Here is a 57,671-nt window from a genome sequence, read left to right on the forward strand (position 1 = left end):
GCGCGTTTCGATCAGTTTGAACGCCGTATCGACACGATGGAGGCGGAAGCGGAAAGCCACGGGCTGGGGAAACAAAAATCGCTGGATCAGCAGTTTGCCGAGCTGAAAGCGGACGATGAAATCAGCGCGCAACTGGCGGCACTTAAAGCTAAAGTTAAGCCAGCAGAGTAATAAAGCGTAAACGCCATCGGATGGCTGTCGTGAGAAAACGGCAGCCGCCATAGGGCGTGTAAATAATAACTAAGGAGACACAATGAGTGCGTTGTTTCTTGCCATTCCGCTGACCATTTTCATGTTGTTTGTGGCACCGATATGGCTTTGGCTACATTACAGTCAGCGTAAAAACAGTGCTCAACTGGGACAAAACGATATACAACGTCTGACGCGTTTAACGGAAGAATCCAACCGTATGCGTGAGCGTATCAGGGCGCTGGAAGACATTCTGGATGCAGAACACCCGGACTGGAGAAAGTCGTAATGAAAAATACGTGGTCAGATAAAACGTTATACCGCATACCGGAAGAAGGCATGCTGAAAGGAGTTTGCGCGGGGTTAGCACGTTACTTTGACGTGCCAGTGAAACTCGTGCGGCTGATTGCGGTGCTGTCGATATTTTTCGGCCTGTTCTTTTTCACCATGGTGGCCTACATCATTCTGACCTTTATGCTTGACCCGGCTCCGGCAGGAATGGAATGTGAGGATGAAAAGACGGCGCGTACCCCTAGCCAATTGCTAAATGAAGCCGATGCGACCTTGCAGGCCAGCGAACAGCGCCTGCGCAACATTGAACGCTATGTGACCTCGGATACGTTTGGCGTTCAGAACCGCTTTCGTCACCTGTAATTTGTCATCGGTTATACTCTTTCGCTGACATTATCCACCGTACGACTTGAGTCGAGAGTGGATAATGTCGCGCTGCTTTTTTCTCCGCAACCAATGCGGTAGCTTAAACGTACTTTTGCAACAACACGCGTTTTCAACTACATGCATTGCAACTACATGGTTTACAACTACATGGTTTACAACTACATGGTTTACAACTACATGGTTTACAACTACATGGTTTACAACTACAGGAGTGATGGATCATTCGATGAGTCGACTACAGAACGACATTAACTCTCTGGTCAATCGCGGCGTGGATCGTCACTTGCGGATTGCCGTCACTGGGTTGAGCCGCAGTGGCAAAACCGCGTTTATCACCGCGTTCGTCAATCAATTATTGAATACCCACAGCGGTGCACATCTGCCGATGTTTTCCCCCGTGCGCGAAGAGCGCTTGCTGGGTGTGAAACGCGTGCCCCAGCGCGATCTGGGCGTGCCGCGTTTTGCCTATGATGAAGGCATGGCGGCGCTGTATGGCTCGCCGCCGGCTTGGCCGACGCCGACGCGCGGCGTGAGTGAGATTCGTCTGGCGCTGCGCTATCGCTCTAAAGATTCGCTGCTGCGTCACTTTAAAGACACGTCGACGCTCTATCTGGAAATTGTCGATTACCCCGGCGAGTGGTTGCTGGATCTGCCGCTGCTGGAACAAACCTATTTGAGCTGGTCGCAGCAGATGAGCGGCTTGCTGCAAGGGGGACGCACTGAGTGGGCGAAACCCTGGCTGGCGCTGTGCGAGAAAATCGATCCGTTGGCCCCGGCCGATGAAAACCTGCTTGCCGAGGTGGCACAGGCCTACACCGACTATCTGCACCGTTGCAAACAGGAAGGGCTGCACTTTATTCAGCCGGGGCGATTTGTGCTGCCGGGCGATCTGGCGGGTGCGCCGGTGCTGCAATTCTTCCCTTGGCCGCAGGTGAATAATATCGGTGAAGCTAAGCTAGCGCAGGCGGATGAGAAAACCAACATCGGCATGCTGCGCAAACGTTTTGACTATTACTGTCAGTCGGTCGTCAAAGGATTTTATAAGGATCACTTTGTGCGCTTCGACCGGCAGATTGTTCTGGTCGATTGCCTGCAACCGCTCAATAGCGGCATTCATGCGTTTAACGATATGCGGCTGGCGTTGACCCAACTGATGCAAAGTTTTCATTATGGAAAGCGCACGCTGTTCCGCCGTTTGTTTTCACCTTGTATCGACAAACTGATGTTTGCGGCGAGTAAAGCGGATCACATTACCGTCGACCAGCACGCCAATCTGGTGTCGTTGCTTCAGCAACTGGTGCAAGAGGCGTGGCAGAACGCCGCGTTTGAAGGCATCGATATGCGCTGTGAAGGCATTGCGTCGATCCAGTCAACGCAGAGCGGGGTGGTTGATCATCAGGGACAGAAAATTCCGGCGCTGAAAGGGCATCGACTCAGTGACGGTCAGCCGTTGACGGTCTACCCCGGTGAAGTACCTGCACGTTTGCCGGGCGCGGCATTCTGGCAAACGCAGGGCTTCCACTTCGATCAATTTCGTCCGCGAGAAATGACGGTAGACACGCCGTTACCGCATATCCGGTTGGATACGGTCATGGACTTTCTGTTAAAGGATAAATTGCGATGAACGAGCCACTGAAACCCCGCGTCACGTTCGATGATGTCTCACCGCAAGAGCCACAGCCGCAGTTGCGTGCCGGGTTGGCATTTGATGAGCAGAGCGGCACGCCGTTTTCCCCGATCAGCCGCGAAGAAGAAGTACCGGAAGAAGGCGCGGCGGAAGAGGCGATCAGCGCGGCGCTGCGGCCGAAGCGCAGCCTGTGGCGGCGTATGGTGATGGCGGGGATCGGGCTGTTTGGCGTTAGCGCGCTGGCACAGGGCGTGCAGTCGCTGCATAACGCCTGGGTGCAACAGGATTGGATCGCGCTGGGCGGCATTACCGCAGGCAGCCTGATTGTGGCGGCGGGCGTCGGTTCGCTGGCTGTCGAGTGGCGGCGGCTCTATCGCTTGCGGGAACGTGCGGAAGAGCGCGATGTGGCTCGCGATCTGTTACACAGCCACGGCGTGGGGGGCGGGCGCGAATTTTGTGAAAAACTGGCGCGGCAGGCGGGACTGGATAGCGGCCATCCGGCGATACAGCGCTGGCAGGCTTCGCTGCATGAAACCCACAACGACCGTGAAGTGCTGGAGCTTTATGCGCGTCTGGTTCAGCCCGTACTGGACACGCAGGCGCGGCGTGAAATCAGTCGCTCGGCAGCGGAATCCACCTTGATGATCGCAGTCAGCCCGCTGGCGCTGGTAGATATGGCCTTTATTGCCTGGCGCAACCTACGCCTGATTAACCGTATTGCCGCGCTGTACGGCATCGAACTCGGCTATTTCAGCCGCATTAGCCTGTTCCGTCTGGTGCTGGTTAATATCGCGTTTGCCGGTGCATCGGAGCTGGTGCGGGAAATTGGCATGGACTGGATGTCGCAGGATCTTGCAGCGCGGCTATCAACCCGCGCTGCACAGGGTATTGGCGCAGGGCTGCTGACCGCGCGTTTGGGTATCAAAGCGATGGAATTATGTCGCCCGTTGCCGTGGTTGGATGACAAACCGCGTCTCGGTGATTTCCGCCGCGAACTGATTGGACTGGTGAAAGAAACGCTGCAAAAAGGGCGTTAGTGTCATGGCGATAGCGCACAGTATGCGCCATCGTTATGGACAAGTGCAGGGCAAACCGGACCCCGTTTCGTCATTGACGTGGAAAAAACGTACAGCTGTGTCAACTTTTGCTGCCACCTTACTTCATCCGGTGCAAACGAAAGGGTATTATCAGTAGCAATAGCCCTATCGTGTCTCTTGAAGAAGGTAGCCGTTGATGCATCTGGAAGTGATTTGTGAAGACCGCATTGGTATGGTCCGTGAACTGTTAGATCTACTTGCGTCACGCAATATTGATTTACGCGGTATTGAAATTGCGTCTATTGGTCGTATCTACCTCAATTTTGCCACCCTTGATTTTGATGATTTCCGTCTGCTGATGACGGAAATCCGCCATATTGAAAGTGTCAGCGATGTGCGTACCGTGGCGTTCATGCCGTCTGAGCGCGAGCATCGGGCGTTGAATGCGCTGCTGGAATCGATGCCTGAACCCGTATTCTCGCTGGATATGAAAGGAAAACTGGAGCTGTTTAACCCCGCCGCGCTGGCGCTGTTTGACCAATCGGCAGAGACGATCAGCGACGTAATGATTGGCAGCATGATCCCCGGATTCAATTTTGCCAGTTGGCTGGAAAAGAGTCATTCCGTCGTTGCCGAGCGTGTCGTGATTCGCGGTCAGGATTTCCTGCTGGAAATGACGCCCGTCCGTCTGGAAGATGATGCGGGTAAAGTGGCAACGGCAGGCGCATTGGTGATGCTGAAATCGGCTGCTCGCATGGGCCGCCAGTTGCAGAACCTCGCCGTGAATGATGAAAATGAGTTCAATCATATCGTGGCTGTTAGCCCGAAAATGCGTCAGGTGGTTGAGCAGGCACGCAAATTAGCGATGCTGGATGCGCCGCTGCTAATTGTGGGCGATACAGGGACGGGTAAGGATATGCTGGCACGTGCCTGCCACCTGCGCGGGCCGCGCGGCAAAAATCCTTTCCTGGCGCTGAACTGTGCGGCGTTACCCGATGACGTGATGGAGAGCGAGCTGTTCGGCCATGCGCCCGGTGCGTATCTCAATGCGCAGGAAGGCAAGAAAGGTTTCTTCGAACAGGCTAATGGCGGTTCGGTTCTGCTGGATGAAGTCGGTGAAATGTCGGCCCAGATGCAGACGAAACTGCTGCGTTTCCTGAATGACGGGACATTCCGCCGCGTCGGTGAAGATCACGAAGTGCATGTGGACGTGCGGGTGATTTGTGCGACCAAGAAAAATTTGTTGGAATTGGTACAGCGCGGTGAGTTCCGGGAGGATCTTTATTATCGCCTCAATGTACTCTCGCTGACGTTACCGCCGCTGCGCGAGCGTCCGGCGGATATTATGCCGTTGGCCGAGCTTTTTGTGGCGCGCTTTGCCGATGAACAGGGGATTTCGCGTCCCAAATTGGCCGCAGATGTGGAGCATTTCCTGCCGCAGTACGGCTGGCCGGGTAACGTTAGGCAACTGCGAAATACCATTTATCGCGCACTGACGCAGTTGGAAGGCAACGAACTGCATATGCAGGACATCGATCTCCCTGCGTTTTCGATTGATGCGCCGCAAGATGAAACCCTGCTTGATGGCTCGCTGGATGACATCAACAAGCGTTTCGAACGCTCCGTGCTGACCCGCCTTTATCAATCTTATCCAAGCACACGTAAACTGGCGAAGCGGTTAGGCGTATCGCACACGGCGATAGCCAACAAACTGCGGGAATATGGACTCAGCCAACGCAAACCGGCGGGGGATGACGAGGAGTAAATAACAAAACGGCTGCTTGCGCAGCCGTTTTAGTGTGATAAGAAGGGTATTAATCTCAGGCATACCATAAATCAGAAGATGTAGGGAGAGTGAAACGATCTGTAATCATCTCCGAGTGTAACTGAACGTATTGGTCAACGAGCTGATCCATATTACCGGCATGTGAAGCTGCGGCATTGGAATAGTTAGGAACAACAAGCGATTTAAATTTCAGTCCCAGATCGCCAGCATCATAGTTTTCAATAATGGCTTCTGCGGGATCCAACTTAGCAAAAGAAGCCGATACGAAGAGTGTCGTTCCTGACAACGTATAGCGGACAATGAATTGATCGCCCAACGTGTCATCAATCATATTTCTGCTTCCTCCAAGCGCCGGTGAAAAATTCATCGGGTTAGGGATCGCAGGATAAAACACAGCGGTATCACCGTCTTGAAGTATTACTTCGCCTCCGGGATTGGGGGATCTACTACGAATAATAAACCCACCTTTTAATTCGATACCAAGGTCTCTTTGATTAGTTAACTGATTTACAGAAGAGAGATTGATGTACAGTTTATCATTACTATCGGCATCTTTGATGGTGTTTACGCCTTGGGTGATAACGAATTTATCTGCACCTCCATTCCCGTAAATAGTATTATCGCCTCTTCCTCCAATGATAATATTATCTTCACTGTTGCCGTATAATAAATCATCAAATGATGTGCCAATGATGTTTTCCATATTTCTGATTGTCAGGGAACCTTCATCTTCAAGGGGAAAGACAACTTCATTACCGACTAATGACAGTTCTACACCATGATTAATATGGGAAAGGTCAATCGTGTCACCATATCCAGTTTTGGAACCTAATAAATCCACGATTATATTTTCATTAGATATAGGGAGTTCCTTTATAATAATAGTGTCAGAGTTATTTGTCCCTTCGAGTTTCTCTATGCTATAAGCATAATCATGCCCTTTATAAATACTATACCCTTCAGATGGCGATTTATCGATAGAGAATCTCCAATTATACAAAGGGCTATCTATTTTTTCAAAACTAATACTGAGTTTAAGGGGGGCTGTGTTATCGCCGCCATCCCGAGTAGCGTGATAGGATAACGTGTCATAACCTAGCCCACCATCAATAAGCGCACTGCCGGGGATAAGCCCTAAATAGGTCGTAGGGACGCCAAGGATATGGTCATTTCCTATACCTGCATGCACGATGTAATTAAGATAGTTTGCTCTATCACCTATCCAAAAATCCTTATAATCATCGTCGCCTTGACTACCAGAAGAGAACCCTAAACTTGTAGTTTGAAACAAAAATTTATCATAAGGCAATTTATTACCGGCTAAAAACGAATGATCGACTGGCAGCGCGTAGGTTGTGCTAATAAAATTATTGGTTTGTTCGATAATTTCTTGCTGTGATTTATCGACGTTTTCAAAGCTACGAATGACAGCGTAAATAGCCTCTAATAAACTATAACTATCAATGGTTTCTTGATTGGCTTGTAATGCGGCGATCAAATCATAAGTTCCGCTATGCTCTTTTATGGTTCGGTCTACAATACCGCTCCCCGTGCGGATTTCTGCATTAATTTCTTCTATGGTTAATAACCACTCTTCATAAAACCGATCATAGCCTAAGAAAGGGAAAAGCATTGTGCCAGCCCAGCCGGTAAAGTCGCCTTCTGGATAAATGTCACCTTGAAATACCTTTCTGGCAGCTTCACCACCGTCTAATACACCTAGTCCTTCTAATCCAGGTAGGAGTCCGCTATGGCTTAAGATGTTATCAACCAACTCGAACCCTATATTATTTGAAGCCTCATTGATTTTATTGTTAAGTATACTTAATTCGAGTTCGTTCAGCTCTCCATAACGTAATTCATACTGTATCTTAGTATAATTCCTAATGAAAACGGAGTATACGCTTGAGTCATTATTGACTTCACGAGCGCCCTGTAACCACGTATAGACTTTAAAATATTCACCTGCATTTATGCTAGGTACAGGAAGATAACTGAGAATTTTATCATATAGCGGAACGGCGAGCGACTTCGCTCCTGAACTTGCCAGAGCCGCCTGTTCAATAAGTAATTTTTCAAGCTCCTTTTGTTGGGGTTTTGATAAGATAAATCCACCATTTCCGTAATGGTATTCATAGGTAATCGCCATATATCTATCTCCATATTATATAAGATTCAATTAGGGGCACTCTTCTTCCAGGGATAATCTTTAACCACGGCCTGTTCTAGTTCGGCTCTCAGATATTTATCAAAATTAATAACCTCAGTCAGCGGAAATTCCTTGGGTTTAAATTCATAGCGAAGGTTCACCGTAGGGAAAATTTTATAACCGACTTTGCAGTCGGTCCCTCCAGAGATGGCAAACATACAAAAAATAGCGAGTCTCTGATTAAAAGGGGCGGAATATACCTCAGGATCAATCAGCCAGCTTCCTGCCTCCTCCACGTCATATCGATCTGGACGTGCAGGGTTTTTCTCATATAAACAGGCTGTCATGTTAGGAACCAGCCCTGTCTGTTTTGGCCGTGTTTCACACATTTTGTCGTAGAGCATGTGTAACCGAAATCCCCAATGATCCGGCGTTGAGCTGAATAGCTGAAATTTTCGTAACGGCCAGGCTTTGGGCCAGTCAGGACGATCTCCCAGCTTTCCGTTGAAATTGCGGCTGAACAGTAAGCTTTGCTGACTTAGCGGATTGCCTTTACACCCGAGAGGTTCGCTAGGATCGGGTGGGAGTGGCAGGGTTTCGCCATCGCGTAAAACAGGGTCGTGCAAAATACTGAGCTGGTCGATAGAGATGTGGAATACCGTATCACGTAGGGCAACATAGGCTTTTCCTTCTGGATCAGGTGTGTGGCATTTCAGTGGATCAAACGTGAATGCAGCTTCACTGCTCTGGCTAAAAGCAAGGCCTGAAAATAAAATAGCTATTTGAAGGGGAAGTAATAATATTCTCAACAGTCATCACTCCTTTGAATAGTGTTCACATGTCAGTGTCATTGATGACAGAACGGTTTATTCACATCTTCTTCCAGGGATAATCTTTAACCACGGAATTTTCTAGTTTCGCTCTCAGATATTTATCAAAATTAATAACCTCGGTAAGCGGTAATTCCTTAGGGCTAAACTCATAACTAAGGTTCACCGTCGGGAAAATTTTATAGCCGACTTCGCAGTCGGTTCCTCCTGAAATGGCAAACATACAAAAAATAGCGAGTCTCTTATTAAACGGAGCAGAATATACCTCAGGATCAATCAGCCAGCTTCCTGCCTCCTCCACGTCATATCGATCCGGGCGTGCAGGGTTCTTCTCATATAAACAGGCCGTCATGTTGGGAACCAGATCTGTCTGTTTTAAGCGATTTTCACACATCTTGTCATGGCGCTCGTCTAGATGAAGTCCCCAATGACTCGGCGTTGAGCTGAATAGTTGAAATTTTCGTAACGGCCAGGCTTTGGGCCAGTCAGGACGGTCTCCCAGCTTTCCGTTGAAATTTCGGCTGAACAATAAACTTTGCTGACTGAGCGGATTGCCTTTACACCCGAGAGGCTCGCTAGGATCGGGCGGGAGTGACAGGGTTTCACCATCGCGTAAAACAGGGTCGTGCAAAATACTAAGCTGGTCGATAGAGATATGGAACACCGTATCCCGTAGGGCAACATAGGCTTTTCCTTCTGGATCAGGTGTGTGGCATTTCAGTGGATCAAACGTGAATGCCGCTTCACTGCTCTGGCTAAAAGCAAGGCCTGAAAATAAAGCGACTATTTGAAGGGGAAGTAATAATATTCTCAACAGTCATCACTCCTTTGAATAGCACTAACATATCAGAGTTAGTTATGGTGCAATTACTTTCTCTTTACCATGTCCATTATTCCATACAGAAAATAGTGGTTATTATTGGCATCGTACTTGTCGTGATGAAAACGCCAAAACGTGGCGAAAAAGTCTATATAAGATGGGGAGTATCAAAAAACAGATACCTTCATATCATAAGCATGATGAAATAAATCATTAATAAAAATTCATGTTCAAATAGATACAAGGTGATTAACAGAGTAACCCAATTATATGTATGGGAAATCGATAGATACTAAGATAACAAAACGGCTGCTTGCGCAGCCGTTTTTCACGTAATGCCAGTGTCGCTTATTTCAGAACAGCCAGTGCTGCGTCGTAGTCTGGTTCAGTGGTGATTTCGTTCACCAGTTCGCTATGCAGCACGTTGTCGTTTTCATCCAGTACGACAACCGCGCGAGCGGTCAGACCTTTCAGCGCGCCATCGGCGATAGCAACGCCATAGCTTTCTTTAAACTCACCGCCACGCAGGGTAGACAGTACAACAACGTTGTTCAGACCTTCCGCGCCGCAAAAACGGGACTGCGCGAACGGCAGATCGGAAGAGATACACAGAACAACGGTGTTATCCAGCTCAGAACCCAGTTGGTTGAATTTGCGCACGGACGTGGCACAAACACCGGTATCGATGCTTGGGAAAATGTTCAGGATTTTGCGTTTGCCAGCATAGTTGCTCAGCGGGGTATCGGACAGATCTTTAGCCACCAGAGTAAATGCCGGGGCTTTGCTTCCTGTGGCTGGGAATGACCCTGCTACTGGCACAGGATTGCCTTGAAAATGTACGTTCTGTGACATGTTTGCGTCCTTAATTACAGGTGATTAACACGCTGCTCAGTTTAGGGCAACATTAGCAACATTGGTATAAAAATTACGATTAAAATTGCTGGCTTAGCAACGCCACCATCGCTTTCAGATAGCATTCGCTGGCCGCATCTGCCGAGACTGGCGGAAGCTCAGCGGTAATGCAATGAAGCGAGCGATTGGCGCACCAACTTCCGAAAGAGCCTGGCGTGTCGTAACCGATACTCGATACTAACGGCAGTTCGCACCGCTGCGCCAACCACCGCCCCAGTTCGGAATGATGTGGATCTTCAATACACGCGAGTGGCTCATGAAAAGAGACAACCCAGTGAGGATTAAGTTTCTCAATCAGCGTGCAAAGGGCTTTTGTTTCTGGCTCTGAACCTGCCGTTTCGCCCGTGGATAGCTCGACATCGCGTTCATCTGCGGCGCTATTCCAGCGGTAGACCGTCTTCCCCGGCTGCCAGTTGCTGGCTGGAAAATTGCGATTGAGATCGACACCGTTAGCGTTGGCACGTAGACCCAACTGACAGCCATCCGGGTTCACTGCAAGAATCACGTGATGGCGGCGCTGGCCTGGAAAGAGAGTACGCAGCGCGCAGGAAAGCGCCACCACCGCTGCTGTTTCATCGCCGTGTGTGCCGGCAATAATCAGCCCGCTCTCTGAAGGGGCTAATTCGGTGGGGAAATACAGCAGCGGCGCGCCCAGCAGCGATTTCCCATACGGTTCGCCCAACGACGGAAAATTACCTCGTTGCTGGCGCGCCTGAAGAGGAATGATTGTGTTTTCCATGATACCGCCCTGTGATTGCCTATGCGTTTCATCATAAAAAAATCAGCCCGGAGACGCAAACGGCGATGCAGGCTGATAAATTGCGGGGGTATCGCTGGATGATAGCGCTAATTTCTGACTATTATATTCTTCAATCAATTCATTACGCTTTCAGGTCAAATCATCATGCATTATGGATATTCTGCATTTTATGCCGCGTTGATGGCGGCCATGACGGGCAATGCCGTTGCGGCGCAGGTTCCGGCGGGAACGGTTCTAGCTGAGAAACAGGAAATTGTTCGCCACATTAAAGATGAACCGGCTTCTCTCGATCCGATAAAAGCGGTAGGGCTGCCGGAAGCACAGGTGGCGCGCGATTTGTTTGAAGGGCTGGTCAATCAGGACGCGAAGGGGAACCTCGTCCCAGGCGTAGCGCTGCGTTGGCAGACGACCGATAACCGCACGTTCATCTTTACCCTGCGTGACAATGCCCGCTGGTCTAACGGTGAACCCGTCACGGCAAATGATTTTGTCTACAGCTGGCGTCGTCTGGTCACCCCTGAAAACAGTTCACCGTTCGCCTGGTTTGCTCGGCTGGCGGGGATTCAGAACGCTGAGCAGATTCTCGCGGGCAAGCTGCCGGTCGATCAGCTTGGTGTGACGGCCGTCAATGACCACACGCTGAAAGTGCAACTCAGCAAGCCTGTGCCTTACTTTGTCAGCCTCACGGCGAATTTTAGCTTGTTCCCAGTACATCAAGCTACGGTAGAAAAATTCGGAAACGACTGGACGAAGCCGGGCAATCTGATTGGCAATGGCGCGTTTAAGCTGGATCAGCGCGTTGTTAATGAGAAGCTGGTGCTCACGCAGAATCCATATTATTGGGATAACGCTAACACGCGCCTGACAAAGGTGACCTTTGTTCCGATCAATCAGGAATCGAACGCGACGAAGCGCTATCTGTCCGGCGATATCGATATCACCGAGTCGTTTCCTAAAAACCTGTACCAGAAGCTGCTGAAAGACTTGCCCGGTCAGGTTTATACGCCAGATCAGCTTGGCACCTATTATTACGCGTTTAACACGCAGCGTGCGCCGACTAACGATGCCCGAGTACGAAAAGCGCTGTCTTACGCTATCGATCGTAAAGTGATTGCGGAAAAAGTATTGGGCACGGGGGAAAAGCCGGCCTGGCACTTTACGCCGGATGTCACTGCGGGCTTCAAACCGACGGAAAGCCTGTTGCAGCAGTATTCTCAGGATGAACTGGATGCGCAGGCAAAAGCGCTGATGGCAGCGGCGGGCTATGGTCCAAACAATCCGCTGAAATTATCGCTGCTGTACAACACGTCGGAAAGCCACCAGAAGATCGCGATTGCCGTGGCCTCCATGTGGAAGAAAACGCTGGGCGTAGACGTGCGTTTGTCTAATCAAGAGTGGCAAACCTATATCGACAGCCGTAATAGCGGTAATTTTGACGTCGTGCGCGCGTCCTGGGTCGGTGACTATAACGAACCCTCGACGTTCCTTTCTCTGATGACATCACACCACAGCGGGAATATCGCGCGCTTTAAAAATGCGAATTACGATCGCCTACTGGATGAAGCGGGTAATCAGACTAACCTGGAGGCGCTGAATGCGGACTACAATCGGGCAGAACAGATCTTGATGGATGAAGCACCGATTGCGCCGATCTATCAATACACCAACGGACGCCTGATCAAACCGTGGGTGAAGGGCTATCCGATGACTAACCCTGAAGACGTGGCGTACAGCCACATGCTTTACATCGAAAAACATTAAGTACCGTATTAATACATCGAATGATGTGGCGATAAAGCCGGAGCGATCGTGATGGTCACTCCGGCTGGTAGCGTGCAAAACTGATAGCAAAAGCGCTGATAGCAAAAACCGTTGGAGGCAAGACGTGGAATCCTTGGCAGGAAAAGAGTTGCAACACAGCGGTGCGGTTCATGCGTATCAGTTGGATGGGAAGGGGGGCGTGACCCCGATTGGCGAGCAGGATGTGGCTAACAGCGAGAAACCCTGCTGGCTACACCTAGATTCTACCTTGCCCGCCAGCGTGCGCTGGTTGAATAAAACGACGCGGGTGCCGGATAGCGTACGCAATGCGCTGGCGGGGGAGAGCGCTCGCCCCAGAGTTACGCGTTTGGGGGAAGGTACGTTGATCACGCTGCGCAGCATTAACCTGAATGCCAATGCCAGGCCAGATCAACTGGTGGCCGTTCGGGTGTTCATTACCGACAAGCTGATCATTTCTACCCGACGCCGTAAGATTCTGGCTATCGACGAAATTCTTACCGATCTGAAGGACGGTAATGGCCCGACGGACAGCGGAAGTTGGTTGGTCTCCATTGCGGAATCGTTGACCGATCATACCAGCGAGTTTATTGATGATTTGCACGAGAAAATCATCGATCTGGAAGAGGATTTGCTGGAGCAAAAAATTCCACCGCGCGGTGGGCTGGCACTGATCCGCAAACAGCTTATTGTGTTACGCCGCTATATGACGCCACAGCGTGATGTCTTCTCGCGTATTTCCGGCGAGAGATTGCCTTGGATGCAGGATGATGACCGCCGCAGAATGCAGGAAATTGCCGATCGATTAGGACGCGGGCTGGAAGATCTGGACGCTAGTATTGCGCGCACCACGGTACTGTCGGATGAAATCACCGCCTTGATGACCGAAGCGATGAACCGCCGTACCTATACGATGTCGCTTTTGGCGATGGTTTTCCTGCCGACGACGTTCTTAACCGGCTTATTTGGCGTCAACTTAGGGGGAATTCCCGGCGGCGATGCGCCGTTTGGTTTTTTCACGTTCTGTCTGATGTTGGTGATATTGGTGGGCGGCGTTGCATGGTGGTTAAAACGCAGTAAATGGCTATAACGACTTGCGGCGAGTGGGGGCGCAGATAATCACAAACTGTCGCGAACGGCTAAAAAATTACGCGTAAATTGAGCAATATCAACATTTTTTACCCTGTTGTGCGGCACTATCATTCCCGCAGGTGAATGCAACGTCAAGCGATGGGCGTTGCGCTCCATATTGTCTTACTTCCTTTTTTGAATTACTGCATAGCACAATTGATTCACACCATGCCGACAGTTTTGTCGGCTTTTTTTTGTCTTTCGATCCCACTTCTGCCTGTCCATCCCAAACGACGTTGTAAAATGCTTTTGCAATAAGCACGGTGGTGAAACAGCAACCGCTGCTTCTTGCCACCGTGTCTCTATTCATTATGGTAATGCCATTCCCTCATGGGAGTGTTGCGCTTATTTTATTTCCAGCACGTCAAGACGGGTCACGGATGGCGCGTCGTCATCGTCTTCCGGCTGCCAGCCAACGGGCTGCAACGGCAGTTCTTCACGGTCAAAAGCCAGATCGCCACCATCCACCACGTCGCTACCGTGACGAATGCCTTTAAAATCGAACAGCGTATGATCGGCAAGATGAGACGGCACAACGTTCTGCATGGCGCTGAACATGGTCTCAATACGGCCAGGATAGCGTTTGTCCCAGTCGCGCAACATGTCTTTAATCACCTGACGTTGCAGATTTGGCTGCGATCCGCACAGGTTGCACGGAATAATCGGGTATTGACGGGCTTCAGCAAAGCGCTCGATATCTTTTTCACGGCAGTAAGCAAGAGGGCGGATGACGATATGCTTACCGTCGTCGCTCATCAGCTTCGGCGGCATGCCTTTCAGTTTCCCGCCGTAGAACATGTTCAGGAATAGCGTTTGCAGAATATCGTCACGGTGGTGACCGAGGGCTATTTTCGTTGCGCCGAGCTCCGTTGCGGTACGATACAAAATCCCGCGGCGCAGGCGTGAACACAGCGAGCAGGTGGTTTTCCCTTCTGGAATCTTGTCTTTCACAATCCCGTAGGTATTTTCTTCGACGATCTTGTACTCCACGCCGATGCTATCAAGGTACTGCGGCAGAACGTGCTCAGGGAACCCAGGCTGCTTCTGATCCAGATTCACCGCGACCAGAGAAAAGTTAATCGGTGCGCTCTGTTGCAGATTGCGCAGAATTTCCAGCATGGTAAAGCTATCTTTCCCGCCGGACAGGCACACCATAATGCGGTCGCCTTCTTCAATCATATTAAAATCAGCGATAGCTTCGCCGACGTTACGCCGCAGGCGCTTTTGCAATTTGTTCAAATTGTATTGCTGTTTCTGGTTAATTTGTTGATTTTCTGACATTTTATCTGTGCTCGTTGCAAAAGGCATTGCGGATGGAAAACGGTTCAGCGCAGACGTCAACACGGTCTGCACGATCATGGCGTGTATGGTACGGATTACGGCGACGAATACCAGATCGTTTTACAGTGGTGTCATAACTTCGTGTTCGGCACCGATGGTTTCATACTGTGAAGTTATGGCTCACCGTGCGCTTCATGTTGACTCCATGTTCTATTTGTTGGTGAAAATAAAAGATATTTTTGTGTATAAGCATCGTTTAGATTGGTTGATGGCGTTATGAACTTAAGGAAGAGTTATGATTTTTGTTCGTTCAGGAAATATCAAAAGTCACCACTGGCTGGCGAAGATTGCACGTGGAGACTGCGGCGTAGAAGGTACATTTGGGCATCTTGCTATTGCTTTGCTTCTGGCTGTTATCGATCATCTTTTAGCCCCATATATTACAGACGGCAGTGTTAGTATGGGATACCTTGCGATAGCCGCTATGATTTTTATGGCATTTATGTCGCTAATATTGGCATGGGATTCTGGCGTCTGGCGCGGAAACTATCAGGAGAGGTTAAGATATTTCTGCTGCGTATTTTAGCTGCTGGTTGTGTAATAGTGGGAATCTCGGCGATCTTTAATGGGTTTATTATAGTCTTTGCGTTACTGGTTTTTTGAGCATATAGATTTTTTTGATAAATCATCCATCAATATATATCTAAAGAAACTGCGTCAAAACGTCTTCGAGTGATTGACGTCTCTTTTACCCTGTAGATGTGTTGCCGAAGTGCGGTGTGGTAGATATAGTCCTTATCTGAAAAATCTATTCGATAGGTGTTGATGCCAAACGTGGTGTCAGAACCTTCACTCCCCCGACCCGAGGCTACAACATGAAATTATTGCCATGGCTATGTACTGCCGCCGCGCTCCTGCTGGCGGGATGCAGTAATCATAGTGAGAACACTGCCGCTACCCAGCAAGATGCCACGCAAAATGATGATAAAAACGCTGTCGTGTTGCTGAAAAGCAGCTCGCCGGTTGACGTTAACTGTACGTTGATTGGTGGAACGATGGCGATCTCCCGGCAGCTTGATGGTGCGAGCGTGGGAGCCTGTCAGTTAGCTAATGGTAAGCGCTGTAGCGAGCAATCGCTGATGAATGGAAGTTGTCCGGCAGGGTGAGTGAGTGTTGCGGCAGTCAGCACTGCCGCAGGAAAACTTAAGATGTAACCAGATTTTCGCAAGACGCGTTCTGGCTGATGTCTTTCAGGTTTTGTAGCGTGGTTTGGGAAATGCTGATTAGCGCCTCTTCCGTCAGGAACGCCTGATGTCCGGTAAACAGTACGTTGTGGCATGCGGATAAACGGCGGAAGATATCGTCTTGAATCACATCGTTGGATTTATCTGCGAAGAAGAGATCGCGCTCGTTTTCATAAACGTCCATGCCCAGTGCACCAATTTTCTGTTGCTTCAACGCGTCGATAGCGGCCTGCGAGTCGATCAGGCCACCACGGCTGGTATTGACGATCATGACGCCGTTTTTCATTTGCGCAAAGGCCGCCTGATTCAGCAGGTGATGATTCTCCGGCGTCAGTGGGCAGTGCAGGGAGATAACGTCCGCGTTGGCGTACAGCGTTTTTAGATCGACATACCCCGCTCCTAATTCCAAGGCCTGCGGGTTCGGGTAGGGATCGAAGGCCAGTAGCCGCATCCCGAAGCCTTTCAGAATGCGCATGGTGGCGATGCCGATTTTTCCGGTGCCGATAATGCCCGCCGTCCGGTTGTGCATATTGAAGCCAATTAGCCCTTCCAGAGAGAAGTTCGCATCGCGGGTACGCTGATAGGCACGGTGAATGCGGCGGTTAAGCGTCAGCATCAAGCCGACGGCGTGTTCGGCGACGGCTTCGGGGGAATACGCAGGAACGCGTACCACGCTGATACCCAGCTCCTTAGCGGCCTCCAAGTCGACATTGTTAAAGCCTGCACAGCGTAGCGCCAGCGTTTTAATGCCCAACGCAGCCAGTTCGGTTAACACTTCACGTCCACCGTCATCGTTCACAAAGATGCAGACGGCCTGACAGCCCGCGGCGGTTTTCGCGGTGCGTGACGTCAGCATGAAATCAAAAAACTCCAGCTCATAGCCAAACTGCTGATTGACCTGCTCCAGATATTTACGGTCATACTGCTTAGTGCTGTAAATTGCCAGTTTCATTGATAGTTTCTCCGAAAAATCCTTAGGTTAAGCTATCAGAAAATCGGGCGGTGACAAACCGTTACCTGACTGACAGTAACGGTTTGAAATTGAGAGAGTAATAGCGTCAGAACGATGTTAGCGAGACGTACTGAAAACCGACACGGCTTCGGACATCGTGGAGATCTGCTGTTCCAGGCTGTTAATGGCAGAACTGGAGTGCGTCGCCAAAATGGTGTTCTGACGCGTCAATTCATCAATGTTGTTCACCGCCGAGTTTATCTGCCCCAGCCCTTGCGATTGCTCTTGTGTCGCTAGGCTGATTTGATTCACAAGCTGCGTTACTTGCTGCACTTGAGTCAATATATGGTTCATCGACTGACTGGTGTGGCTGACCAGTTTATCACTGGTGTGGATGTTGGCGATCGTGGTGTCGATAATCGCCGCGATGTCTTTGGCGGCGACGGCGCTACGCTGTGCCAGAATACGGACTTCCCCCGCAACCACGGCGAAACTCTTACCCTGTTCTCCGGCGTGAGCGGCTTCTACTGCTGCATTAAGTGCCAGAATATTGGTCTGGAACGCCAGATTATCCAGTACGCTGATGATGTCGGTGATCTCCTTGCTGGAACGAGTCATGCCCGCCATGGTGTCCGTGACCTGATTAACCGCCTTTTCACCCGCATCGACGGCCTGATTGGCATCGTTCGCACAGCGTGTTGCTAACTGTGAAGCAGACGCGTTACTTTGAATCGTCGCCGTCAGTTCTTCCATTGAGGATGCGGTAGATTGCAAGCTTTGTGCGGTATCTTCACAGCGCTGGCTCAGCGTGTAATTCCCAGAAGCAATCTCACCACAGGCGTGGCGCAGTTCGGTCAGCTTGCCGTTGACATCATCGACAAACGTGCGGAAATTCATGCCGGATTGATTCACGGCGCGTAATAACATGCCGACTTCATCCACGCGATTAAGTTGAAACGAGTTATCTGCCTGCCCAGATGCGGAGTTAATCGCCTGGCGTAGGATTTTTTCCAGAGGTTTTGCCAGATGTTGAACTAATAATTCACTGGTTACGATTGCGCCAGCAAGCAGCACCAAAGCAAAAATGAATAGCGGAGTCGTCTGTGGAAGAGTGGTAAGTAAGAAAAACAATGCGAATAGCATGAAAAGGAATATATAACTTCTTATCCGCCAACGTACGGGAATAACGTTAAATAAGCTAAGAAATTTTAGCGGGCCTTTATAAATTAACAATCCCTGAAAGAGTCGGTGGTTTTTTAATTTATTTTCATTCATTTGGCGATAAAGTGCTTCAGCCTGCCGAATATCTTCCGGTGGAACGCGCGTTCGTACCGACATATATCCTGTTATTTTCCCTTCCTTCATCAACGGCGTTGTACTGGCTTTTACCCAATAATAGTCGCCATTCTTGCGGCGATTTTTGACGACGGCCGTCCAGATTTTACCGGCCTCCAGCGTCTCCCACATGTCGGCAAACGCCTGCGGCGGCATATCCGGGTGGCGCACGATATTGTGAGGTTGGTGCAGAATTTCCTCAAAGTCGTAACCACTGGCATTAATAAAATCGTCATTGGCATAAGTGATATCGCTATCGATGGTGGTAACCGACATCAGCTTGGCTTTTTCATCTAATAAATACTGAATATCACTGACAGGAAAATTCTTACGCATTTATTGATCCTTTTAGTATAAGCAAGCATAAATATGATGTTTTTAGATCTATTAGCGAATGGAAATTGATGGCGCTATTTAATTAACGGCAATCTTCACGAAATACTTAGCGAGTAGACTTATAGCGTCTTAATCGTGTTGTCCGTTATTTTTTCTTTAAAACATTAGTGCCTGAACCCAACTCGCTACCAGAGCACGTACCGATGGCCAGAAGCATTCATTTGTTAAGTATATTATGACTCTGTGAATTTGCACGGTGGTCAACGCAGGTTGAAGAAAGAGAAAGAAGAAAGAGAAAAATGATAAGGAAACAGGGCGACGGACGCCCTGATGTGAGCGCCCGTGAAGATGAGATTAGCTAGCGGGAAAGGCTAAAGACAGAGGCGGCTTGTACCATACTCGAGATCTGCTGTTGCAGGTGATCGGTGGCCGAATGTGATTGACTCGCCAGCGCGGTATTCTGATGCGTGAGCTCATCAATACGGTTTACCGCTTCATTAATTTGCTCCAGCCCCTGAGATTGTTCCTGCGTTGCGAGGCTGATCTCATTCATCAAATTGGTGACGTGCTGAACCTGCAGCAGAATATTGCTCATGGATTTATGCGTGTGTGAAACCTGCTGTTCACCGGTACGAATGCTATTCAGCGTTTCGTCAATGATGGTCGAAATATTGCTAGACGAGGAGGCGCTACGCTGTGCCAGCGAGCGCACTTCACTGGCGACTACCGCAAAGCTCTTACCCTGCTCTCCGGCATGGGCGGCTTCGACGGCGGCGTTCACGGCCAGAATATTGGTCTGGAACGCAAGATTATCCATCACGCTGACGATATCTGTAATCCGTTCGCTGGAGCGGGTGATCGTCTCCATGGTATCGGAGACCTGGCTGACAGCCTGCTCACCAGAGTTCACCGCCTGATTCACATCCTGCGTATAGCGTGAGGCCTGAAGCGAGGCTTCCGCATTGCTTTTTATTGTTGCAGTAAGCTGTTCCACGGAGGCGGCGGTTTGTTGCAGGCTTTCTTCCGTTTCCTCGCAGCACTGTGCCAAGGTATGGTTGCCTTGCGCGATTTCATTACAGGCGTTTTTCAGCTCGCTCAGATTGGTGTTCACATCGTCTACGAAGGTGCGGAAATTCATACCGGACTGGTTTACCGCCCGCATTAACATACCAATTTCATCCACGCGATTAAGCTGCGTCAGATTGTCCGCCTGCCCAGCGGCGGAACGCATGGCCTGAGACAAAATTTGCTCAATGGGGCGGGCAACATGGTGCACCAGAAGCTCGCCACTGACAAAACAGCAGGCAATAAGCAGCGGGAAGAGTACGGAAGCCAATGCCGTTCCCGCAAGCAGGGAATAGGCGGCAATGAGCGGAATCAGGCTAAAGAGCAGAAAATAGCTGCGGATGCGCCAGCGTAGCGGCATGGTTTTAAAAAGACTCAGGATGCGCAATGGCCCCGTATAAATAAGCAGACCATGATGGAAGGTGCGATATTTCAGTTTACCTTCATTTGCACTGGCATAGAGTCCCTCGGCCTGACGAATTTCATCGGGTGAGGCGGCGGTCCGTACAGACATATAACCGCTAATTTCACCGCCTTTTCTCAGCGGCGTGGTGCTTGATTTTACCCAGTAATGGTCGCCATTTTTGCACCGATTTTTCACAATTCCTGTCCAGATATTGCCTGCGCGCAGCGTTTTCCACATATCCGCGAAGGCGGCTGGTGGCATATCTGGGTGTCGGATAAGATTATGGGGCTGCCCCATTAGCTCATCAGCGGTATAACCACTGACATCAATAAAATCTTTGTTTGCGTAGGTAATGTGGCTTTCTGGCGTGGTGACCGACATGAGTCTGGTTTTTTCAGAAAGAGGGAGTTGGCGGTCGGTTACAGGGGTGTTATTACGCATAAAGCAGTCCTTGATATGCTGTGTCCGAATACTGATTTAACATGAGGCATACCCACAACAATGAATCAGCGGATAGCGGTAATGGTCAGGTTGCTCATTGCTTTTTTTAAGGCGGCCTGGCAGAAGGAGATAATCCTGACATCTACCCGTAAACGCTTTGTTCATGATGAGATAACGTGATTTATTACAAAATATAACCTTAATTAAACATTTTACCACGAAAGGGTAATGAGTACGTACGCACAATGGTAGTAAATGTGAGTTGGATGGGGTTATTTGTTAACAAAAAGAGCGATTTGTGAATGGATAATCGACAGGGCTATACAGGACGAATTTTACCGCTATCGAACAGGATGCTTAACTCGCGCTAATGATTAAAAAACGTTCGCTTTCAATGGCTTTCCTGTTCGCCATATTGCTGTTTCTGTTCTGGCGAGCACTGCCGCAGTGGCTACCGCGCCTTGCCAACATCTGGCTTCCGACGGAGATGTCTTTGACCGTGAATGGGACGGCTGGCTGGCAGGGCGGTGGGCTGCATAGCGCGGGGTTCAGTCTTATAGCTGGGGAGTGCACGCTCGTTGACGTACGGAATATGACGCTGCGTTGGCATAGCTGGCGATGGCATGTCGATATTGATGCCGTGACGTTAAACAGCGACTGCCTACAGTATGTGCCAGCAAGCAGCAGCACCGAGCCAGCGGTGCCGTTGGCGCAATGGCAGCAGCGATTGCCTGCGGCCGATATTCAGGTGAAGACGTTTACGCTACAGCCCTGGCAGGATTACGCCGGACAGGTGCGACTCAGCAGCGACGGCAAGCGGCAACAAACGCTGGATTATCAGGGCGATCAACTGGCGTTTAAGGCGGAACTGAACGAGAAAAGTCTGACCCTGCATGAGAGCATGATCGCAACAGCAGCGGGGTTTGCGCGCCTGCTAGTCAGTGGTGAGATGGAACTGGCCGATACGCTGGATGCTGTACCGGTGCAGGGGCAGCTCACCGGAAAACTGGATTCAGGGCAAACGCCAGATCCGCTTTCGCTCCTGCTGGACTGGCATCATCAAGCGGGTGAGCTGGTACTGAAGGCGGCGAATGACGAGGCGCCGCTGATATCGCTGCCGTGGCAACTAACGGATGAGGTGATTCAGGTCACTAACGGCGTCTGGCGCTGGCCTTATGCCGATCAGCCGCTCTCCGGGCAGGTTGCCATAACATTACAGCACTGGCGACAAGGGCTGGATGCCACCACGATTAACGCGCGGTTGAACATGCTGACGCAAGGGCATAATGGCAAGGCGAACGCCGTGTTGGTGCTGGGGCCGGGCAATATCGGCCTGCTCAACAGCGAATTGCGCTTTCAGCTTACCGGGCAGGCAAATTTACCCGCACTCTCCCTGACGGCGACGCTGCCGGGGGTGTTGCAGGGCTCTATTCTCAATCCCGAACTCTCTCTTTTACCTGGGGCGCTGCTGCGTGCCTGGGGAACGCCAGCGCCGCAATTTTATCTTGACGAAGCGCGCTGGCCACTGGCGGGCGTCCGAGTCAGTGCGACGGGCGTGAATGGGCGACTACAGGCGATTGTGAAGGCGCGGGAAGCATACTGGGGGCGCTTTAGCCTGCACCTTGACGGTCAGGCACAGGATTTCTTGCCGGATCAGGGGCAGTGGCAATGGCGCTATTGGGGCAATGGCCAGCTTCCGCCGCTCAAAGGTCAGTGGGACGTGGCTGGTCGAGGCCAGTGGCAGGATACCCTGATTGAAGTTAGCCAACTGTCGAGTGGCTTGGATCAGTTGGGCTATGGCATTGTGACGGTACACCAGCCCCGCCTGACGATCACTGAGCCTATCCGTTGGCAGCGCGCCCGTTCGGGTGAGCATTTTCAAGGTGCGCTGCAACTGGCCTCCGAACGGGCACACTTCAGCAACGGGGGCTACTTGCCACCTTCGTTGCTAACGCTGGCGATGCAGGGGCGTAGCCCGGATGATTTCCAGCTACAGGGGCAGCTACAGGCTGAGGATATCGGGCCGGTCAGGCTGCGTGGCCGTTGGGATGGGGAGCGACTGCGCGGGGGCGCGTGGTGGCCGACACAGCCACTTAAGGTGTTTCAACCTCTGCTTTCTCCGCTGTTAAAAATGAACATCCGTGCCGGACAGTTTTACGCGCAGGCGGCATTCTCTGCCGCGCGTAAAGAAGGGTTCAGCGCGGGCGGACATTGGGTCGTGAAAAATGGCGGGCTGTGGCTACAGGATGGTGAAGTTAGCGGCGTCAACTTTGTCCTGCCTTACCGTTTGAAAGGTCAGCGCTGGCAGTTGGGCGTCAAGCAGCCCGTCGCGCTGCGAATTGACGTGCTGGATAACCTGTTTCGGATGAGCAATATCCGCGTCGTTCTCCAGGGATTTTACCCGTACAGTGAGCGACAGCCGCTGGTGATGTCTCAGGCTGATATGGACGTGTTGGATGGACATATTGGCCTGTCTACGCTGCGCTGGCCACAGCGTGAACCCGCGCTATTTAACGTGAAGAGTGTGGATCTCAGCGAACTCATGACGGTGCTGAAGCAAAAGCAGTTTGCGCTGTCTGGGCGCGTGAGCGGCACGCTTCCGTTGAATTTTAATCACCCGACTACATTGATTGAAGGCGGACGCATTACCAATGATAGTTTCCTGACGCTGCAACTGGATAATCAACTGGCCGATGAGTTAGCGAGGAAAAATCTGGCAGGCGGGGCGGCGATTGGCTGGCTGCGTTATCTGGAAATTGGGCGTTCCTATGCCACGCTTGACTTGGATAATCAGGGTGAACTGACATTAACGTCGCAGGTGCAGGGGAAAAACCCGCAGCTCAGTGCGAAACGCCAGGTGATTCTTAACTATCGCCATCAGGAGAACATCTTCCAGCTATGGCGCAGCTTGCGTTTTAGCGATAACGTGCGGGATACGCTGGAACAGCAGGCAAATGAATAAATTCAAGGTAGAACAATGAACAAGTGCGAGACATGGCTGGCGGTAGGTTGCACGGTCGCTTTCCTGACGGGATGTGTGCCGCGAATCGAAGTGGCTGCGCCCAAAGAACCCATCACTATCAATATGAACGTGAAGATCGAGCATGAGATTCACATCAAAGCGGATAAAGACGCGACGCAATTGCTGGAAAAGTCGGATAATGCGGCTGGCGATGAGATAAAGAAAAGCGCGCCGGAAGGCGCGCAATAGTCAAGCCAAGTAAACCAATGGCAAGGTCGGTAACAATGATCCGTTATAAACAATGATCCGTTATAAACAATGATCCGTTATAAACAATCATCCGTTATAAACAATCATCCGTTATAAACAACGATTCGTTATGCGGTGACCAACTGAGACAGCTGGGTTTTCGCCGCTTCTGTGGCTTTCTGTGCCACATCCGGGCCGTAGCCGTAACCTTCTGCGAATACGAACTCAAGGTCGGTCAGACCAAGGAAGCCCAGGAAGACGCGCAGGTACGGTTCCAGCAGGTCGGTTGGTGTGCCTTTATGGATGCCACCACGGCTGGTTAATACGATAGCGCGTTTACCTTTCACCAGACCTTCTGGACCCTGTTCGGTGTAGCGGAACGTCACACCAGCACGGGCAACCAAGTCGAAGTAGTTCTTCAACTGAGTCGGAATGTTGAAGTTGTACATTGGTGCAGCGATGACGATAACGTCATGTGCTTGCAATTCCGCGATCAGTTCGTCGGACAGTTTCAGGGCTTCCTGCTGACGCGGTGTCAGGGCAGCATCAGAAGGACGCAGTGCGCCGACTAATTCGCCATCAAGAACCGGAATCGGTTGAGCGGCCAGGTCGCGGACGGTGATACTGTCGTCTGGGTGTGCAGACTGCCACTCGGCGGTGAAGTGGTCGGCCAGTTGGTTTGACTGAGAATAACCTGCCAGAATGCTTGATTTCAGAACCAATACTTTGCTCATTGCCAATTCCTTTAGTGATTGAAGTGGGCGACACCATAACGCCCTTGATGCGTCACATCTTATGCGGTGATCTGGAAAGAGAAAAGTGCAAATATTCGAGGTCATTATTCGATTTTATTGAATAAGACGATGTTTGACTAAGACCGGGCAGGAGCGATTAGAGCCGTTTATGACAATGTGCTACTATCCACGGCTTAAAAATTTCGTGCCTTGAAAGTAGATGAGGCTCCATCGAACCCGATTCGGCGGCGAGCATCGTCCCAGCAGAAACAAGAATTAGAGAAACGATTAAGGAAGAGCAACGTGAAATCACCTCTCAGTGCATTATCTACGCAGTTAAGTGAGCTAATGCTTCGCGATCGGCAACGTCTGCGCCGCCGTTTACAGGGTGCGGCGAAGGTCAGTAGCCCGCAGGCTCAGGCGGCGATCGCTCAGGAAATTGAGGGGGAAATCGCTGCCGCGCGCCAGAAAGTCGAGAACCGGCGGGCAAGCTGTCCGGCGATTCACTATCCCGAACAACTGCCCGTTAGCCAGAAAAAAGACGAGATACTGGAGGCGCTGCGTCATCATCAGGTGATTATCGTCGCAGGTGAAACGGGATCGGGTAAGACCACGCAGTTGCCGAAAATCTGTCTCGAACTGGGGCGTGGCGTGCACGGCCTGATCGGCCACACGCAGCCGCGTCGTCTGGCAGCCAGAACCGTTGCAGACCGCATTGCTGCTGAACTGGAAACGCCGTTGGGCGGCAGCGTAGGTTATAAAGTCCGGTTTAACGATCAGGTGAGTGACAATACGCTGGTCAAACTGATGACCGACGGTATTCTGCTGGCGGAAATTCAGCAGGACCGCCTGTTGATGCAGTACGACACGCTAATCATCGATGAAGCGCACGAGCGCAGCCTGAATATCGATTTCATCATGGGCTATTTGCGTCAGCTGTTGCCAAAGCGCCCTGATTTAAAAGTGATTATTACGTCGGCGACCATCGATCCACAGCGCTTCTCCCGCCACTTTAATAACGCACCGATCATTGAAGTGTCCGGACGAACCTATCCGGTGGACGTGCGCTATCGTCCCGTGGTGGAAGATGCTGATGACAGCGATCGCGATCAGCTACAGGCGATTTTTGATGCGGTCGATGAACTGACGCGTGAAGGGCCGGGGGATATTCTGGTCTTCATGAGCGGCGAACGTGAAATTCGCGACACGGCAGAGGCGCTGACCCGTCTGGACTTGCCGCATACCGAGATCCTCCCGCTGTACGCTCGCCTGTCGAATCAGGAACAGAACCGCGTCTTTCAATCACATCACGGTCGCCGTATCGTGCTGGCGACCAACGTGGCGGAAACCTCACTCACCGTGCCGGGGATTCGCTATGTGATCGACCCCGGTACCGCACGCATCAGCCGCTACAGTTTCCGTACTAAGGTACAACGCCTGCCGATTGAACCCGTCTCGCAGGCGTCGGCGAATCAGCGTAAAGGACGCTGTGGCCGTGTCGCTGCTGGGGTGTGTATCCGTCTCTATTCCGAGCAGGATTTCCTGTCGCGGCCTGAATTTACCGATCCCGAGATTCTTCGTACCAATCTGGCTTCCGTTATTCTGCAAATGACGTCATTGGGGCTAGGCGATATCGCCGCGTTCCCGTTTGTTGAAGCACCGGATAAACGCAACATTCAGGACGGCGTGCGGTTGCTGGAAGAATTAGGGGCAATTAATCTGGCGGAGAACGGGCATTACCGCCTGACGCCGCAGGGGCAACAGCTGGCACAATTGCCGATCGATCCGCGTTTGGCGCGAATGGTGCTGGAAGCGCGTAAAACAGGCTGTGTGCGTGAAGTGATGATCATCACCGCGGCGCTGTCGATTCAGGATCCACGCGAAAGGCCGATGGATAAGAAACAGGCATCGGATGAGAAACACCGCCGTTTTGCCGATAAAGACTCCGATTTTCTGGCTTTCGTCAATCTGTGGGATTACCTGCGTGACCAGCAAAAGGCGCTGTCTTCCAGCCAGTTTCGCCGCCAGTGCCGTACAGATTTCCTTAACTATCTGCGCGTACGTGAATGGCAGGATATCTACACGCAACTGCGTCAGGTAGTGAAAGAACTGGGGCTGCCGGTCAATAGTGAACCGGCCGATTACCTGAGTATTCACTGCGCGCTGCTCACTGGCTTGTTGTCGCATATCGGGCAGAAAGATATTGAAAAACAGGAGTTCAGCGGCGCGCGTAACGCCCGGTTTGCGATTTTCCCAGGCTCGGGGCTATTCAAAAAACCGCCTAAGTGGACGATGGTCGCTGAACTGGTAGAAACCAGCCGTTTGTGGGGACGTATTGCCGCGCGTATTGAGCCCGAGTGGATCGAACCGCTGGCTCAGCACCTGATTAAACGGAGCTACAGCGATCCTCACTGGGAGAAAGCGCAGGGCACGGTGATGGCGCAGGAGAAGGTGACACTCTTCGGGCTGCCGATTGTCGCGGCGCGCAAGGTGAACTACAGCCAAATTGATCCAGCGCTGTCGCGTGAAATGTTTATCCGCCACGCGCTGGTGGAAGGTGACTGGCAAACGCATCACGCCTTTTTCCGCGCCAACCTCGAGTTGCTGGCGGAAGTGGAAGATCTCGAGCATAAATCGCGTCGCCGCGACATTTTGGTGGATGACGAGACGCTGTTTGCTTTCTATGACCAGCGGTTGCCACATGATGTGGTGTCGTCACGTCATTTTGATACATGGTGGAAAGCCGCTAGCCGGGATAATGCTGACCTGCTTAATTTTGAAAAGAGCATGTTGATCAAAGACGGCGCGGAGAAGGTGAGCGCGCTGGACTACCCGAACTTCTGGCATCAGGGCAGCCTGAAATTACGCTTGTCTTATCAGTTTGAACCGGGCGCGGACGCCGATGGTGTTACGGTTCATATTCCGCTGCCTATTCTCAATCAGGTGCGTGAAGAGGGCTTTGAGTGGCAGATTCCCGGCGTACGCCGCGAACTGACGATCGCGCTGATTAAATCGTTGCCTAAGCCATTACGTCGTAACTTTGTTCCTGCACCGAACTATGCCGAAGCGTTTCTGGCGCGTACCACGCCATTAGAGAAAGGACTCTTGGATGCGCTGGAGCGTGAACTGCGGCTGATGACGGGCGTGACGGTGCCGCGTGAGGCGTGGCAGTGGGATCAGGTGCCCGATCATCTGAAAATCACATTCCGCGTCATTGATGAGAAAAATCGGACGCAGCGGGAAGGCAAAGATCTGAACGCGCTGAAAGATCAGCTTAAGGATAAAGTGCAGCAAACGTTGTCATCCGTAGTGGATGACGGGCTGGAGCAGCGCGGTCTGCACGTCTGGAGCTTCGGTTCGTTGCCGGACTGCTATGAGCAGAAGCGTGGCGGCTACTCGGTTAAAGCTTATCCGGCGTTGGTGGATGAAAAGGATAGCGTGGCGATTCGCTTGTTCGACACGCCGCACCAGCAACAGCAGGTGATGCGGCAGGGGCTGCGCCGTCTGTTATTGCTGAACATTCCGTCGCCGATTAAATATCTGCATGAAAAGCTGCCGAACAAGGCGAAACTCGGCCTCTATTTCAACCCGTATGGCAAAGTGTTGGATCTCATTGATGACTGCATCGCCTGCGCGGTGGATAAACTGATTGAATCATCCGGTGGTCCGGTCTGGCAGGAAGAGGCCTTCCAGCAGTTGCATGAAAAAGTGCGTGCGGAACTGAATGATACGGTGGTTGATATCGCCAAACAGGTTGAGCAAATCCTAACGGCGGTCTTCACCATTAACAAGCGTCTGAAAGGGCGTGTAGACATGGCGATGGCGCTGGCGTTAAGTGATATCAAGAGCCAGATGACCGGTCTGGTGTTCCGTGGTTTTGTGACTGCAAACGGCTGGCAGCGTCTGTCGGACGTGCTGCGTTATCTGCACGCGATAGAACGGCGTCTGGAGAAACTGGCGCAGGATGTTCACCGCGACCGGGCGCAGATGTTGAAAGTGGAGCATGTTCAACAAGCGTGGCAACAGTGGTGGAATAAGCTGCCTGCGGAGCGACGTGACGACGACGAGGTGAAAGCGGTGCGCTGGATGCTTGAAGAGTTGCGTGTCAGCTACTTTGCCCAGCAGCTAGGAACGCCGTTCCCGATCTCGGATAAGCGCGTATTGCAGGCGATGGCGCAGGTCGAAGGGTAATTTTCTCGGCATCACATCAGGTCAGCAAGGGCTGTTTTTAATCTCAATGTAAGCTGACCTGATGGCTTCTTCACCATACTGCTGTTCCCGACGTTTTATGATGAAATGGCCTTTCGCCGTGTTTTGGCGGTGATGAATAAATCGCGTGATTAATAGCTGTGCGATTAATCACGGCGTGATACAGGCCAGGTGACTAAAGAAAAAAACTCAGGGTGACAAGGCCACAGAGCAGAACGAGGGATAACATAATTTCAAATGAGTAACGCCGCATCACTCTCCCGTCCCCACGAAATAAACACCCGGGAAACCGAGTGTTTGATGATTGTTCTATGACAAGTCCTTGGAGATAGGTTTCAAATGGGACTCACCGAAAGTGACGCCTTCCTAGTGGGGAAGGCGTCGGTGCTTACCGATTACGCCGCTGGCGTAGTGGTTGCTGGTTTGGCTTTCTTCACGTGTTTTTTAGCGGCCTGTGCTTTCTTCACCGATTTTTTATGGTGAGTGGCTTTAGCCGGCGCAGAAGTGGTAGCCTTAGGCTGAGCGGGGGCGTTGGTTACGGTATCCGCGGCAAACGCTACAGAGGACAGACCCAGTGCTGCACCTGCGATCATAACTAATACTTTATTCATCATCATTTCCTCGTTATCTCATTCACGCTTCGTAACCCTCAGTCGGGCTGGTAGAGAGAGAATAGGAGAAACAGAGGACAGCTTCAGTGAGTGATTGGTTTCGGCGTGTAACCTAATGTACAAGGCCGAAAACGTGGGAAAGACAGGGAAAACGGCGGGATTACCGCCGTCTCGGTGCTAGTGCTGAATGGTGATGACTGCCTGAGCTGTCGCGGTTTTTACTGGCCAGCAAAAACGGAAACGGGCACCGCCGAGCGGGCTGTCATCCACGGTAATGTTGCCGTCGTAAGCTCGGGCGATAGCATGAACAATCGCCAGCCCCAGTCCACATCCGCCGCTGCTGTTCTCGATACCTGCTTCCAGACGGACAAACGGTTCAAACACGCTTTCTCGGTTTTCGGGCGGAATACCCGGTCCATCATCTTCGACTTGCAAACAGGCAATATGCCCAGCGTCGGATGTCAGACTGATATGCAATCGGCTGTGGCAGAAGCGCAACCCATTGCCGATCAGGTTATTCAGTACCCGCTCCATCAGACGTAAATCGAGCGCCCCAATCCGTGCTGAGTGGGGCATGTCCAGCGAAATGTGTTTGTCAGGGTGGATCAGGCGAAAATCATCAACTTTTGCCTGTAACCACGAAGGAATATCAATATCGGCAAGATGCAGTGTCACCTGTGGACGGTCGAGTCTGGCATACGTCAACAGCTCGTCAATCAACGCTTCAAGTTGACCAATATCTCGGTTTAACGCCTGCTGTTCGTTTTCTGCCAGATTGTCGCTCATCGCTAGCCGATAGCGCAGTCTGACCAGCGGCGTACGCAGTTCGTGCGCAATATTGTCAATCAGTTGCTTTTTGCTGTTGATGAGCTGGTTCAGGTTATCCGCCATACGGTTGAAGGCGATGCCAAGCCGGTACAGGCTTGAGGTGCTATCGAAGTGAATGCGCGCCTCCAGATGACCATCTCCCAGACGCTGCGCGGCATTCTCCAATTTTAGCATGGCCTGCCAATGTGGGCGCATCCAGAGGAAAACCGGCAGCGCCAGTGACAGCCCGATGAGCATCACCAGCAGTAAATCCAGCAGCCGCATTTCATGCAGGAAGAACAAATAAGGAATAGGGCCGACGGCAAGAACATAGTGGCTGCGGGGAATGCGTTGGATAAACGTGTATTGATCATCCAGCGCGATAATTTCTCCTTGATTGAGACGCTGCCGATTCTTGGGGCTCAGCGCATATTTGCTCACCGGTTCGATATGTAATTTGAATGACAGGTTTAAATCAAGCTGGTTGATGGTTTTATGCCAGTCGCGAGGCGGAATCGCGCGCAGTTCATTACGAATGAGATACAGCGAGCTTTTCATCAGATCATCCATGGACTGACGTCCAGCGTGTTCAGCCGTGACTTTATAGACCAGCCCAACCAGAAGTGTCATGACGACAAAGCAGGCGAACAGCAATAGAAAAAACTGGACGAACAGCTTTCTCATAGCGTGACGCTCTCCCAGGTATTGGGGGCAAACAGATAACCTTTGTTGCGCACCGTTTTAATACGGAACGGCTCCAGTGGGTTGTCGTACAGTTTCTTACGCAGGCGAGAAATCGCGACGTCAATGCTGCGATCCATGCCGTCGTAGGTCACGCCGCGTAGATTTTTCAGCAGCGCATCCCGATCCATGATGTGACCAGCATGGGTCGCCAACTGCCAGAGCAGATCGAAATCTGCGGTGGATAACACAATGTGTTCTTGCCCTAATGTCACTTCCCGATTGACCGGATCGATACAGAGCAGGCCGAAGTGCAGTGATTTGTGCACCTGTAACGTAGTGGGGGCGGCGTTTTCCGTCACGGTCTGTGGTGCTGCAGCATATTGCCGTAAATGCAGGCGCAGTCGGGCGAGCAACACGGCGGGCGGGGTGATTTTCAGAATATAATCATCGGCACCCATTTCCAGTGCCAGAATATGATTCATATCGCTGTCCAGCGAGGTCAGCAGCACAATTGGGCCGCTGTACTGTGGCCTCAGTTCCCGACAGATTGTCATGCCGTCTTTGCCGGGTAGCATAATGTCCAATAGCACAAGATCGGGCTGCTGCTGCTCAATAAAGGCCAATGCCTGATCGCCTCGTGCTTCAACCTGAACATCAATGTCATGCTTGCCGAGGTAAGCGGCGATCAATTTCCCCACCTCAGTATCATCTTCTATAAAAACAATCTTATGCATAATCTCTACGCTATCTCCAACTCACTACTGATAGCATAGCCTGATGATAGGCGATAAACGAGAAATGAAGCGTAAATGGGTGTTAAGTGTTTGCTTGCCTAAGCAGATAAGCGGGATGCCCACCCGTCTGGCAAATTTCTTCCAAATTGATAAAAATAATGAAAATTAGCCGAACAAATTCGTTTGTTGGCGTGTTTACACACTGTCTACTTTTAGGAGAGTCCTGTTATGACGCGCATCGTTCCTGTTTTGGCCGCCGGACTGCTCATCAGCCCACTGTTACACGCTATGCCTCTCAACTATTGATACTCAGGGAATTAACGCAAAGCCCGTCCACCATCAACGCCTAGCGTTTTCCCAGTGACGTAACGGCTGCTGAGCAGGTAATCCACCAGCCCGACAATTTCTGCTTCACCGGGGGCAATTTTCATCAATGACTTTTTCAGCGCCTGCTGACGATAGGATTCGTCATCCTTTTCATTAAACAGGATGAGACTGGGGGCGATCGCATTGACTTTCACCTCCGGTGCCAGCTTGCGGGCAAACGACCGCGTCATATTGTCCAGCGCCGCTTTACTGGCGGCATAGGCAATGTGTTTATCGCTGCCTTTTTCTACCACGTAATCCGTCAGATGAATAATATCCGCACCCGCGATGCCTTGCCCACGCAGGCAGGGTTCCAGCAGTTGGTTGAGCAAATAGGGTGTGTAGACATGAATTTGCAGCATATCGGCCAGCGTTTTTTCTGGCGGTGTGGAGGGGCTTTCAGGCTCCCAACGGCTGGCATTGTGAATAATGGCGCGCAGTTGCGGCGTGAGCGACTGGATTTGCTTCGCAAACGCATAGATGTTTTCCGTGGTGGAAAAATCGGCGGTCAGACAAACGGCGCCATCTTGCTGTAGCGTCTCCAACTCAGGATAAGGTGTGCGATAGCTGATGATGACCGGAATCGACTGTGCCAGAAACGAACGCGCCAGCGCCAGCCCAATACGCCGTGCGCCGCCGGTAATTAACACGGGAGCAGAAGAAAAAGTTGTCACAATTAGGTCTCCTCAACACGCTAGTCTAAAGGGGATGAACCGTGACAATATACCTGAATTAACGGCTATACAGGCTATGGTTTGATAGCCGGAGGGCTATGCACAGTAAAACACTGGCGAAAGAGGAGGAAAGGGAATAGGGAAACGCTCCTGGGTCGATACATTCCGGTGATCAACGCTGTTTGGTTTAACATGCCCGCCGTGTAGCATTAGCACGGCGTGGCCTGCACGACATTTCTACTCGGTTTTTTCTACGTTGGGGCGCGTCGTCGTCGCCTCAATCGCCTGTGCGAGTGAGCCGTAGAAGCTGAGACGCCCTTCAATCGGATGAACCTTCGCCCGCGCCAGCGTTTTTAACGGCTGGAAGGGAATGTCGGTGATGATGAGCTGTTTGCCTTCGGGCAGCGTTGCGCTAAAACGCAAGAACGCATTGAGGCCGCCAGCATCCAGCACCGGCACCGCATCCCACTGCAAAATGATATTTTGATAGCCTTCGCTGCGTACGGTCAGTTCGTTGAAGATGCGTTCCGCCGCGGCGAAAAACAACGGGCCGTTAACACGCAGCACCAGATGCTCCGGGGTTTTGGTGTCCGGCAGTTCGCTAAGACGGGTCATCTGCGCGATGCGCCGCATGAAGAGTAGGGATGCCAGCACGATACCGACGGTAATCGCGATCACCATATCGAACAGCACGGTCAACGACATACAGAACAGCATCACGATAATGTCGTCTTTCGGCCCGTGGCGTAGTAAATCGACCACTTTGTGCGCTTCACTCATGTTCCAGGCGACGATCAGCAGCAGCGACGCCATTGCCGCCAGCGGCAGATAAGACAGCCACGGCGCAAGGATCAGCAGCGCCAGTAACACCAGCAGCGCATGGACCACGGCGGAGATCGGTGAATTTGCCCCCGCTCGCACGTTGGCGGCGGAGCGGGCAATCGCGGCGGTCGCGGTAATGCCGCCAAAGAACGGTGCGATGATGTTACCGAAACCCTGGCCCATCAGCTCCGCATTAGAGTTGTGTTTTTTGCCCGTCATCCCGTCCAACACGACGGCGCACAGCAGCGACTCAATCGCCCCCAGCATCGCCATCGAGAATGCGGCAGGCAGCAGAGCGTAAATGCTTTGCCAGTCCAGCGTCATCGTCTTTCCATCGGGCGACGGAATATCCCACGGCAAAACGAGCTGTGGCAGGATAGGCGGAATCCCTTGCCCTTGCGAACCGTCCGCCAGCATATAGCTGAATCGGGAACCGATGGTGGCCACGTTTTCACCGAGCAGTGACATAATCCCCATCACCGCGACGCCTGCCAGCAGCGCAGGCAAATGACCGGGCAGACGAATACCGAGTCTGGGCCAGACGATGAGAACCAAAAGCGTTGTTGCGCCAATAAGCGTATCAGCAAGATGCAGGGTCGGCAGTGATTGCGCCAGCGCCGCCACTTTTTCGACGTAATGCTCGGGGACTACCGCCATCTGCAAGCCGAAAAAATCCTTGATTTGCATGGTACCAATGGTGATAGCGATCCCAGAGGTGAATCCCAGCGTCACGGAAAGCGGAATATATTCAATCAGACGGCCGAAGCGACAAAGCCCCATCAGCAGCAGAAAGACGCCGGACAGCAAGGTGGCAACCAGCAGACCGGATAGCCCGAACTGTTGCGATACCGGATATAAAATGACGACGAAGGCGGCCGTCGGGCCTGAGACGCTATAGCGTGAGCCGCCGCTGATAGCGATGACAATCCCAGCAATAGCTGAGGTATACAGTCCGTACTGCGGAGGAACGCCGCTAGCAATGGCCAGTGCCATTGCTAGCGGTATGGCGATGATGCCGACGGTCACGCCAGCGACAATGTCGTGGGTAAAACGTTGCAGCGTATATTTTTCGCGCCAGCACGCGTCAATCAGCGCGCTGAACGGCCTGATGCCGTTAATTCCGTGCGTTTTCATCTAAGCAGAAACCAAAGTAAGGAAGTAGATCAATATGGCGGGCCTGCCGGTCCGTCGACGACTGCCTTACGATACGCCGGACGCGCTCAGAAGATCCAGATATACATCAAGAGAAGTGAGTTTTGGTGAGGCCGACACGGCGAAAACCGCATCGGCAGGGGAATTACAGCGTGATGGTGATCAGATAGGCGGCGAAGAGCGCCAGATGCGCGCTACCGCTCAACACGTTGGTCCTACCGGTAGAAAACGTAATGTGGCACAGCACCAGTACCGACAGCATCACGACAATGTGCGGCATATCCAGACCGAAGTTCAGCGTGCGGCCGGTCAGCATGGCGATAATCGTGACGGTGGGGACCGTCAGTGAAATGGTTGCCAGCACGGAACCGAAAAACAGGTTCATGGCACGCTGTACCTGATTTTTCAGGACGGCGCGGATCGCTCCCAGCCCCTCAGGTGAGAGGATTAACAGCGCGACTAGGAAGCCCGTAAACTGCGTCGGCGCGTTCATTTCGGTCAGCAGCGTTTCCAGCGGCATGGAGTTCGTTTTGGTGACCGCGATAACCGCAACCAGGTGAACCAGTAGCCAGGCGGTGTGCCACAGTGAACTGTGCGCTGACGGTTTACCATGGTGCGGATCGTCACCGTCCCCTTCGTCTTCATGCTCATAGACGAACAGGCTTTGGTGCGTACGCGTTTGAATCAACAGGAAAACGCCGTACATCGCCGCAGAAATAGCGGCAACAATCAGTGATTGCGTTACGCTGAAATTACCACCGGGCAAAGCGCTGGGGAAAACCAGCACAATCACGGCTAATGGGAAGATCGCCATCAGGTATTGCTTGATGCCGCTCAGGTTGACGTACTGGGTGGCGAATTTACGGCCGCCGAGTAAGAGGGCGAAACCAACCAGACCACCGGTGACAATCACGATAATGGAATAGAGGGTATCACGCATCAGATCTGGGCCTGCGTCACCGGTTGCCATCAGGGCAGAAATCAGGCTGACTTCGAGAATGACGACGGACAGGCTGAGGATCAATGAACCGTAGGGTTCACCCAGACGGTGTGCGAGCACGTCGGCATGACGCACCACGCTGAAGGCGCTGAACAGTATCCCAGCGAGCGCGATGGCGTTGATGCCGAGAATGGCGACAAAATTTTGTGAAGTGCCCCATATGTAGAGCACGGTCAGCGCAATAACAGGAAAAATGAGTGAGTATTCATGATGGCGAGTTTTGACCACCTCAGAATGAGACTTCATTGCGGAGTTCTCCTTATCCAGAGGAATGATACGGCAAAATATCCCCGTCATATTTCAAGTCAGCCTACTGGCAGCTCGAACTATTTAGGGCATAAAGCAATTTATTGTGGTCGTAAACCCCATTATTCAGGGCATAAACCATTTATTAATGGATGTAGAACGACAATAAACAGCAAAGATTACTAAAAGGTAGTTATAACGTAATAAAACGAACAATATGATAACAGATTGTCATGTTAACACGGGGATTTTTACGGATTTTTACGCTCTGTAGTGAAATTCAAATGAAAAGGGAGAATCTGCGTGTCTTCTCCCTATCATGATAATATCAAATGTCTTTTTTATAGTTATTCGTCAGGATTATCCATAATATCGTGACGTTTATGATGATAATCCTCTTCATTTAGCCCTTCTCGCCAATAAGGTACGGCATACATCTGATTTCGCTCACATCCGCGTTCGCGACGCACATGGCGACGAAGCTGAACCACGATACGATCCTCACCGGCTAACCAGTAAAACGCATTTTTAGCCGACGGAAGTGACTGAAACTGCTGTAATAATGCATCGGTCACGTCCGTGCCGCCGATAATCCAGTGCAGATGAAGTTGTGCTGGTTTAGCGATATCCAGTTTATCAGCCTCGCTGTCGACACGGATTACCGCATGCCCCGTTGCGTCATCAGGCAGATTCTCCAATAGAGCCATGAGCGCGGGGAACGATGACGGGTCAGCAGCCAGATAATAAGCGGTCGCGGGTGGCAGCATCGGGAATGGGCCACCGGGTTGTGAAATACCGACCCAGTCGCCGGGCTTAGCCTGACGGGCAAAGGTGACAGCAGGCCCCGCGTGTTCATGCAGCGCGAAAATCATATCCAGCTCCGCATCCTCCGGACGTACCGCACGAACGCTATAGGTGCGGACAATGGGGCGGGCTTCGCTCTCTGGCCAGATCGGGCCGCGTTCGCCAATCGCGGGCAGAGCCGGTTTTTGCTGTCCCGCCTGAGGCAAAAAGAGCTTGATGTGTGCACCGTATCGCTCGGTCGGATAATCGCGTAGCGCGTCGTGATGGAAAGTAATGCAGCGTAAATGAGGGGAAATATCGTGGATGTGTTTAACCTGAACTAAAACAGGCTGTCGCGGCGTTGCCATTCAGTGTCTCCGTGGATAGTCGATTCCAAATTAATGATAATAATAACACGAGATGATAACTATTATCATTTGATGTCTGCTCGTTATTATTCGTGTCGCCGCCGATATATTTTATTGAAGTCGAGAGCTTTCACGTCAAGCTCCTGACCTCACAAAAATGAGGTTTGTATCAGGAATGCGTCAAGTCTAGCGGTGAGTTGCCGATTAGTTGATATACCCGTGAGTGAAACATTATCACGAACTTTTTCAGTTTTTGTGACCAGTATCAAACTTGATCGCAAAGCCATAAATGAATAACCTCAGGGTTGATAGTGTTGTAAAATTAAGCAGATGAAGCAGTTAGGTTGTTACACGCAGGGCGAGAGCCGGTCTGACGAGCGGCAAAAGAGTAAGGTTGGGGGTAGTCAGTAGTGTTAACACGCGATTTTTTGCAGAAAGCAGATTGTAGAACGTCTTTTGGTTGTATTGAAGAAACCTTACTGCTCACCCCGCAACAGCGGGCTGACTCGTTGGACAGGACGCTGGCGCTCCGGCCAAATAGCTGTCCTGTCTGGGTGTTTGGCTATGGTTCGCTCATGTGGAATCCGGTTTTTGACGCTGAAGAAACCTGTCTGGCCACGTTGGCAGGGTGGCAGCGAGCCTTTTGCCTGCGCCTTACCATCGGTCGCGGCACGGTAACGCAACCGGGGCGGATGCTGGCGCTGAAACCCGGTGGGCAAACGACGGGATTGGCTTACCGACTGCCGGAAACCTCATTGCGTGAAGATTTGGAGCTGCTGTGGAAGCGTGAAATGCTGACGGGCTGCTATCGTCCGCTCTGGTGCGAACTGCATCGCAAGAACGGTACACCGCTAACAGCGCTGGTGTTTGTCTCCGAACCTGAGCATCCTCTCAACGAAAATGATACCTGCATTCAGAGCGTTGCCCCGCTGATTGCGCGCGCGAGCGGTCCGCTCGGCACCAATGCCCAATATCTGTTTGCACTTGAGCAAGAGTTGAAGAATCACGGAACGGAAGACGAAAGCGTGAGCGAACTTGCACAGCGGGTGCGTATCCTGCAACAGTCGTGTTCTGCGGCAGCAGGAAACGGTTGATAATGAGACAGCGGTGAGTGGAAGTATTGAGGTGAACGACGGTATCGCCGTTCACCTTGAGGTCGATGCTAAGCGACCGAATTACCAGCCGACGCCAACACCCATGGTGTAGAGTGTGTCGTCAACATTCCCCTGATTACTTTCGATACGGGTACGTGACACTTTCATGGTCATCGAAGACCAGTCGGTCAGCTTGAAGCGCAGACCCGCATCCGCTTTCAGATAGATTGGTGCTGTGCCGTCAAATGAACGACCCAATTCACCGTTGGTGAAGGCTTCAACCGATTTGCTGAACAGATAGCGGTTGTAAGCCCACTTGAGGCCTCCAGAATAGAAGTCATCATCACCCTGATCGCGGTAGACGAAGGTTTGGGAGTTGACCAGCGACGTCAGAGAGAACGCGCCTAAATCGTTATCCCAAAACTGATAACCGGGACCGAGACCGAAAGAGCGGTTGATTTTAATGCTTTCAATCCAGTCGCGTTTGTACTGATAACGACCCTGCCAGAACCAGTTCTCATCCACGAATTTATCCAGCGCATATTCGCCAGCCGCATTCTTGGTGCTCTCGACTTTATTCTCTTTTGCCAAATGGTAGCTGGCATCAAGGTTGTGTCGCCACGTATCGTGACGCGCTTTGGTGTTCAGCGTCACATCGTAGTTGTCGGTTTCTGTAGAACTTTTCTTGTGCGACATGCCAGCGTCAACGTTGCCTTTCCAGGCGAAATCGGTCACCAGCGGCTTCTGCGCGACGATGGACGTGATTTCAGAAAGTGGCAATGTTTGTGGGCCAGCCGCTTCGTTAGCCAGCGATGGGCTTGCGACGACGGCGCGGTTTTCGCTCGCTTTAACAGCCGGATACAGAACGCCTTTCTCGTAGCGTTCGCCTTGAATCACCAGACCATGGTCGGATTCAAAGGTTTTCACCTTGTCCCAGGCCACAGAAATAGAGCCGGCATAGTCGGTGTTGATAAAGAGTTTTCCGCCGTCAAGCAGCGTGATTTTCCCTGTGAGCTGGTCGCCATTGGTCAGCCAAATGGTGTCAGCGCGGCTCTGGGTAATGCCAGCAGAGAGGGCGATAACCAGGCTGAGGGAAGAGAGTGCGTGTTTGGATAGTGTCATTATTGCCAAGTAAACCGTGGTGACAGGTATTGATATGTCCGTCAGAGACAAAGACGTACAGCCGATGATAACGAACCGGTTTAGTCCGGAACGGCAAACATTAACAGGAATCGTAGTGATGCTCTACCCGAAAACGAAAATTGATTAGAATGTAAATAGTTATAAAAGTGGCTATTGATGATTAACAGCTATAACGCGATGGCTGTCACATTTCCGGCTGGTAGAAAGGGGATGCGTCGTATGGGGGATGATGCTCTCTGGCCCAGCCTGTTTCAGACCAGAGAGCGTAGGCAATAGATGACGCTATGCGGTGCGCTGCGTGCGGGAAGTGTTGTTGCTCAGGAAACGCGCGGTCAGGAACGTCCTTACGCGGAACACGATCCGTTCCTGGAAGAGAACACAGAGCGTCACGGTGCTGAGTAGGAAAATGGTATAGCCCGTCATGGACAACTGCACCTGACCTGCCGCGGCAATGCACTGATCCCAATCGCTAAAGCAGGCCAGCGGGTCACCGCGCACCAGTTGTTCCAGCGTACGGAACAGATTGAAGAGCGGAACGTGTAGCGCAAAGATAGACAGCGAGGCAGCCCCTAGTCGGGGAGACCAATGCCGCAGCCATTCACTGTTCGGTTCACGCGCCAGCGCGCTAAGGCAGACCAAACCGACCTGAGCTGGCAGGAGCAACCCGTTGTGCAACAGGAAGTACCAATAGGCCTCACCTTTTGTGAACAGCCAGGTGGCGATAAGGAAATTCACACTAATAAAGAAAGCGACTGCATAGCGCTGGCCTTTGGTCAACGGTAAGCGATCTTTCTGACGGTAATGACGGAACAGCGCATAGCCCAAAATCCCAGCTAGAAACTCCGGCAGACGGAAAATCGGTCCACGCTGTAATAATCCGGTGTACGGCATGCCGAACTGCTGTTGCCAGATCACCCAAATCGGCGGTAGCAGATACAGCAGGCAGACGATCCCCATCCACAGCCACGGATGGCGACTGTTCAACAGACGCGGGGCTAACAGCGGGAACGCCAGATAGAAAAAGAACAGTGTGGAAAGCGACCATAACGGGGCATTGAAGGTCAGGAAGTAAGGATTCCATGCCTGCAACATCAGTACCTGCAATAACCCGTTGAACACCAACTGTGCATTCGTCATGTAATGGCGCAGCGTTTCGGGGGCGGCTGCAGGATCGTTGGTGTCATAAATGACGAAACGCGCGCTGGCGACTTGCCCTTCCGGCGGTACGGCCAGCCACTGCATCAGTGTGACAACGGCAATCGAAGACAACAGGGCAATGATATGGATGGGATAAAGATTAAAGAAGCGTTTGGCCCAGAACTGGCGAACAGGTTCACGCAGACGTCCGTCCTTAATGTAGACATGGGCTAGCAAAAAGCCAGATAGGACAAAGAACGTGCTGGTCGCGAAGAATCCCATGCTGGTGAGTTCGCTTAAGAAAGGAATGCGCTCACGCTGGGGATAAACGTGAACTGTGTGATAAATCATCACATAGCAACCGAGCAAAAATCGTAACCATTCCAGGCCGATAAACCGCTCTTTACTGACCTTTTTCATGTTATTCCTCAACGTTAAACTCGGTGTAAAAGCCGAAAAATGCGATTACTGACTAGTTTAGACGAGAGCAACGTCACATTAATTAGGATAATGGCTATAAATGCGGTGCCGTTTAGCAACCGTTTAGCTTGGGTGGAACGTTGGTGGTATTTTCACCAATGATTTTCATCAATACTGTTTTTATTAACTTTTTTTCATCAACTACGGCGGCATCCTCGCTCACGCGAGGATAATCTCGGACGGAAGGGCGCCAGAGCGCCTGATTCGTACCGCTGATAATCGCGGTATCTTGTGACGATGTGATTAAATCACTTTTTCTTGTAATACCCAGACAGCCGCTTCAACCCGTGATTTTAACTTCATTTTTTTCAACAGGTGTTTGACGTGAACTTTAACAGTACTTTCGGTGATCGTGAGCTTGCGGGCGATGACTTTATTGGACAATCCCTGTGCTAGCAGCTTCAGAATATCGCGTTCGCGCGGCGTGAGCAGTTGAATGTCTCGGTCACTGCTGTGGCGGCTTTCGCGCAGGCTGGCGGCCAGAATTGGCGTCAATGTTTCACTTAGCACCATTTTCCCTGACGCCGCCTGATGCAGCGCAGCCAGTAAATCTTCCGGCTCCATATCTTTCAGCAGGTAACCGTCAGCACCATTTTTCAGGGCATTGACCACATCGTCTTCATGGTTGGATACGCTAAAGACGACAATACGGCCAGACAGCGATTTTTCCCGCAGACGATTCAAGGTTTCCAGGCCATTCATGCCGGGCATGTTCAAATCGAGCAGAATCAAATCCGGATCCAGCTGTTCCGCTAGCTCGACACCCTGTTCGCCGTGACTGGCTTCACCTGCCACCTGCAATTCTGGGTCCATGCTGATGAGTTGCTTAACGCCATTGCGCAACATGGGATGGTCATCAATCAGCAGTAGGGTGGCGGCATCTTCGTTAATCATGAGTTTCTCCTGTTAATGGCAGCCGGTGACGGTATTCGGAGAGGAAGTTGACATTGACTTCCGTGCCCCCCGACGGCCGGCGTCGAACAATGCATTCGCCGTGCAAACCCCGTGCACGGTCGCGCATGATAATAAGTCCATAGTGGTTGGCGCGGCTGGCATCATCCGGAATACCGATGCCGTTGTCGGCTACGCTGAGTTCGATGTAGCCCTGACGCAGTTGCAGCGTAATATCAACCTGTGTGGCCTGCGCGTGTTTATAAATATTGCTCAGTGCTTCACGCACAATTTGCAGGACGTGAATGCCTTGATGAGCGGAAACCGACTGGGGCGGCAGGCGGTAATGTAATTCGATGGGATAACCCAGTCGCTTGCCGAATTCATCGACTGACGCCCGCAGCGCGGCAAGTAAGCCGGACTCCGACAGCTTGAGTCGGAAGGTCGTCAGCAGCTCACGCAGTTGGCGATAGGCCGTGTTCAACTCTTCCCGCATTTCCGTCAGCAGTTGTTGTGATGCAGGTGGCAAATCGTTGCCCTGCATTTGCAGACAGCTCACCTGAATTTTCAGGCAGGAGAGGGATTGGGCGATAGAGTCGTGCAGCTCGCGGGCAATGGTGGCGCGTTCTTCCATAAGCATCAACTGCTGTTGATGGTTAGATTGACGCTCCAGCGCCAGCGTGCTGGTCAACTGTTCCAGTAAGGTATTCAGTAACTGGTTTTGATCGCGGCTCAATACGGTGTTGCCCGGCAGCGTGGCTAACACGACGCCATATTGTCCGTGTTTGTCATGCAGATCCCAGCAGTGAGGCTCGCCCGGCAGTTCTTCGCGCTTTGCCTGTATCCCGCAGCTCTGACAGCTATTATCCGGGCAGTGATCCGGCTGTGACTGGCTGCAATCGCTAAACTGGTGAAACTGTTCCTGATTGTTATCTTCATACAGTCGCAGTTGAATATTGCGCAGCGGAGTCAGCGACGGTAGTTCGTTCAGGATCGGCATCAGTCGGCTACACAGCGGAGCCCCGGTATGCAGACGTCGACTGGCACGATAGAGGAAAGAAAGTAGATCGTTTTTCTGTTGCAGGTCGGCTGTTTTCTCGGCGACGCGTTGTTCCAGACTGTGGTACATGGCGGAAAGTTCGTCCGACATGCCGTTCAGCACCTGTCCCAGCGTACTCATTTCATCTTGGCCGTTGATGGCGACGCGCTGGGTGAAATCACCTTGCCCAATAGCTTGTCCCATCGAGACCAGACGTCGCCACGGTCTCAACAGGCGGCGACGCAGGTAAAAGAACGTGGTGACCAGCAGAATAAGCATGATGCCGATGAAGATGCGCTGTACCAGCGTGACCATCCTCAACCGCTGTTCGGTTTTATGATCGATGGCGGAAACCAGATCGTCCAGCTGTTTCACAAAGCGGGCGACATCCGCCGAGGCATCAGCAGAATTCGTTGCCTGCCTTAGATGTGGTTGCAGGCTCTCTAACCAGAAAACGCGCAGTGCAGTAAATTGCTCACTCAGCCCTTCCCGACGTACTGCCTGCTGTAGGTCACTGCTGATTTCGTCTTCTTCCAGTTCTCGCAGGTAAATTTCATTCTCGGCAGAGAGCGGCACCATTGAGAGTAGGCGGTAACTCTGCATACGCAGCGAACCCGCTTTATTAATGGCGTGCGCGTTCCCTTGGATGCTTTGAGACATCCAACTGGAAACCGACATACCTGCAATACCCAGCAAACCGAGTAGCAGCATCAATAAGGCAACCTGATTGACGAGCGACAGCGGCAGCAGGAAACGTTTCAACATAATAAAGCGACCTCTGCTGGAGGAGTAGAAAACCAGTACCGAGAAGGATAACCCTTTTGGCATTTTTCCCGATCCTACATGATAACCCCATACCCACTAGTGAGTACCACCGAATATCCATTCCTTGAAAGGGGATATGACAGTAAGAAAAAATAGAGATATAACAGCTTGAATTATCGTTGCTTATTTTTCTATTTTTATTACTCATTAAGGAGTGTGGTTATTTTTACACGATTTTTTTACCTGACAGCGCGTTGATTTGCATCAACTTTACCTGCGGTGTAATCCCTAATGTTGCGCCTTAATTCTACCGCGTTTTTATTTATCGAGGTTTTTATGACGCAGCCTTCATCACCCGAAAAAGTATCGCAAAGCACGCTGATAAGGGAATGGAATCCTGAAGATACAAAATTCTGGCAATCTGGCGGACAACGGATAGCACAGCGTAATCTTTGGATCTCTGTACCATGCCTGCTGTTGTCGTTTTGTGTCTGGATGATTTTCAGTACCGTAGCCGTTAACCTAAACAAGGTCGGATTTAGTTTTACCACAGACCAGTTATTTTTGCTTACTGCGCTGCCTTCCGTCTCCGGCGCGCTGTTGCGCGTCCCTTACTCCTTCGTTATCCCCATGGTTGGCGGTCGCCGTTGGACGACGTTAAGTACCATCATTCTGGTTATCCCATGCATCTGGCTTGGCTTTGCCGTACAGAATCCGCAAACGCCGTACAGCGTTTTCGTGACGATTTCTCTGCTGTGTGGTTTCGCGGGGGCGAATTTCGCATCCAGCATGGCGAACATTAGTTTCTTCTTCCCTAAATCACGTCAGGGTAGCGCGTTAGGCATCAACGGCGGACTGGGTAACCTCGGCGTGAGTGTGATGCAACTGCTGGTGCCAGTGGTGATTTTCCTGCCGATTCTGGGTTTTTCCGGCAATGGCGTTGTTCAGCCTGACGGCAACCAGATCTGGCTGCATCATGCTGCCTGGATGTGGGTACCATTCTTGGTTATTGCTGCAACCGCTGCCTGGTTTGGTATGAACGATTTGTCGACTGCCAATGCATCAATACGCAAGCAGTTGCCCGTTTTGAAGCAGATGCACCTGTGGGTACTCAGCTTCCTGTATCTGTCCACGTTTGGCTCATTTATCGGTTTCTCGGCAGGCTTCGGCATGCTGTCCAGAACGCAGTTCCCAGACATCGTGATTTTGTACTACGCGTTCTTTGGGCCACTGCTGGGAGCATTGGCGCGTCCGGTTGGTGGCATGCTTTCTGACCGCTTTGGCGGTGTAAAAGTGACGCTGATTAACTTCATCCTGATGACGATTTTCTCGGTGCTGTTGTTCCTGTCTCTGCCGAGTGCGAACTCTGCGGGTTCATTCGGGATGTTCTTTGGCATTTTCATGATGCTGTTCCTGACGGCCGGTCTGGGTAGCGGGTCCACATTCCAGATGATCGCCGTGATTTTCCGTAAATTAACGGCAGATCGCGTGAAAACACAAGGTGGAAGCGATGCGGATGCGCAGCGTGCGGCCGCCACGGATACCGCAGCGGCGCTGGGCTTTATCTCAGCCATTGGTGCTATTGGCGGTTTCTTCATTCCTCAGGCTTTTGGGATGTCGCTTGAGTTAACGGGGTCACCCACCGGTGCGATGAAGGTGTTTGTGGTGTGCTACGTGGTGTGCGTATTGGTAACCTGGCTGTTCTATGCCAGAAAGCAACGCTAAGCGTTGAGCCTCCTCGTTCCTCCCTTTGGCTGGGTGTCTCTTAGCCACATTTTTATTTATGCTGGCTAAGAGACGGTTTCGTGCGCGGTAATACCGTCATGTTCATGCTACTCCGTAGCACGCGCCCGACACGGGACGGCTCACACGCCGCTCGCCCCGTGACCCCAGGCTTTCGGCGGAAATTATGCCGCTGACGCGGTGCCTTCGTCGGTATCGGACTTTGCGGATCGCTTGCGACACGTTCCCGACGTGGCGCAAGCTTTCGCCGCATCCCTGCGGCTCATCCTAAGTCCGATCTCTCCTCAGCATAATTTTTACGCCAGAAAAATAAGGACAGAGAACTAATAGGTAATCTCTCTTTTGCGCACAATTTCCCGTCGCCTTTCGACTACTACCTCTAAATAGTCGTGTGTATGAATTCAGTATAAGCACAAAACGAATGGTTTTGTTTTTATCTTTTAAAATCATTTAATTACGTAATTTTTCCATAATAATTCTTTGGTGGTAGTTGGCGGTGTACTCCGTTTTTCACAGGGTGACACTCTTGATCGTTATCAAGTTTGACCACGCGGTTGCTGGATACCCTTGCGCCAACTTGAGCGATGTGTCGTAAGCAAAAACAGATGTCTGCTACGAGCATTTCATAACGACAGGGGCCAGCAGGCTTCGCAGCAGGAGAGTCCGGATGAGCAAATTCCTTGACCGGTTACGTTACTTCAAACAACTGGCCGAACCGTTTTCCGATGGTCATGGCCAGACCCTCAATACCAATCGTGACTGGGAAGACGGCTATCGCAGTCGCTGGCAGCATGACAAAATCGTACGTTCTACCCACGGGGTAAACTGTACCGGTTCATGCAGTTGGAAGATTTATGTGAAAAACGGTCTGGTGACGTGGGAAACGCAGCAGACTGACTATCCGCGTACCCGCCCGGACCTGCCTAACCATGAACCTCGCGGCTGCCCGCGCGGTGCCAGCTACTCCTGGTATCTCTACAGCGCCAACCGCCTGAAATACCCGATGATGCGTAAGCGCCTGATGAAACTGTGGCGTGAAGCGAAACTGACGCACAGCGATCCGGTGGATGCCTGGGCGTCCATCGTCAATGACCCCGAAAAAACCAAATACTACAAACAAATTCGCGGCCGTGGTGGCTTCGTTCGTTCTGACTGGAACGAAGTTAACGAGCTGATTGCTGCCTCTAACGTTTACACCACCAAGACCTTCGGCCCAGACCGCGTGATCGGTTTCTCACCGATTCCTGCAATGTCGATGGTGTCCTACGCGGCGGGTGCGCGTTACCTTTCTCTGCTCGGCGGCGTGTGCCTGAGCTTCTATGACTGGTACTGTGACTTACCACCAGCATCACCCATGACCTGGGGTGAGCAGACTGACGTACCGGAATCGGCAGACTGGTATAACTCCTCTTACATCATTGCCTGGGGCTCTAACGTTCCGCAAACCCGTACGCCAGATGCCCACTTCTTTACGGAAGTTCGCTACAAAGGCACCAAAACCGTTGCGGTCACGCCGGACTACGCTGAAATCGCCAAGCTGTGCGACCACTGGCTGAATCCGAAACAAGGTACCGACAGCGCGATGGCGCTGGCAATGGGCCACGTTATTCTGAAAGAGTTCCACCTCGACAAACCGAGCCAGTATTTCAGCGAGTACGTTCGTCAATACACGGACTTACCGATGCTGGTGCTGCTGGAACCGCGTGAAGATGGCTACTACGCGGCGGGTCGTATGCTGCGTGCCTCCGATCTGGTGGACAACCTCGGCCAAGACAACAACCCGCAGTGGAAAACCATCGCGATTGACGATGAAAGCGGCAACCTGACGGCACCGCAAGGGTCGATCGGCTACCGCTGGGGCGATCAGGGCAAATGGAATCTGGAACAGCGTGATGGCGTGAGCGGCGAAGAAGTGAAGCTGCGCTTGAGCCTGCTGGGGTCGCACGACGATGTGGTTGATGTTGGCTTCCCGTATTTTGGCGGCGCGGTCAGCGAACATTTCAACAACGTTGCGCTAGAAGAAATCCTGCTGCACAAACTGCCGGTTAAGCGTTTGACGCTGGCTGACGGTAGCGAAGCGCTGGTTGCCTGCGTGTATGACCTGACAATGGCGAACTACGGCCTGGATCGCGGTCTGGGCGACGACAACTGCGCGCGTGATTACGACGATGTGAAAGCGTACAGCCCAGCCTGGGCCGAGAAGATTACGGGCGTTTCTCGTCAGAACATCATCCGCATTGCGCGTGAATTTGCGGATAACGCCGATAAAACGCACGGCCGTTCCATGATCATCGTCGGTGCCGGTATCAACCACTGGTATCACATGGACATGAACTACCGCGGCATCATCAACATGCTGGTCTTCTGCGGCTGTGTCGGTCAGAGCGGTGGCGGTTGGGCGCACTACGTCGGACAAGAAAAACTGCGTCCGCAAACCGGTTGGACGCCGCTGGCGTTTGGTCTGGACTGGCAGCGTCCGCCTCGTCACATGAACAGTACGTCGTTCTTCTATAACCATTCCAGCCAGTGGCGTTATGAAACCGTCGCGCCGCAGGAACTGCTGTCACCACTGGCAGATAAATCCCGCTTTACTGGTAGCATGATTGACTTCAACGTGCGCGCCGAACGTATGGGCTGGCTGCCATCTGCACCGCAGTTGAACGTTAACCCGCTGGATATCGCAGAAAAAGCGCGTGCCGCCGGTGTCACGCCGCAGGACTATACCGTTGCTGCGTTGAAATCAGGCGAAATCAAATTTGCCGCTGAACAGCCGGATAGTCCACAAAACTACCCGCGTAACCTGTTCATCTGGCGTTCTAACCTGCTGGGTTCCTCCGGTAAAGGCCACGAATACATGCTGAAGTACCTGCTGGGTACGGAGCACGGTATTCAAGGGCAAGATCTGGGCACGGCGGGCAGCGTGAAGCCGGAAGAAGTGGAATGGCGCGATCAAGGCGTTGAAGGCAAACTGGATCTGGTGGTGACGCTTGATTTCCGTATGTCCAGTACCTGCCTGTATTCCGACATCGTCCTGCCAACGGCAACCTGGTACGAAAAAGACGACATGAATACTTCGGATATGCATCCGTTTATTCACCCGCTATCTGCGGCTGTCGATCCAGCGTGGGATTCCAAAAGCGACTGGGAAATCTACAAAGGCATCGCGAAAACCTTCTCCCGCGTCTGTCAGGGACACCTTGGTCAGGAAACTGATCTGGTTACCTTGCCAATCCAACACGATTCCCCGGCAGAAATGGCGCAGCCGTTCGGCGTGGATGACTGGAAAAAAGGCGAATGCGATCTGATTCCGGGCAAAACTGCACCCCACCTGATGATGGTGGAGCGCGATTACCCGAACCTGTACGAACGTTTCACCTCGCTTGGTCCGTTGATGGACAAGCTGGGCAACGGCGGTAAAGGCATCGGTTGGAACACACAGACCGAAGTCGATTTCCTCAAAAAGCTGAACTACACCAAGACTGAAGGTGCGGCGGCGGGTCGTCCGAAGATTGAAACGGCGATCGATGCGGCAGAAGTGATTCTGTCTCTGGCCCCAGAAACCAATGGTCAGGTGGCTGTGAAAGCGTGGGAAGCGCTGAGCAAATTCACCGGTCGTGACCACGCGCATCTGGCACTGAATAAAGAAGACGAGAAAATTCGCTTCCGCGACATTCAGGCGCAGCCGCGCAAGATCATCTCCAGCCCGACCTGGTCTGGTTTGGAAGACGAACACGTTTCCTATAACGCCTGTTATACCAACGTTCACGAGCTGATTCCGTGGCGTACGCTGTCCGGTCGCCAACAGCTGTATCAAGACCATGAATGGATGCGTGCCTTCGGTGAAAGCCTGCTGGTATACCGTCCGCCGGTCGATACCCGTGCTGCTGCACCGGTGATGAATCAGAAACCTAACGGCAACCCAGAAAAAGCGTTGAACTTCCTGACGCCGCACCAAAAATGGGGCATTCACTCCACGTACAGCGACAACCTGTTGATGCTGACGTTGGGTCGCGGTGGCCCGATTATCTGGCTGAGCGAAGACGATGCAAGAGATTTGGGTATTGAGGATAACGACTGGATAGAAGCGTTCAACGCCAACGGTGCGCTGACGGCGCGTGCGGTTGTCAGCCAGCGTGTGCCAGCGGGAATGACCATGATGTACCACGCGCAGGAACGCATTATTAACCTGCCGGGATCGGAAATTACCCAGCAGCGCGGCGGTATTCACAACTCGGTAACCCGTATCACGCCGAAACCGACCCATATGATCGGCGGCTATGCCCAATTGGCTTATGGCTTTAACTACTACGGCACCGTTGGGTCAAACCGCGATGAATTCGTCGTAGTTCGTAAAATGAAACGCATCGACTGGCTGGATGATGAAGGTCAGGACTATGTACAAAAAGCGGTACAGCAGGAGAAAGCCTGATGAAAATTCGTTCACAAGTGGGCATGGTGCTGAATCTGGACAAATGCATCGGCTGTCACACCTGCTCCGTTAGCTGTAAAAACGTCTGGACCAGCCGTGAAGGGATGGAATACGCCTGGTTCAACAACGTCGAAACCAAACCGGGCGTGGGTTATCCGCATGCCTGGGAAGATCAGGAAAAATGGAAGGGCGGCTGGATCCGTAAAATCAGCGGTAAGCTCGAACCGCGTATGGGTAACCGCATCAGCGTGTTGTCCAAAATCTTCGCTAACCCAGATGTACCGGAAATCGACGACTACTATGAGCCGTTCGACTACGACTACCAGAATCTGCGTAAAGCGCCGGAAGGTAAGCATCAGCCTGTCGCCCGTCCGCGCTCGCTGATTACCGGTCAGCGGATGAAGAAAATCGAGAACGGCCCAAACTGGGAAGACGATCTGGGTGGTGAATTCAGTAAACGCTCTAAGGATAAAAACTTCGATCCTGTCCATTTCAACGAAATGCAGAAAGAGATGTACGGCCAGTTCGAAAACACGTTCATGATGTATCTGCCGCGTCTGTGCGAACACTGCCTGAACCCAGCGTGCGTAGCGACCTGTCCGAGCGGCGCGATCTACAAACGCGGCGAAGACGGCATCGTCCTGATCGATCAGGACAAGTGTCGCGGCTGGCGTATGTGCTTGACTGGCTGCCCGTACAAGAAAATCTACTTCAACTGGAAGAGCGGCAAATCAGAAAAATGTATTTTCTGCTACCCGCGTATCGAAAGTGGTCAACCGACTCTCTGCTCAGAAACCTGCGTCGGACGTATCCGCTATCTGGGCGTGCTGCTCTATGATGCCGACCGCATCGAGCAAGCGGCCTCTGTGGAAAACGAGAAAGATCTGTACCAGAGCCAACTGGATGTGTTCCTTGACCCGCATGACCCGAAAGTCATTGAACAAGCGCTGAAAGATGGTATTCCAAACAGCGTCATTGAAGCGGCACAGCAGTCGCCGGTGTACAAAATGGCGATGGACTGGAAGCTGGCGCTGCCGCTGCACCCTGAATACCGCACGCTGCCGATGGTGTGGTACGTGCCGCCGTTGTCACCGATTCAGTCTGCCGCGGATGCGGGGCAATTGGCGCACACTGGCGTACTGCCGGACGTCGAAAGTCTGCGTATCCCAGTGCAATATCTGGCGAACCTGCTGACCGCAGGGGATACCGAGCCCGTATTGCTGGCGCTGAAACGTATGCTGGCGATGCGTCACTACAAACGTGCAGAAACCGTAGAAGGCAAAATTGATACCAGCGCGCTGGAGCAGGTTGGGCTGACTGAAGCGCAGGCGCAGGAAATGTACCGCTATCTGGCGATTGCGAACTACGAAGACCGTTTCGTGATTCCATCAAGCCATCGTGAATTGGCGCGTGAAGCCTTCCCTGAAAGCAAAGGTTGCGGCTTCAGCTTTGGTGATGGTTGCCACGGCAGCGATACTAAATTCAACCTGTTCAACAGCAAGCGTATTGATGCCATCGATGTCAGCAGCAAAACGCGCGATATGAACAGCAAAATCATGCGGGAGACGAACCATGATTAGCCTGCGGATTATTGCCCGCCTGCTGGACTATCCCGATAGCGAGTTGTGGGAAAACCGGGCTGAGTTGATCGAGGCGGTAGAGCAGGCTGATGCTTTACCGCTGCGTGAGAGTCATCTGCTCATGCAGTTCATCAACACGCTGTGCGCGCAGGATCTGTTGGACAAACAGGCGGAGTATAGCGGGCTGTTTGACCGCGGTCGGGCGACCTCGCTGCTGCTGTTCGAACACGTTCACGGTGAGTCTCGCGATCGTGGTCAAGCGATGGTCGATCTCATGCAGCAATATCAGGATGCCGGTCTGGCGCTGGATTGCCGTGAGCTGCCGGACTACCTGCCGCTGTATCTTGAGTATCTTTCTCGTCTGGAGCCCGCGCAGAGTCGCGCGGGTTTACTCGACATCGCGCCGATTCTGGCGTTGATTGGCGCGCGTTTGCAGCAGCGTGACAGCAGCTATGCCACGCTGTTCGATCTGCTGTTGGCGTTGTCCGGTAGCGACCTGAAAAGTGACGATGTCACACATCAGGTGGCTGACGAAGCACGTGACGACACGCCGCAGGCGCTGGATGCCGTGTGGGAAGAGGAACAGGTTAAGTTCCTCAGCGAAGAAGGCTGCGCATCGGCCCAACAAACGCAACACCAACGCCGCTTCGCTGGCGCGGTGGTGCCGCAATATCTGAATCTTGACGCTACATCAGCGGGAGGGCAACGCTAATGAGTGCAATCACGAATTATTTTAATGTGTTCTTTTTTGACATCTATCCTTACCTGGCGATGGCGATTTTCCTGATTGGCAGTTGGCTGCGTTATGACTACGGCCAGTACAGCTGGCGCGCAGGTTCGAGCCAAATGCTGGATAAGAAAGGGATGCGTCTGGCGTCTAACCTGTTCCATTTGGGGATTCTGGGCGTATTTGCCGGGCACTTCCTCGGTATGCTGACGCCGCACTGGATGTACGAAGCCTTCCTGCCAATGGATGTAAAACAGAAAATGGCGATGTTCGGCGGTGGTGCGGCAGGTTTGCTGACGTTTGTCGGAGGCGTGCTGCTGTTAAAACGCCGTCTGACCAACCCGCGCATTCGTGCCACGTCCAGCGTTGGCGACATTCTCATTCTGTCTCTGCTGGTTATTCAGGCGGGTTTAGGGCTGCTGACGATCCCATTCTCTGCACAGCATATGGACGGCAGTGAAATGCTGAAACTGGTCGGTTGGGCGCAGAGCGTGGCGTTCTTCCAGGGGGGAGCATCTAAGCATCTGGCGGGTGTCGCGCTGATCTTTAAGCTGCACATTGTGCTGGGGCTGACGCTGTTCGTTCTGTTCCCGTTCTGCCGTCTGGTTCACATCTGGAGCGCACCGGTCGAGTATCTGACGCGTCGCTACCAGTTAGTGCGTAACCGTCGCTAGATATGATAGAAAATAATGCTTGCTGATGAAGTACGTGAAGCGGGGATAATGGATAGATCGTAAAGACGCTGCAAGTACCTCCCTGTAAGCTCGAGCCGCGCCATCCCTGGCGCGGACGCTTTACTCTTCTATTCCATTACCCCGTTTTCGTTTTACAAATAGATCAGTCATCAATTTAAAACAGCGGCGTTATGATAACGCTGCTGTTTTAATCGTTTCCTTTTCATCTTTCCCCGCCAACAACGATCGTCATCGGCAGCTCAGCCGATTACTTGCTTTGTGCCGTCGTCCATTGCACGGCGAAGACGCTGGCTAAGACGATTGCCAAACCCAGAAACGCCGTACCGGTCATCGACTGTGAAAGTAACACCCAACCCAGCACCACGGCAGTTAACGGACTCAATAATCCTAATGACGCAACGGCAACTGTCGGCAGACGGGTTATGCCATGAAACCACAGCCCATAAGAGATCACAGCACCAGCCAGGCAGAGATAGATATAGGCGGCGTATTGCGATAGCGTTAACGCAGGCAGAGGCGCATCGACTACCCACGCGACGGGTGCCAGCATCAATCCGCCGAGGAAGAGTTGCCAGCCGGTCAGCGGCAGTACGGGCAAATCAAGTTGCCAGCGACGTGTTAACCAGACTCCCGTCGCCATACAGACCGCGCCCAACAGCGCGGCCGCGACGCCCACGGGCTCAAATGTCGTCTGCGGCGACAGCAGTAAAATAGCCATGCCGACCACACCGATTATTGCCGACCACAGCGTCGCCAGTCTGGGCGTGCGATGATCCACGGCCCAGACCAACACCATCACCAGCAGCGGTTGGATCGCGCCGAGGACTGCCGCCAGCCCACCAGGCAAGCGATAAGCGGCGACAAACAGCAGTGCCTGAAAGACGCCGATATTCAAAGCGCCGAGCACAAGCACGCGCCACCAGTCTCGCCGTGCGGGGAAACGGCGAGTGAATAAGAGCAGTAGCAGACCCGCAGGCAATACACGGATAAGCGCCGCCGTAAAAGGGCGATCCGGCGGCAGGATTTCTGATGTCACGATGTAGGTCGACCCCCAAATCGCGGGAGCCAGCGCCGTGAGTAGGACGTCACGCCAATAGTGTGGTGAGGATATCGTGTTCATGACTTTACCTTCAATTCAAGATATCATGATAGTGTTGATTAATTACCTTGAAGTCAAGATAAATGAAAAATCAAACCAGCGAACGCGAATATGATGCGGTAGATGCCATTCTTGAACAGTGGCGGCGCGAACGGCCCGATCTGGATGCCAGCCCCATGGGGCCGATTGGACGCCTCAGACGCTGTGCGGCGTTCATCGAACTGAGACTGGAAGCCTGTTTCTCCAGATTTGAACTGAGCAGTTGGGAGTTTGATATGCTGGCTACGCTGCGGCGTGCAGGTGCGCCACATTGCCTTAGCCCGACGGAGCTGTTCTCCGCGCTGATGGTGACGTCAGGCACCATGACCCACCGACTCAAACGCCTTGAAACCCGAGGCTTTATCGAACGCGTGCAGAACGAACAGGATGCGCGCAGTATGCTCGTGCAACTCACTAGCACGGGACTTGAACTGATTAACCGCGCGGTTGAAGCACACATTGAGAATGAGCGTCAGGTGTTATCGGTGCTGCCTGCCGAGGTTCTGGCTTCTCTTGATGCTAACCTTGCTGCGCTATTGCGAGGGCTGGAGAGTGACGCCGGGGGCGCTCAATCAGTAAAAAGGGCGTTTCCAGCGCGTTAAGCCAGTCAATATTGTTCATTATGCACCTTCAGTTTGTTTAGCCTGCTGCCAGGCGGCAAGAATGCGTTGGCCGATATATAAGTCCTGAATGGACAAGCCGGAACTGTCAAACACGGTGATATCGTCCGGTGTTTGTCGTCCTGCTGCGCTTTTGCTAATCACATCGCCAATGGCGGTCAGCGTTACATGGGTTGGCGCGTGTTGGAAGTCACCGATCATGCGGGACTGGGAAGGCAGATCGCAAAACAGGCGACCTGCGGTAAACAGCTTTGGCGGCAGTTCCTGCTTGCCGACGGCGTCCGATCCCATGCTGACAACGTGCGTTCCGGTGTTAACCCATTCGGCGTTAAACAGCGGCGTGCGTGATGGCGTTGCGGTCACGATGATATCCGCCGCGCGACATGCGCTTTCGGCATCGCTGACGTGCGCATCCAGTCCGACTGCCTTGAATTCTTGCGCCATCTCTGCGGATTTTCTGCTATCGCGCCCGACGATCAGCAGGGTACGAATGGGGCGTATTCTTGCCAGCGCGGCGCACTCATAGCGCGCCTGATTGCCGGTGCCGAACACGGCCAGCACTGAGGCATCGGGTCTTGCCAGCAAATCGGCGGCAACGGCGTTGGCAGCGGCGGTACGAAAGGCGTTCACCTTTCCGCCTTCAATCGCGACGGCGATTTTGCCGATTTGCTGATCGAACAGCAGAATGAGGGAATTATGGCGAGGCAGCCCGTTAGCGGGGTTTCCCGGCCAGAACGAACCGACTTTTAGTCCCGCGAGTTCATAGGTTGCTGAGGCCTTAATGCTGAAGGTGTTGATCGGATCGGAGCCTTGCCCGTGCACCACTGGAAAACTGCGTGCTTCCGGTTTGCTGGCGGCGATCAGGGCTTCACGAACGGCGTCATAAGCCAGTTCATGGCTGATAAGTGCTGCCGATTCCGCTTCAGAAATAAAGATCATCATTTTTCCTTAGGCATTGCCGGTCAGAAATGCGCCGTAGCGGCTGATATCGACATTCCCACCGCTGATAATAATGCCGATGCGTTTACCGCGTAGTGATTCCCTGAGATTGCGCGCCGCTGCAAAGCTGAGGCATCCTGTTGGCTCCACGACGATCTTCATGCGCTCGGCATAAAACCGCATCGTGTCAATCAGGTCATCGTCCGTCACGGTCAGAATATCGTCGACGTTCTGACGAATCAGGGCGAAGGGATAGCGGCCGAGTTGCTGTATTTGTGCGCCATCGGCAATGGTTTGCGGTGTGTCGATATGCACGATATGGCCACTGCGAAACGATTGCTGCCCATCGTTGCCCGCGAGAGGTTCGACGCCATAAACTTTGCAGTGTGGAGACAACTGACGGGCGGAAAGCGCAGATCCCGCCAGCAGACCCCCACCACCTACGCAGACGAACAAGGCATCCAATTCGCCAGTCTCTTCCAATAGCTCTTTCACCACCGTTCCTTGCCCAGCAATAACATGCGGATGGTCGAAAGGGGGAATGAGCGTCAGGCCATGCTTTTTCGCCAGATCGTTACCGATCTGCTCACGATCTTCAGTGTACCGATTGTATTGCACCACGTTGCCACCGTAGCCCCGTGTTGCGGCGATCTTTATCGCGGGGGCATCGTGAGGCATGACAATCGTTGCGGGAATACCGAGTAATGTGGCGGCCAGCGCAATCGCCTGCGCATGGTTACCGGAAGAGAAGGTGACCACGCCAGCCGCTTTTTGCGCGTCAGTGAATTGTAATAAGGCATTCATGGCACCGCGAAACTTAAATGCGCCTGTACGCTGGAAGTTTTCACACTTGAAGAAAACCTCTGCGCCGAATGTGTCATTGACCGTGCGTGATGTCATCACTGGCGTTTTATTGGCATAGCCAGCAATACGTTCCGCTGCGGCTACCACGTCGTCGAAAGTGGGGAGGCGTAAGTCGTTCATAGTTGGATAATCCGATGTGAGTGATTATGAATACCGGAACCGTCGTCCCGATACTGTCGAATGCGTCATAAACAAAATATATAAAATTAGATAAATTGTCTAATTTGATTTGTCTTTAGGTTTTTGACTACCGTGAGGTGCATCGCGTGCCGCTGAAAAAAATAGGAATGAGTACGTGTCACGGAAGCAGGAGCGACCGCTGACGACATCGCGTGTGGTACTAAATCAAGTGTACTTACAGTACACTCAGCGCCAGAAAACGCGCTTGCGCAAGCATGGGTAGAGGAATGGGAGAGGAATATGTCTGCATCTGGAGAAGGCCTGCTGCTCACGCAGTTAGAGGTGATAGCCAAAGGGCTGAGCGAAACGTTCGCGCCATTCTGTGAAGTGGTTGTGCACGATCTGAAGAACCCAGAACACGCGATACTTTCCATTCACAATAACCTCTCCGGCAGGGAGGTGGGGGCGCCCGCGACGGAACTGGGTCTTGCCCGCATCGCCTCGCCCGAGTTTCCCAATATCTTGGCGAACTACGCCAACCAGTTTGCGGACGGACGCCCAGTAAAAAGCACCTCGGTCGGCATCAAAAATGCGGAGGGCGACTATGTCGCGGCGCTGTGCCTGAACGTCGATATGACGCTCTTTCGCGGCATGCAAAATGCGCTGGCGCAGTTCACACAGCTCTCGTCGGACTCCGTAACGGAGCATCTGGAGCCAAACGGCGCAGCGGCGATCAGACAACACATCGATCACTTCGCCGCCCGGCTTGCCACCACGCCACGGGCATTAAAAGCGCAGGACAGAAAAATCCTGCTTCAGGAACTGAAAGATAGCGGCCTGCTGGAAGTCAAAAAATCGATGGAGACCATCGCACAACACCTCGGCGTATCGCGTGCTTCGGTGTATTTGTATGCGAAGGATTAGGGGTGGATCATAGGTTTTTTTCTGTTAGTTGCCATTTTCACCTCCATTAGATTCGTTCTCATTGAGATTATTATCGCCTAAAAAATACTCACCTTCAACGTCGTCGTTTACTACCTGAATGTCTTCACGAAGCCATTGAAGAAGATTTTCTGAAGAGCGCCACAGTATCGTTTTGCTACCTCCC

45 protein-coding genes and 1 pseudogene (1 of these 46 cut by a window edge) are annotated in these 57,671 nt (G+C 52.2%); 21 read left to right on the plus strand and 25 right to left on the minus strand.

The features are described from left to right. The 6 genes from pspA to tyrR all read left to right on the plus strand — a co-directional run. Positions 1-171: the 3' end of a phage shock protein PspA gene (pspA, locus tag DMB82_RS09845; protein ID WP_010295838.1), read on the plus strand. 495 nt of this gene lie to the left of the window's left edge; only the last 171 of its 666 coding nucleotides appear in the window; the start codon falls outside the window, past its left edge; the stop codon is at positions 169-171. 82 nt (positions 172-253) lie between these two features. After that, entirely contained in the window at positions 254-478 is a 225-nt protein-coding gene (pspB, locus tag DMB82_RS09850) for an envelope stress response membrane protein PspB (protein WP_102116420.1), read from the plus strand. After that, positions 478-843 carry an envelope stress response membrane protein PspC gene (pspC, locus tag DMB82_RS09855; protein WP_102116421.1) on the plus strand — a complete coding sequence of 122 codons (366 nt, stop codon included), beginning with the start codon at positions 478-480 and terminating at the stop codon, positions 841-843. The genes pspB and pspC overlap by 1 nt, the downstream gene beginning before the upstream one ends. 250 nt (positions 844-1,093) lie before the next feature. Continuing rightward, entirely contained in the window at positions 1,094-2,491 is a 1,398-nt protein-coding gene (locus DMB82_RS09860; protein WP_116163006.1) for a YcjX family GTP-binding protein, read from the plus strand. Further along, complete coding sequence (locus DMB82_RS09865) at positions 2,488-3,531, plus strand: YcjF family protein (RefSeq protein WP_102116422.1); 1,044 nt, start codon at positions 2,488-2,490, stop codon at positions 3,529-3,531. The genes DMB82_RS09860 and DMB82_RS09865 overlap by 4 nt, the downstream gene beginning before the upstream one ends. 196 nt (positions 3,532-3,727) lie before the next feature. After that, positions 3,728-5,296, plus strand: coding sequence for a transcriptional regulator TyrR (tyrR, locus tag DMB82_RS09870; RefSeq protein ID WP_116162883.1), 1,569 nt, complete (start codon positions 3,728-3,730; stop codon positions 5,294-5,296). A 55-nt stretch (positions 5,297-5,351) separates the two neighbouring features. On the opposite strand, the gene DMB82_RS09875 is transcribed toward tyrR, so the two are convergent. The 5 genes from DMB82_RS09875 to mpaA all read right to left on the minus strand — a co-directional run bounded on the left by DMB82_RS09875 (position 5,352) and on the right by mpaA (position 10,767). Continuing rightward, positions 5,352-7,466: a calcium-binding protein gene (locus DMB82_RS09875; protein WP_116162885.1), complete on the minus strand. Its 2,115-nt coding sequence runs from the start codon at positions 7,464-7,466 to the stop codon at positions 5,352-5,354. Between the two features lie 26 nt (positions 7,467-7,492). After that, on the minus strand, positions 7,493-8,275 hold the full coding sequence (locus tag DMB82_RS09880) for a hypothetical protein (protein WP_116155546.1): 783 nt from the start codon (positions 8,273-8,275) through the stop codon (positions 7,493-7,495). Between the two features lie 61 nt (positions 8,276-8,336). Beyond that, on the minus strand, positions 8,337-9,110 hold the full coding sequence (locus tag DMB82_RS09885) for a hypothetical protein (protein ID WP_116155545.1): 774 nt from the start codon (positions 9,108-9,110) through the stop codon (positions 8,337-8,339). Positions 9,111-9,464: 354 nt separating this feature from the next. After that, entirely contained in the window at positions 9,465-9,968 is a 504-nt protein-coding gene (tpx, locus tag DMB82_RS09890) for a thiol peroxidase (RefSeq protein ID WP_116155544.1), read from the minus strand. Positions 9,969-10,047: 79 nt separating this feature from the next. Next, on the minus strand, positions 10,048-10,767 hold the full coding sequence (gene mpaA / locus DMB82_RS09895; protein WP_116155589.1) for a murein tripeptide amidase MpaA: 720 nt from the start codon (positions 10,765-10,767) through the stop codon (positions 10,048-10,050). A 165-nt stretch (positions 10,768-10,932) separates the two neighbouring features. On the opposite strand from mpaA, the gene DMB82_RS09900 reads away from it, so the two are divergent. Together DMB82_RS09900 and zntB are read left to right on the plus strand one after the other, a co-directional pair. Then, positions 10,933-12,549 carry a peptide ABC transporter substrate-binding protein gene (locus DMB82_RS09900; protein WP_116162886.1) on the plus strand — a complete coding sequence of 539 codons (1,617 nt, stop codon included), beginning with the start codon at positions 10,933-10,935 and terminating at the stop codon, positions 12,547-12,549. A gap of 124 nt (positions 12,550-12,673) precedes the next feature. Then, entirely contained in the window at positions 12,674-13,657 is a 984-nt protein-coding gene (gene zntB / locus DMB82_RS09905; RefSeq protein WP_116155543.1) for a zinc transporter ZntB, read from the plus strand. A gap of 78 nt (positions 13,658-13,735) precedes the next feature. Here zntB and DMB82_RS09910 read toward each other — a convergent pair whose 3' ends face one another. Both DMB82_RS09910 and ttcA read right to left on the minus strand, forming a co-directional pair. After that, on the minus strand, positions 13,736-14,008 hold the full coding sequence (locus DMB82_RS09910) for a hypothetical protein (RefSeq protein ID WP_167469143.1): 273 nt from the start codon (positions 14,006-14,008) through the stop codon (positions 13,736-13,738). Between the two features lie 35 nt (positions 14,009-14,043). After that, positions 14,044-14,979 carry a tRNA 2-thiocytidine(32) synthetase TtcA gene (gene ttcA, locus DMB82_RS09915; protein ID WP_116155542.1) on the minus strand — a complete coding sequence of 312 codons (936 nt, stop codon included), beginning with the start codon at positions 14,977-14,979 and terminating at the stop codon, positions 14,044-14,046. Positions 14,980-15,274: 295 nt separating this feature from the next. Here ttcA and DMB82_RS09920 point away from each other — a divergent pair, with 295 nt between their 5' ends. Beyond that, positions 15,275-15,565, plus strand: coding sequence for a hypothetical protein (locus DMB82_RS09920; RefSeq protein ID WP_116162888.1), 291 nt, complete (start codon positions 15,275-15,277; stop codon positions 15,563-15,565). 289 nt (positions 15,566-15,854) lie between these two features. Beyond that, on the plus strand, positions 15,855-16,145 hold the full coding sequence (locus tag DMB82_RS09925; protein ID WP_116155540.1) for a putative hemolysin: 291 nt from the start codon (positions 15,855-15,857) through the stop codon (positions 16,143-16,145). Positions 16,146-16,182: 37 nt separating this feature from the next. On the opposite strand, the gene DMB82_RS09930 is transcribed toward DMB82_RS09925, so the two are convergent. From DMB82_RS09930 to DMB82_RS09940, 3 genes are all read right to left on the minus strand, one after another. Further along, the gene (locus DMB82_RS09930; RefSeq protein WP_116162890.1) at positions 16,183-17,175 is read right to left on the minus strand and encodes a 2-hydroxyacid dehydrogenase; all 993 of its coding nucleotides are present in this window, start codon (positions 17,173-17,175) and stop codon (positions 16,183-16,185) included. Positions 17,176-17,292: 117 nt separating this feature from the next. Further along, a complete protein-coding gene (locus DMB82_RS09935; RefSeq protein ID WP_116162892.1) occupies positions 17,293-18,846 on the minus strand; it encodes a methyl-accepting chemotaxis protein in 1,554 nt (517 codons plus the stop codon). 358 nt (positions 18,847-19,204) lie between these two features. Next, positions 19,205-20,758, minus strand: a complete 1,554-nt coding sequence (locus tag DMB82_RS09940; protein ID WP_116155539.1) for a methyl-accepting chemotaxis protein — start codon at positions 20,756-20,758, stop codon at positions 19,205-19,207. A 370-nt stretch (positions 20,759-21,128) separates the two neighbouring features. Between DMB82_RS09940 and DMB82_RS09945 the strand changes: the two genes are divergently transcribed. Further along, positions 21,129-23,720 (plus strand): YdbH family protein, encoded by a 2,592-nt coding sequence (locus DMB82_RS09945; RefSeq protein WP_116162894.1) that lies wholly within the window; start codon positions 21,129-21,131, stop codon positions 23,718-23,720. A 15-nt stretch (positions 23,721-23,735) separates the two neighbouring features. Continuing rightward, on the plus strand, positions 23,736-23,969 hold the full coding sequence (locus DMB82_RS09950; RefSeq protein WP_102116436.1) for a YnbE family lipoprotein: 234 nt from the start codon (positions 23,736-23,738) through the stop codon (positions 23,967-23,969). Positions 23,970-24,097: 128 nt separating this feature from the next. On the opposite strand, the gene DMB82_RS09955 is transcribed toward DMB82_RS09950, so the two are convergent. Continuing rightward, positions 24,098-24,703, minus strand: coding sequence for an FMN-dependent NADH-azoreductase (locus DMB82_RS09955; protein ID WP_102116437.1), 606 nt, complete (start codon positions 24,701-24,703; stop codon positions 24,098-24,100). Between the two features lie 348 nt (positions 24,704-25,051). Here DMB82_RS09955 and hrpA point away from each other — a divergent pair, with 348 nt between their 5' ends. Beyond that, entirely contained in the window at positions 25,052-28,894 is a 3,843-nt protein-coding gene (gene hrpA / locus DMB82_RS09960; RefSeq protein WP_267132209.1) for an ATP-dependent RNA helicase HrpA, read from the plus strand. A gap of 419 nt (positions 28,895-29,313) precedes the next feature. Here the strand turns inward: hrpA and asr are convergent. The 7 genes and pseudogenes from asr to DMB82_RS09995 all read right to left on the minus strand — a co-directional run. Then, positions 29,314-29,523: pseudogene (asr, locus tag DMB82_RS09965) on the minus strand (acid resistance repetitive basic protein Asr); the annotation flags it as partial. 177 nt (positions 29,524-29,700) lie between these two features. Continuing rightward, the gene (gene rstB, locus DMB82_RS09970; protein ID WP_116155535.1) at positions 29,701-31,014 is read right to left on the minus strand and encodes a two-component system sensor histidine kinase RstB; all 1,314 of its coding nucleotides are present in this window, start codon (positions 31,012-31,014) and stop codon (positions 29,701-29,703) included. Then, entirely contained in the window at positions 31,011-31,748 is a 738-nt protein-coding gene (gene rstA, locus DMB82_RS09975) for a two-component system response regulator RstA (RefSeq protein ID WP_102116441.1), read from the minus strand. The genes rstB and rstA overlap by 4 nt, the downstream gene beginning before the upstream one ends. Positions 31,749-32,065: 317 nt before the next feature. Beyond that, the gene (gene folM, locus DMB82_RS09980) at positions 32,066-32,788 is read right to left on the minus strand and encodes a dihydromonapterin reductase (RefSeq protein WP_116155534.1); all 723 of its coding nucleotides are present in this window, start codon (positions 32,786-32,788) and stop codon (positions 32,066-32,068) included. Between the two features lie 237 nt (positions 32,789-33,025). After that, a complete protein-coding gene (gene dauA / locus DMB82_RS09985) occupies positions 33,026-34,744 on the minus strand; it encodes a C4-dicarboxylic acid transporter DauA (RefSeq protein WP_116155533.1) in 1,719 nt (572 codons plus the stop codon). Positions 34,745-34,907: 163 nt separating this feature from the next. Continuing rightward, positions 34,908-36,008: a sodium-potassium/proton antiporter ChaA gene (gene chaA / locus DMB82_RS09990; RefSeq protein ID WP_102116444.1), complete on the minus strand. Its 1,101-nt coding sequence runs from the start codon at positions 36,006-36,008 to the stop codon at positions 34,908-34,910. Positions 36,009-36,355: 347 nt separating this feature from the next. Beyond that, the gene (locus DMB82_RS09995; RefSeq protein ID WP_102116445.1) at positions 36,356-37,159 is read right to left on the minus strand and encodes a siderophore-interacting protein; all 804 of its coding nucleotides are present in this window, start codon (positions 37,157-37,159) and stop codon (positions 36,356-36,358) included. A gap of 410 nt (positions 37,160-37,569) precedes the next feature. Here DMB82_RS09995 and DMB82_RS10000 point away from each other — a divergent pair, with 410 nt between their 5' ends. Next, on the plus strand, positions 37,570-38,253 hold the full coding sequence (locus DMB82_RS10000) for a gamma-glutamylcyclotransferase (RefSeq protein WP_102116446.1): 684 nt from the start codon (positions 37,570-37,572) through the stop codon (positions 38,251-38,253). 81 nt (positions 38,254-38,334) lie between these two features. Here the strand turns inward: DMB82_RS10000 and DMB82_RS10005 are convergent, their stop codons facing one another. From DMB82_RS10005 to narX, 4 genes are all read right to left on the minus strand, one after another. After that, positions 38,335-39,375, minus strand: a complete 1,041-nt coding sequence (locus tag DMB82_RS10005) for a DUF481 domain-containing protein (protein WP_102116447.1) — start codon at positions 39,373-39,375, stop codon at positions 38,335-38,337. 303 nt (positions 39,376-39,678) lie between these two features. Continuing rightward, positions 39,679-40,953 carry an acyltransferase family protein gene (locus DMB82_RS10010; protein ID WP_102116448.1) on the minus strand — a complete coding sequence of 425 codons (1,275 nt, stop codon included), beginning with the start codon at positions 40,951-40,953 and terminating at the stop codon, positions 39,679-39,681. A 303-nt stretch (positions 40,954-41,256) separates the two neighbouring features. After that, complete coding sequence (narL, locus tag DMB82_RS10015) at positions 41,257-41,907, minus strand: two-component system response regulator NarL (RefSeq protein WP_011093590.1); 651 nt, start codon at positions 41,905-41,907, stop codon at positions 41,257-41,259. Continuing rightward, complete coding sequence (gene narX, locus DMB82_RS10020) at positions 41,900-43,708, minus strand: nitrate/nitrite two-component system sensor histidine kinase NarX (RefSeq protein ID WP_189645119.1); 1,809 nt, start codon at positions 43,706-43,708, stop codon at positions 41,900-41,902. Before narX ends, narL begins: the two co-directional genes overlap by 8 nt. Before the next feature lie 336 nt (positions 43,709-44,044). On the opposite strand from narX, the gene DMB82_RS10025 reads away from it, so the two are divergent. From DMB82_RS10025 to narI, 5 genes are all read left to right on the plus strand, one after another. Next, positions 44,045-45,433: a NarK family nitrate/nitrite MFS transporter gene (locus DMB82_RS10025; protein ID WP_103199163.1), complete on the plus strand. Its 1,389-nt coding sequence runs from the start codon at positions 44,045-44,047 to the stop codon at positions 45,431-45,433. 685 nt (positions 45,434-46,118) lie between these two features. Beyond that, positions 46,119-49,880, plus strand: coding sequence for a nitrate reductase subunit alpha (locus DMB82_RS10030; protein ID WP_116162896.1), 3,762 nt, complete (start codon positions 46,119-46,121; stop codon positions 49,878-49,880). Beyond that, positions 49,880-51,460 carry a nitrate reductase subunit beta gene (gene narH, locus DMB82_RS10035; RefSeq protein ID WP_039489275.1) on the plus strand — a complete coding sequence of 527 codons (1,581 nt, stop codon included), beginning with the start codon at positions 49,880-49,882 and terminating at the stop codon, positions 51,458-51,460. Before DMB82_RS10030 ends, narH begins: the two co-directional genes overlap by 1 nt. Continuing rightward, on the plus strand, positions 51,453-52,172 hold the full coding sequence (gene narJ, locus DMB82_RS10040; RefSeq protein WP_116162898.1) for a nitrate reductase molybdenum cofactor assembly chaperone: 720 nt from the start codon (positions 51,453-51,455) through the stop codon (positions 52,170-52,172). The genes narH and narJ overlap by 8 nt, the downstream gene beginning before the upstream one ends. After that, positions 52,172-52,861 carry a respiratory nitrate reductase subunit gamma gene (narI, locus tag DMB82_RS10045; RefSeq protein ID WP_116162900.1) on the plus strand — a complete coding sequence of 230 codons (690 nt, stop codon included), beginning with the start codon at positions 52,172-52,174 and terminating at the stop codon, positions 52,859-52,861. Before narJ ends, narI begins: the two co-directional genes overlap by 1 nt. 268 nt (positions 52,862-53,129) lie before the next feature. On the opposite strand, the gene DMB82_RS10050 is transcribed toward narI, so the two are convergent. Further along, complete coding sequence (locus tag DMB82_RS10050; protein ID WP_116162902.1) at positions 53,130-54,002, minus strand: EamA family transporter; 873 nt, start codon at positions 54,000-54,002, stop codon at positions 53,130-53,132. 62 nt (positions 54,003-54,064) lie between these two features. Here DMB82_RS10050 and DMB82_RS10055 point away from each other — a divergent pair, with 62 nt between their 5' ends. After that, positions 54,065-54,622 carry a MarR family winged helix-turn-helix transcriptional regulator gene (locus tag DMB82_RS10055; RefSeq protein WP_102116453.1) on the plus strand — a complete coding sequence of 186 codons (558 nt, stop codon included), beginning with the start codon at positions 54,065-54,067 and terminating at the stop codon, positions 54,620-54,622. An 18-nt stretch (positions 54,623-54,640) separates the two neighbouring features. Here DMB82_RS10055 and DMB82_RS10060 read toward each other — a convergent pair whose 3' ends face one another. Together DMB82_RS10060 and DMB82_RS10065 are read right to left on the minus strand one after the other, a co-directional pair. Next, the gene (locus DMB82_RS10060; protein ID WP_116162904.1) at positions 54,641-55,579 is read right to left on the minus strand and encodes an ornithine cyclodeaminase family protein; all 939 of its coding nucleotides are present in this window, start codon (positions 55,577-55,579) and stop codon (positions 54,641-54,643) included. Between the two features lie 9 nt (positions 55,580-55,588). Continuing rightward, positions 55,589-56,563 carry a threo-3-hydroxy-L-aspartate ammonia-lyase gene (locus tag DMB82_RS10065; protein WP_116162906.1) on the minus strand — a complete coding sequence of 325 codons (975 nt, stop codon included), beginning with the start codon at positions 56,561-56,563 and terminating at the stop codon, positions 55,589-55,591. Positions 56,564-56,863: 300 nt separating this feature from the next. Here DMB82_RS10065 and DMB82_RS10070 point away from each other — a divergent pair, with 300 nt between their 5' ends. Beyond that, positions 56,864-57,487 (plus strand): helix-turn-helix transcriptional regulator, encoded by a 624-nt coding sequence (locus tag DMB82_RS10070; protein ID WP_102116456.1) that lies wholly within the window; start codon positions 56,864-56,866, stop codon positions 57,485-57,487. The last annotated feature ends 184 nt before the right edge of the window (positions 57,488-57,671 follow it).

Source organism: Pectobacterium aquaticum (assembly GCF_003382565.3).
Classification (GTDB): domain Bacteria; phylum Pseudomonadota; class Gammaproteobacteria; order Enterobacterales; family Enterobacteriaceae; genus Pectobacterium; species Pectobacterium aquaticum.

Coding starts and splice junctions, on each gene's coding strand:
- pspB (WP_102116420.1), top strand. CDS start 254: ATGAGTGCGTTGTTTCTTGCCATTCCGCTGACCATTTTCATGTTGTTT.
- pspC (WP_102116421.1), top strand. CDS start 478: ATGAAAAATACGTGGTCAGATAAAACGTTATACCGCATACCGGAAGAA.
- DMB82_RS09860 (WP_116163006.1), top strand. CDS start 1,094: ATGAGTCGACTACAGAACGACATTAACTCTCTGGTCAATCGCGGCGTG.
- DMB82_RS09865 (WP_102116422.1), top strand. CDS start 2,488: ATGAACGAGCCACTGAAACCCCGCGTCACGTTCGATGATGTCTCACCG.
- tyrR (WP_116162883.1), top strand. CDS start 3,728: ATGCATCTGGAAGTGATTTGTGAAGACCGCATTGGTATGGTCCGTGAA.
- DMB82_RS09875 (WP_116162885.1), bottom strand. CDS start 7,466: ATGGCGATTACCTATGAATACCATTACGGAAATGGTGGATTTATCTTA.
- tpx (WP_116155544.1), bottom strand. CDS start 9,968: ATGTCACAGAACGTACATTTTCAAGGCAATCCTGTGCCAGTAGCAGGG.
- mpaA (WP_116155589.1), bottom strand. CDS start 10,767: ATGGAAAACACAATCATTCCTCTTCAGGCGCGCCAGCAACGAGGTAAT.
- DMB82_RS09900 (WP_116162886.1), top strand. CDS start 10,933: ATGCATTATGGATATTCTGCATTTTATGCCGCGTTGATGGCGGCCATG.
- DMB82_RS09910 (WP_167469143.1), bottom strand. CDS start 14,008: ATGAATAGAGACACGGTGGCAAGAAGCAGCGGTTGCTGTTTCACCACC.
- ttcA (WP_116155542.1), bottom strand. CDS start 14,979: ATGTCAGAAAATCAACAAATTAACCAGAAACAGCAATACAATTTGAAC.
- DMB82_RS09920 (WP_116162888.1), top strand. CDS start 15,275: ATGATTTTTGTTCGTTCAGGAAATATCAAAAGTCACCACTGGCTGGCG.
- DMB82_RS09925 (WP_116155540.1), top strand. CDS start 15,855: ATGAAATTATTGCCATGGCTATGTACTGCCGCCGCGCTCCTGCTGGCG.
- DMB82_RS09930 (WP_116162890.1), bottom strand. CDS start 17,175: ATGAAACTGGCAATTTACAGCACTAAGCAGTATGACCGTAAATATCTG.
- DMB82_RS09935 (WP_116162892.1), bottom strand. CDS start 18,846: ATGCGTAAGAATTTTCCTGTCAGTGATATTCAGTATTTATTAGATGAA.
- DMB82_RS09940 (WP_116155539.1), bottom strand. CDS start 20,758: ATGCGTAATAACACCCCTGTAACCGACCGCCAACTCCCTCTTTCTGAA.
- DMB82_RS09945 (WP_116162894.1), top strand. CDS start 21,129: ATGATTAAAAAACGTTCGCTTTCAATGGCTTTCCTGTTCGCCATATTG.
- DMB82_RS09950 (WP_102116436.1), top strand. CDS start 23,736: ATGAACAAGTGCGAGACATGGCTGGCGGTAGGTTGCACGGTCGCTTTC.
- DMB82_RS09955 (WP_102116437.1), bottom strand. CDS start 24,703: ATGAGCAAAGTATTGGTTCTGAAATCAAGCATTCTGGCAGGTTATTCT.
- hrpA (WP_267132209.1), top strand. CDS start 25,052: ATGCTTCGCGATCGGCAACGTCTGCGCCGCCGTTTACAGGGTGCGGCG.
- rstB (WP_116155535.1), bottom strand. CDS start 31,014: ATGAGAAAGCTGTTCGTCCAGTTTTTTCTATTGCTGTTCGCCTGCTTT.
- rstA (WP_102116441.1), bottom strand. CDS start 31,748: ATGCATAAGATTGTTTTTATAGAAGATGATACTGAGGTGGGGAAATTG.
- dauA (WP_116155533.1), bottom strand. CDS start 34,744: ATGAAAACGCACGGAATTAACGGCATCAGGCCGTTCAGCGCGCTGATT.
- chaA (WP_102116444.1), bottom strand. CDS start 36,008: ATGAAGTCTCATTCTGAGGTGGTCAAAACTCGCCATCATGAATACTCA.
- DMB82_RS09995 (WP_102116445.1), bottom strand. CDS start 37,159: ATGGCAACGCCGCGACAGCCTGTTTTAGTTCAGGTTAAACACATCCAC.
- DMB82_RS10005 (WP_102116447.1), bottom strand. CDS start 39,375: ATGACACTATCCAAACACGCACTCTCTTCCCTCAGCCTGGTTATCGCC.
- DMB82_RS10010 (WP_102116448.1), bottom strand. CDS start 40,953: ATGAAAAAGGTCAGTAAAGAGCGGTTTATCGGCCTGGAATGGTTACGA.
- narL (WP_011093590.1), bottom strand. CDS start 41,907: ATGATTAACGAAGATGCCGCCACCCTACTGCTGATTGATGACCATCCC.
- narX (WP_189645119.1), bottom strand. CDS start 43,708: ATGTTGAAACGTTTCCTGCTGCCGCTGTCGCTCGTCAATCAGGTTGCC.
- DMB82_RS10025 (WP_103199163.1), top strand. CDS start 44,045: ATGACGCAGCCTTCATCACCCGAAAAAGTATCGCAAAGCACGCTGATA.
- DMB82_RS10030 (WP_116162896.1), top strand. CDS start 46,119: ATGAGCAAATTCCTTGACCGGTTACGTTACTTCAAACAACTGGCCGAA.
- narH (WP_039489275.1), top strand. CDS start 49,880: ATGAAAATTCGTTCACAAGTGGGCATGGTGCTGAATCTGGACAAATGC.
- narJ (WP_116162898.1), top strand. CDS start 51,453: ATGATTAGCCTGCGGATTATTGCCCGCCTGCTGGACTATCCCGATAGC.
- narI (WP_116162900.1), top strand. CDS start 52,172: ATGAGTGCAATCACGAATTATTTTAATGTGTTCTTTTTTGACATCTAT.
- DMB82_RS10050 (WP_116162902.1), bottom strand. CDS start 54,002: ATGAACACGATATCCTCACCACACTATTGGCGTGACGTCCTACTCACG.
- DMB82_RS10055 (WP_102116453.1), top strand. CDS start 54,065: ATGAAAAATCAAACCAGCGAACGCGAATATGATGCGGTAGATGCCATT.
- DMB82_RS10060 (WP_116162904.1), bottom strand. CDS start 55,579: ATGATCTTTATTTCTGAAGCGGAATCGGCAGCACTTATCAGCCATGAA.
- DMB82_RS10065 (WP_116162906.1), bottom strand. CDS start 56,563: ATGAACGACTTACGCCTCCCCACTTTCGACGACGTGGTAGCCGCAGCG.
- DMB82_RS10070 (WP_102116456.1), top strand. CDS start 56,864: ATGTCTGCATCTGGAGAAGGCCTGCTGCTCACGCAGTTAGAGGTGATA.